The sequence below is a fragment of the Streptomyces sp. NPDC002499 genome, from assembly GCF_053595415.1.
This window is the reverse complement of the sequence record NZ_JBSFXO010000015.1, coordinates 114,955-171,156: the sequence shown is the minus strand read 5'-3', so window position 1 is coordinate 171,156 and position 56,202 is coordinate 114,955. Positions and strand designations below refer to the sequence as shown.

53 protein-coding genes (2 of these 53 cut by a window edge) are annotated in these 56,202 nt (G+C 69.8%); 37 read left to right on the top strand and 16 right to left on the bottom strand.

The window, feature by feature from the left end; all coding sequences use genetic code 11:
* From ACWD5F_RS37725 to ACWD5F_RS37705, 5 genes are all read left to right on the top strand, one after another.
* Positions 1–973: the final stretch of a thioredoxin domain-containing protein gene (locus ACWD5F_RS37725; protein ID WP_451260801.1), read on the top strand. It extends 1,061 nt beyond the left edge of the window; 973 of the gene's 2,034 nt are visible here — the last part of the coding sequence; the start codon falls outside the window, past its left edge; the stop codon is at positions 971–973.
* 191 nt (positions 974–1,164) lie between these two features.
* The gene (locus ACWD5F_RS37720; RefSeq protein ID WP_401713579.1) at positions 1,165–2,442 is read left to right on the top strand and encodes a glycosyltransferase; all 1,278 of its coding nucleotides are present in this window, start codon (positions 1,165–1,167) and stop codon (positions 2,440–2,442) included.
* Positions 2,439–4,088, top strand: coding sequence for an ArnT family glycosyltransferase (locus ACWD5F_RS37715; protein ID WP_401713577.1), 1,650 nt, complete (start codon positions 2,439–2,441; stop codon positions 4,086–4,088). Before ACWD5F_RS37720 ends, ACWD5F_RS37715 begins: the two co-directional genes overlap by 4 nt.
* Entirely contained in the window at positions 4,085–5,278 is a 1,194-nt protein-coding gene (locus tag ACWD5F_RS37710) for a glycosyltransferase (RefSeq protein WP_451260800.1), read from the top strand. The genes ACWD5F_RS37715 and ACWD5F_RS37710 overlap by 4 nt, the downstream gene beginning before the upstream one ends.
* The gene (locus ACWD5F_RS37705; protein ID WP_451260799.1) at positions 5,275–7,728 is read left to right on the top strand and encodes a galactose oxidase-like domain-containing protein; all 2,454 of its coding nucleotides are present in this window, start codon (positions 5,275–5,277) and stop codon (positions 7,726–7,728) included. The genes ACWD5F_RS37710 and ACWD5F_RS37705 overlap by 4 nt, the downstream gene beginning before the upstream one ends.
* Before the next feature lie 36 nt (positions 7,729–7,764).
* Here the strand turns inward: ACWD5F_RS37705 and ACWD5F_RS37700 are convergent, their stop codons facing one another.
* The 3 genes from ACWD5F_RS37700 to trhA all read right to left on the bottom strand — a co-directional run bounded on the left by ACWD5F_RS37700 (position 7,765) and on the right by trhA (position 10,813).
* The gene (locus ACWD5F_RS37700) at positions 7,765–8,397 is read right to left on the bottom strand and encodes a TetR/AcrR family transcriptional regulator (protein WP_451260798.1); all 633 of its coding nucleotides are present in this window, start codon (positions 8,395–8,397) and stop codon (positions 7,765–7,767) included.
* The gene (locus tag ACWD5F_RS37695) at positions 8,394–9,965 is read right to left on the bottom strand and encodes a DHA2 family efflux MFS transporter permease subunit (protein WP_451260797.1); all 1,572 of its coding nucleotides are present in this window, start codon (positions 9,963–9,965) and stop codon (positions 8,394–8,396) included. The genes ACWD5F_RS37700 and ACWD5F_RS37695 overlap by 4 nt, the downstream gene beginning before the upstream one ends.
* Before the next feature lie 134 nt (positions 9,966–10,099).
* Complete coding sequence (gene trhA / locus ACWD5F_RS37690) at positions 10,100–10,813, bottom strand: PAQR family membrane homeostasis protein TrhA (protein ID WP_401713569.1); 714 nt, start codon at positions 10,811–10,813, stop codon at positions 10,100–10,102.
* A 340-nt stretch (positions 10,814–11,153) separates the two neighbouring features.
* On the opposite strand from trhA, the gene ACWD5F_RS37685 reads away from it, so the two are divergent.
* The 7 genes from ACWD5F_RS37685 (at position 11,154) to ACWD5F_RS37655 (ending at position 18,511) form a co-directional block, all read left to right on the top strand.
* Positions 11,154–12,986 carry a phosphoenolpyruvate carboxykinase (GTP) gene (locus tag ACWD5F_RS37685; RefSeq protein ID WP_451260796.1) on the top strand — a complete coding sequence of 611 codons (1,833 nt, stop codon included), beginning with the start codon at positions 11,154–11,156 and terminating at the stop codon, positions 12,984–12,986.
* A 307-nt stretch (positions 12,987–13,293) separates the two neighbouring features.
* The gene (locus tag ACWD5F_RS37680) at positions 13,294–14,280 is read left to right on the top strand and encodes a serine/threonine-protein kinase (protein WP_451260795.1); all 987 of its coding nucleotides are present in this window, start codon (positions 13,294–13,296) and stop codon (positions 14,278–14,280) included.
* Positions 14,267–14,722: a hypothetical protein gene (locus ACWD5F_RS37675; RefSeq protein ID WP_401713564.1), complete on the top strand. Its 456-nt coding sequence runs from the start codon at positions 14,267–14,269 to the stop codon at positions 14,720–14,722. Before ACWD5F_RS37680 ends, ACWD5F_RS37675 begins: the two co-directional genes overlap by 14 nt.
* Before the next feature lie 92 nt (positions 14,723–14,814).
* Positions 14,815–15,753, top strand: coding sequence for a hypothetical protein (locus tag ACWD5F_RS37670; RefSeq protein ID WP_451260794.1), 939 nt, complete (start codon positions 14,815–14,817; stop codon positions 15,751–15,753).
* Positions 15,754–15,779: 26 nt separating this feature from the next.
* Positions 15,780–16,541: a vWA domain-containing protein gene (locus ACWD5F_RS37665; RefSeq protein WP_401713560.1), complete on the top strand. Its 762-nt coding sequence runs from the start codon at positions 15,780–15,782 to the stop codon at positions 16,539–16,541.
* A gap of 3 nt (positions 16,542–16,544) precedes the next feature.
* A complete protein-coding gene (locus ACWD5F_RS37660) occupies positions 16,545–17,345 on the top strand; it encodes a PP2C family serine/threonine-protein phosphatase (RefSeq protein WP_451260793.1) in 801 nt (266 codons plus the stop codon).
* Positions 17,342–18,511: a hypothetical protein gene (locus ACWD5F_RS37655; RefSeq protein ID WP_451260792.1), complete on the top strand. Its 1,170-nt coding sequence runs from the start codon at positions 17,342–17,344 to the stop codon at positions 18,509–18,511. Before ACWD5F_RS37660 ends, ACWD5F_RS37655 begins: the two co-directional genes overlap by 4 nt.
* A gap of 29 nt (positions 18,512–18,540) precedes the next feature.
* Here ACWD5F_RS37655 and ACWD5F_RS37650 read toward each other — a convergent pair whose 3' ends face one another.
* The 6 genes from ACWD5F_RS37650 to ACWD5F_RS37625 all read right to left on the bottom strand — a co-directional run bounded on the left by ACWD5F_RS37650 (position 18,541) and on the right by ACWD5F_RS37625 (position 24,963).
* Complete coding sequence (locus ACWD5F_RS37650; RefSeq protein WP_451260791.1) at positions 18,541–19,149, bottom strand: hypothetical protein; 609 nt, start codon at positions 19,147–19,149, stop codon at positions 18,541–18,543.
* Complete coding sequence (locus ACWD5F_RS37645; protein ID WP_451260790.1) at positions 19,136–20,677, bottom strand: substrate-binding domain-containing protein; 1,542 nt, start codon at positions 20,675–20,677, stop codon at positions 19,136–19,138. The genes ACWD5F_RS37650 and ACWD5F_RS37645 overlap by 14 nt, the downstream gene beginning before the upstream one ends.
* On the bottom strand, positions 20,674–21,873 hold the full coding sequence (locus tag ACWD5F_RS37640; protein ID WP_451260789.1) for a toxic anion resistance protein: 1,200 nt from the start codon (positions 21,871–21,873) through the stop codon (positions 20,674–20,676). The genes ACWD5F_RS37645 and ACWD5F_RS37640 overlap by 4 nt, the downstream gene beginning before the upstream one ends.
* Before the next feature lie 13 nt (positions 21,874–21,886).
* On the bottom strand, positions 21,887–22,951 hold the full coding sequence (locus tag ACWD5F_RS37635; RefSeq protein WP_451260788.1) for a hypothetical protein: 1,065 nt from the start codon (positions 22,949–22,951) through the stop codon (positions 21,887–21,889).
* A 330-nt stretch (positions 22,952–23,281) separates the two neighbouring features.
* Positions 23,282–23,695 (bottom strand): SCO4983 family protein, encoded by a 414-nt coding sequence (locus tag ACWD5F_RS37630; RefSeq protein ID WP_451260787.1) that lies wholly within the window; start codon positions 23,693–23,695, stop codon positions 23,282–23,284.
* Between the two features lie 56 nt (positions 23,696–23,751).
* Positions 23,752–24,963: a pyridoxal phosphate-dependent aminotransferase gene (locus ACWD5F_RS37625; RefSeq protein WP_451260786.1), complete on the bottom strand. Its 1,212-nt coding sequence runs from the start codon at positions 24,961–24,963 to the stop codon at positions 23,752–23,754.
* Between the two features lie 206 nt (positions 24,964–25,169).
* On the opposite strand from ACWD5F_RS37625, the gene ACWD5F_RS37620 reads away from it, so the two are divergent.
* Positions 25,170–26,036: a S1 family peptidase gene (locus ACWD5F_RS37620; RefSeq protein ID WP_451260785.1), complete on the top strand. Its 867-nt coding sequence runs from the start codon at positions 25,170–25,172 to the stop codon at positions 26,034–26,036.
* A gap of 31 nt (positions 26,037–26,067) precedes the next feature.
* On the opposite strand, the gene ACWD5F_RS37615 is transcribed toward ACWD5F_RS37620, so the two are convergent.
* Together ACWD5F_RS37615 and ACWD5F_RS37610 are read right to left on the bottom strand one after the other, a co-directional pair.
* Positions 26,068–27,696, bottom strand: a complete 1,629-nt coding sequence (locus ACWD5F_RS37615; protein ID WP_451260784.1) for an N-acyl-D-amino-acid deacylase family protein — start codon at positions 27,694–27,696, stop codon at positions 26,068–26,070.
* 8 nt (positions 27,697–27,704) lie between these two features.
* Positions 27,705–28,970, bottom strand: coding sequence for an amino acid deaminase (locus tag ACWD5F_RS37610; protein ID WP_451260783.1), 1,266 nt, complete (start codon positions 28,968–28,970; stop codon positions 27,705–27,707).
* A gap of 134 nt (positions 28,971–29,104) precedes the next feature.
* Here ACWD5F_RS37610 and ACWD5F_RS37605 point away from each other — a divergent pair, with 134 nt between their 5' ends.
* The 5 genes from ACWD5F_RS37605 (at position 29,105) to ACWD5F_RS37585 (ending at position 33,709) form a co-directional block, all read left to right on the top strand.
* Positions 29,105–30,148 carry a sugar kinase gene (locus ACWD5F_RS37605; RefSeq protein ID WP_451260782.1) on the top strand — a complete coding sequence of 348 codons (1,044 nt, stop codon included), beginning with the start codon at positions 29,105–29,107 and terminating at the stop codon, positions 30,146–30,148.
* Entirely contained in the window at positions 30,145–30,930 is a 786-nt protein-coding gene (locus ACWD5F_RS37600) for an IclR family transcriptional regulator (protein WP_451260781.1), read from the top strand. Before ACWD5F_RS37605 ends, ACWD5F_RS37600 begins: the two co-directional genes overlap by 4 nt.
* Positions 30,927–31,337 (top strand): RidA family protein, encoded by a 411-nt coding sequence (locus ACWD5F_RS37595; RefSeq protein WP_401713536.1) that lies wholly within the window; start codon positions 30,927–30,929, stop codon positions 31,335–31,337. Before ACWD5F_RS37600 ends, ACWD5F_RS37595 begins: the two co-directional genes overlap by 4 nt.
* A gap of 110 nt (positions 31,338–31,447) precedes the next feature.
* Positions 31,448–32,923 (top strand): GntP family permease, encoded by a 1,476-nt coding sequence (locus ACWD5F_RS37590; RefSeq protein WP_451260780.1) that lies wholly within the window; start codon positions 31,448–31,450, stop codon positions 32,921–32,923.
* A gap of 102 nt (positions 32,924–33,025) precedes the next feature.
* A complete protein-coding gene (locus ACWD5F_RS37585) occupies positions 33,026–33,709 on the top strand; it encodes a hypothetical protein (RefSeq protein WP_451260779.1) in 684 nt (227 codons plus the stop codon).
* On the opposite strand, the gene ACWD5F_RS37580 is transcribed toward ACWD5F_RS37585, so the two are convergent.
* On the bottom strand, positions 33,706–35,058 hold the full coding sequence (locus tag ACWD5F_RS37580) for a M14 family metallopeptidase (protein WP_451260778.1): 1,353 nt from the start codon (positions 35,056–35,058) through the stop codon (positions 33,706–33,708). The two genes, ACWD5F_RS37585 and ACWD5F_RS37580, sit on opposite strands and share 4 nt — an antisense overlap.
* Positions 35,059–35,429: 371 nt before the next feature.
* Here ACWD5F_RS37580 and ACWD5F_RS37575 point away from each other — a divergent pair, with 371 nt between their 5' ends.
* Both ACWD5F_RS37575 and ACWD5F_RS37570 read left to right on the top strand, forming a co-directional pair.
* Positions 35,430–36,353: an anti-sigma factor RsbA family regulatory protein gene (locus ACWD5F_RS37575; RefSeq protein ID WP_451260777.1), complete on the top strand. Its 924-nt coding sequence runs from the start codon at positions 35,430–35,432 to the stop codon at positions 36,351–36,353.
* 54 nt (positions 36,354–36,407) lie between these two features.
* The gene (locus ACWD5F_RS37570) at positions 36,408–37,730 is read left to right on the top strand and encodes an Nramp family divalent metal transporter (RefSeq protein WP_401713526.1); all 1,323 of its coding nucleotides are present in this window, start codon (positions 36,408–36,410) and stop codon (positions 37,728–37,730) included.
* A gap of 48 nt (positions 37,731–37,778) precedes the next feature.
* Here the strand turns inward: ACWD5F_RS37570 and ACWD5F_RS37565 are convergent, their stop codons facing one another.
* From ACWD5F_RS37565 to ACWD5F_RS37555, 3 genes are all read right to left on the bottom strand, one after another.
* On the bottom strand, positions 37,779–39,032 hold the full coding sequence (locus ACWD5F_RS37565; RefSeq protein ID WP_451260776.1) for a hypothetical protein: 1,254 nt from the start codon (positions 39,030–39,032) through the stop codon (positions 37,779–37,781).
* 104 nt (positions 39,033–39,136) lie between these two features.
* On the bottom strand, positions 39,137–39,649 hold the full coding sequence (locus ACWD5F_RS37560) for a SigE family RNA polymerase sigma factor (protein ID WP_451260775.1): 513 nt from the start codon (positions 39,647–39,649) through the stop codon (positions 39,137–39,139).
* 137 nt (positions 39,650–39,786) lie between these two features.
* On the bottom strand, positions 39,787–41,478 hold the full coding sequence (locus ACWD5F_RS37555; protein WP_451260774.1) for a chitinase: 1,692 nt from the start codon (positions 41,476–41,478) through the stop codon (positions 39,787–39,789).
* 266 nt (positions 41,479–41,744) lie between these two features.
* Between ACWD5F_RS37555 and ACWD5F_RS37550 the strand changes: the two genes are divergently transcribed.
* The 14 genes from ACWD5F_RS37550 to ACWD5F_RS37485 all read left to right on the top strand — a co-directional run bounded on the left by ACWD5F_RS37550 (position 41,745) and on the right by ACWD5F_RS37485 (position 53,359).
* On the top strand, positions 41,745–42,596 hold the full coding sequence (locus tag ACWD5F_RS37550; RefSeq protein ID WP_451260773.1) for a hypothetical protein: 852 nt from the start codon (positions 41,745–41,747) through the stop codon (positions 42,594–42,596).
* Positions 42,597–42,660: 64 nt separating this feature from the next.
* Positions 42,661–43,368: a Flp pilus assembly protein CpaB gene (cpaB, locus tag ACWD5F_RS37545; RefSeq protein WP_401713516.1), complete on the top strand. Its 708-nt coding sequence runs from the start codon at positions 42,661–42,663 to the stop codon at positions 43,366–43,368.
* 9 nt (positions 43,369–43,377) lie between these two features.
* Positions 43,378–44,661: an AAA family ATPase gene (locus ACWD5F_RS37540; RefSeq protein ID WP_451260772.1), complete on the top strand. Its 1,284-nt coding sequence runs from the start codon at positions 43,378–43,380 to the stop codon at positions 44,659–44,661.
* Positions 44,662–44,726: 65 nt separating this feature from the next.
* Positions 44,727–45,053: a pilus assembly protein gene (locus ACWD5F_RS37535; RefSeq protein ID WP_451260950.1), complete on the top strand. Its 327-nt coding sequence runs from the start codon at positions 44,727–44,729 to the stop codon at positions 45,051–45,053.
* A gap of 1 nt (position 45,054) precedes the next feature.
* The gene (locus tag ACWD5F_RS37530) at positions 45,055–45,459 is read left to right on the top strand and encodes a TadE/TadG family type IV pilus assembly protein (RefSeq protein WP_451260771.1); all 405 of its coding nucleotides are present in this window, start codon (positions 45,055–45,057) and stop codon (positions 45,457–45,459) included.
* 12 nt (positions 45,460–45,471) lie between these two features.
* Positions 45,472–46,809 (top strand): CpaF family protein, encoded by a 1,338-nt coding sequence (locus ACWD5F_RS37525; RefSeq protein WP_401713510.1) that lies wholly within the window; start codon positions 45,472–45,474, stop codon positions 46,807–46,809.
* Between the two features lie 9 nt (positions 46,810–46,818).
* Positions 46,819–47,763, top strand: coding sequence for a type II secretion system F family protein (locus ACWD5F_RS37520; protein ID WP_451260770.1), 945 nt, complete (start codon positions 46,819–46,821; stop codon positions 47,761–47,763).
* A gap of 24 nt (positions 47,764–47,787) precedes the next feature.
* Positions 47,788–48,675 carry a DUF5936 domain-containing protein gene (locus ACWD5F_RS37515; protein WP_451260769.1) on the top strand — a complete coding sequence of 296 codons (888 nt, stop codon included), beginning with the start codon at positions 47,788–47,790 and terminating at the stop codon, positions 48,673–48,675.
* Positions 48,676–48,688: 13 nt separating this feature from the next.
* A complete protein-coding gene (locus ACWD5F_RS37510) occupies positions 48,689–50,263 on the top strand; it encodes a sensor histidine kinase (RefSeq protein ID WP_451260768.1) in 1,575 nt (524 codons plus the stop codon).
* 31 nt (positions 50,264–50,294) lie between these two features.
* Complete coding sequence (locus tag ACWD5F_RS37505) at positions 50,295–51,062, top strand: response regulator (protein ID WP_451260767.1); 768 nt, start codon at positions 50,295–50,297, stop codon at positions 51,060–51,062.
* Positions 51,063–51,210: 148 nt separating this feature from the next.
* Positions 51,211–51,405 carry a hypothetical protein gene (locus ACWD5F_RS37500; protein WP_123998023.1) on the top strand — a complete coding sequence of 65 codons (195 nt, stop codon included), beginning with the start codon at positions 51,211–51,213 and terminating at the stop codon, positions 51,403–51,405.
* On the top strand, positions 51,405–52,082 hold the full coding sequence (locus ACWD5F_RS37495; RefSeq protein WP_451260766.1) for a pilus assembly protein TadG-related protein: 678 nt from the start codon (positions 51,405–51,407) through the stop codon (positions 52,080–52,082). The genes ACWD5F_RS37500 and ACWD5F_RS37495 overlap by 1 nt, the downstream gene beginning before the upstream one ends.
* A gap of 30 nt (positions 52,083–52,112) precedes the next feature.
* Positions 52,113–52,703 (top strand): hypothetical protein, encoded by a 591-nt coding sequence (locus ACWD5F_RS37490; RefSeq protein ID WP_451260765.1) that lies wholly within the window; start codon positions 52,113–52,115, stop codon positions 52,701–52,703.
* 8 nt (positions 52,704–52,711) lie between these two features.
* On the top strand, positions 52,712–53,359 hold the full coding sequence (locus ACWD5F_RS37485) for an OmpA family protein (protein WP_451260764.1): 648 nt from the start codon (positions 52,712–52,714) through the stop codon (positions 53,357–53,359).
* A 121-nt stretch (positions 53,360–53,480) separates the two neighbouring features.
* Here the strand turns inward: ACWD5F_RS37485 and ACWD5F_RS37480 are convergent, their stop codons facing one another.
* On the bottom strand, positions 53,481–53,852 hold the full coding sequence (locus ACWD5F_RS37480; RefSeq protein ID WP_451260763.1) for a DUF192 domain-containing protein: 372 nt from the start codon (positions 53,850–53,852) through the stop codon (positions 53,481–53,483).
* A gap of 114 nt (positions 53,853–53,966) precedes the next feature.
* Here ACWD5F_RS37480 and ACWD5F_RS37475 point away from each other — a divergent pair, with 114 nt between their 5' ends.
* The 3 genes from ACWD5F_RS37475 to ACWD5F_RS37465 form a co-directional block, all read left to right on the top strand.
* On the top strand, positions 53,967–54,605 hold the full coding sequence (locus ACWD5F_RS37475) for a hypothetical protein (protein WP_451260762.1): 639 nt from the start codon (positions 53,967–53,969) through the stop codon (positions 54,603–54,605).
* A gap of 223 nt (positions 54,606–54,828) precedes the next feature.
* A complete protein-coding gene (locus tag ACWD5F_RS37470; RefSeq protein ID WP_451260761.1) occupies positions 54,829–55,482 on the top strand; it encodes a hypothetical protein in 654 nt (217 codons plus the stop codon).
* A protein-coding gene (locus ACWD5F_RS37465; protein WP_451260760.1) for a hypothetical protein crosses the window boundary here: on the top strand, positions 55,470–56,202 show its 5' portion. The gene runs 302 nt beyond the window's last position; only the first 733 of its 1,035 coding nucleotides appear in the window; the start codon lies at positions 55,470–55,472; the stop codon falls past the right edge of the window. The genes ACWD5F_RS37470 and ACWD5F_RS37465 overlap by 13 nt, the downstream gene beginning before the upstream one ends.

Below are 56,202 nucleotides of genomic sequence, written 5' to 3'. Positions count from 1 at the left end.
GTACTTCGGCGTCACCGACGAGGGCACCTTCGAGCACGGCTCCTCGGTGCTGCAACTGCCGCAGCAGGAGGGCGTGTTCGAGGCCGGGAAGGTCGAGTCGGTCAAGCGGCGGCTGCTGGACGCCCGGGCCGAGCGGCCCGCCCCCGGCCGGGACGACAAGGTCGTCGCCGCCTGGAACGGCCTCGCGATCGCCGCGCTGGCCGAGACCGGCGCCTACTTCGACCGCCCCGACCTGGTCGAGGCCGCGGTCGGCGCCGCCGATCTCCTGGTCCGCCTGCACCTGGACGAGCAGGCGCGGCTCGCCCGGACCAGCAAGGACGGCCAGGCCGGCGCCAACGCGGGCGTCCTCGAGGACTACGCCGACGTCGCCGAGGGCTTCCTCGCGCTCGCGTCCGTCACGGGCGAGGGCGTGTGGCTGGAGTTCGCCGGCTTCCTGCTCGACCACGTACTGGCCCGCTTCGCCGACCCCGAAAGCGGCGCGCTCTACGACACCGCCGTGGACGCCGAGCGGCTGATCCGCCGGCCGCAGGACCCCACCGACAACGCCACGCCCTCCGGCTGGACCGCCGCCGCGGGCGCCCTGCTCAGCTATGCCGCCCAGACGGGCGCCCAGCCGCACCGCGCCGCCGCCGAGAAGGCGCTCGGCGTGGTGAAGGCGCTCGGCCCGCGGGTGCCCCGGTTCATCGGCTGGGGCCTCGCCGTCGCCGAGGCGCTCCTCGACGGGCCGCGGGAGATCGCGATCGTCGGTCCCGCGCTGGACGACGAGGCGACAAGGGCCTTGCACCGCACGGCACTTCTGGGCGCCGCGCCGGGTGCCGTGGTCGCGCTGGGGGTGCCGGAGAGTGACGAGTTCCCGCTGCTGGCGGACCGGCCCCTGGTGGACGGGGCACCGACCGCGTACGTCTGCCGTAACTTCACCTGTGACGCGCCGACCACCGATGGTGACCGCCTGCGAGCCGCGCTGAACAGCTAAAACGACAGAAACGGAACGAGTGCGCACGGACCCTGTGTGGGGATTGTTCACAGGGAGGGCCCGTTGTGACGAAACGCGCTCTTCATCGAAAGATCGTGCGCACTTCACAGATCCCCCCTAATGTCTGCACAGTGACGCGGCGGGTGTGACTCACCGTCGCGACAGGGGGTTTTGGGATCTGGGGGGATCTGTTGCTCACGTCCATTTTTGTCGCTGTCGTTTCGCTTGCCCTGTTCTGGATGGCGGCCTTCACTCTGTGGTGGCAGATGCATGCCTGGCGTACGCCGGAAGTGCTCGCCTCCACCCGCTTCAGCAGACCTGACGGCGACGAACACGTCAGCTTCTCGCTGCTGGTCCCGGCACGGCACGAACAGGCCGTCCTGGACCACACCATCCAGCGGCTGCTGGAGTCCACACACACCGACTTCGAGATCATCGTCATCGTGGGGCACGACGACCCCGAGACCACGGAGGTGGCCGCGTCGGCCGCCGAGCGCGACCCGCGTGTCCGTGTCGTCGTCGACACCCACGAGAAGAAGAACAAGCCCAAGGCCATGAACACGGCGCTGCCGCACTGCCGCGGCGATGTCGTGGGGGTCTTCGACGCCGAGGACCAGGTCCATCCGGAGCTGCTCGCGCACGTCGACCACGCCTTCCGCACGACCGGCGCGGACGTCGTCCAGGGCGGCGTCCAGCTCATCAACTTCCACTCCAGCTGGTACAGCCTGCGCAACTGCCTGGAGTACTTCTTCTGGTTCCGCTCCCGACTGCACCTGCACGCGCAGAAAGGGTTCATCCCGCTCGGCGGGAACACCGTCTTCGTTCGCACCGACGTGCTGCGCGAGGCCGACGGCTGGGACCCCAACTGCCTCGCCGAGGACTGCGACCTGGGCGTACGCCTGTCCAGCGTCGGCAAGAAGGTCGTCGTCGCCTACGACTCCGACATGGTGACCAAGGAGGAGACCCCGGGCTCGCTGATGTCGCTGCTCAAGCAGCGCACCCGCTGGAACCAGGGCTTCCTCCAGGTCTACCGGAAGAAGGACTGGAAGCAGCTGCCGGGCTTCGGGCAGCGGCTGCTCGCCCGCTACACGCTGATGACGCCGTTCCTTCAGGCGATCTCCGGCGTGATCATCCCGCTCAACGCGGCCGTCGCGCTCTTCCTCGACGTGCCCGTCGGGATCGCCTTCCTCACCTTCCTGCCGCTGGTCACCGCCGCCGTCACCTTCGTCTTCGAGGTCGTCGGACTGCACGACTTCGGCAAGCAGTACGGACTGCGCGTCCGTGCCGTCCACTACCTCAAGCTGATCGTGGGCGGCCCCTTCTACCAGGTCCTCCTCGCCGGAGCCGCCATCCGCGCCGTCTGGCGCGAGCAACGCGGCCGCAACGACTGGGAGTTGACCAGCCATGTCGGCGCACATCTGAACCACGCCGAAGCGAACCGTGACCTCCGAGAGGATGTCCCTGCGTGACCTCCACCCTTCCCGCGGTGACCACGACCGAGGTCCCCGCGCAGCGGCAGCCTGCGCCTGAAACCGGTTCGCCCCGTCGAACACCCCTTCCGGCCCGGCTGCGTTCCTCCCGACCGGACCTCCTCCTGTGCGGCGCGCTCCTCGTGGCGATCCTCGTCGTGCAGGGCTGGAACATCGCCGACTACCCGACGCTCAGCGACGACGAGGGCACCTACCTCGCCCAGGCCTGGGCGGTCCAGCAGGGCAAGGGCCTGGCCCACTACACCTACTGGTACGACCATCCCCCGCTCGGCTGGATCCAGTTGGCGCTGCTGACCTGGATCCCCTCGCTGCTCAGCCCCGAGTCGATGACCGTCGGCAGCATGCGCGTGGTGATGCTGCTGGTCAGCGCGGTCAGCGCGGTCCTGGTCTACGTCCTGGCCCGCCGGCTCTCGCTGCCCCGCTGGGCCGCCGGGCTCGCCATGGTCCTGTTCGGTCTCTCGCCGCTCTCGGTGGTCCTGCAACGGGAGATCTTCCTCGACAACATCGCGGTGATGTGGACGCTGCTGGCGTTCACCCTCGCCGCCTCCCCGAGCCGCCATCTGTGGCACCACTTCGGGGCGGGCCTCGCGGCGGCGACCGCGGTGCTCACCAAGGAGACGATGCTCGTCATCCTGCCCGCGGTGTTCCTCACGATGTGGCGCCACAGCCACCGCGACACCCGCAAGTTCGCCCTCACCGGCGCCATCACCGCCTGTGTCCTGATCGGCTTCGCCTACCCCCTGTTCGCCCTGCTCAAGGGCGAGCTGATACCCGGCGGCGGACACGTCTCCCTGTGGGACGGCGTCAAGTACCAGATGACCAGGCCGGGTTCGGGCTTCATCCTGGACAGCGCCTCCGGCTCGCACGGCGTGCTCCGGTCCTGGCTCTACTACGACCGGATCCTGCCGCTGGGCGGCCTCGCCGGCGCGCTCCTGCTGCTGGCCACCTGGCGCTGGTCGGTCACCGCCCGCTCACTGGCGGGACCCGCCCTGACGGTCGCCATCCTCGCCCTGCTGGCCCTGCGCCCCAACGGCTACCTGCCCGCGATGTACGTCATCCAGGCGCTGCCCTTCCTCGCCCTGGTCCTCGCCGGCGGCACCGCCTCCGTCGCCCACGCCGTGCTGCGCAGAGGGCGGGCAGAGGGGGAGAAACGGTACGTCACCGGCGGCCGGTACGCCCTCGCGGCCGTCCTCGCGGTCGCCGCGGGCGCCTATGTCGTCCCGCGCTGGTACGACGGCGCCCACACCGCCGTCACCACCGACGCCAACGCCCCCTACCGGGCCGCCTCCAAGTGGCTGGCCTCCGAGGTCGAGAACCCCAAGGGCACCCGGGTCCTGGTCGACGACGCGCTCTGGCTGGACCTGGTGCACGAGGGGTATCAGCCCGGGCTCGGCGTCATCTGGTTCTACAAGGCCGACCTCGACCCGGCCGTCACCAGGACGATGCCGCACGGCTGGAAGGACATCGACTACGTCGTCGCCTCCCCGACCGTGCGCCGCGACGCGGTGGACCTGCCCAACGTCAAGGCCGCCATCGAACACTCCACCCCGGTCGCCACGTTCGGCACCGGGGACGACCGCATCGAGATCCGCCAGATCCAGACGGCCTCCGGAGGTGCCCGATGACCCACGAATACACCGCCCCCGGTGAACTCAACGATCCCGCCGTACGCGCGGCCGAGGTGGCCGAGCCCGGCGCGGTCACCATCGTCGTGCCGACGTACAACGAGTCCGCGAACGTCCGTCAACTCCTGCACCAGATCACCGAGTCGGTGCCCGCCCGGCTGCCGTGCGAGGTCGTCTTCGTGGACGACTCCAGCGACGACACCCCCGAGGTCATCCGCGAGGCCGCCAAGGACTGCCCCTTCCCGGTGACCGTCCTGCACCGCGAGGAGCCGGTCGGCGGGCTGGGCGGCGCGGTCGTCGAGGGCATCAGGGCGGCCGGCTCCGACTGGATCGTCGTCATGGACGGCGACTGCCAGCACCCGCCGTCCCTGGTACCGGAGTTGGTCGCCACCGGCGAGCGCTCCAACGCCGGTCTCGTGGTCGCCTCCCGGTACATCAAGGGCGGCAGCCGGGCCGGCCTCGCCGGCAGTTACCGGGTGGCCGTCAGCCGCGCGGCCACCTGGCTGACCAAGTCCCTCTTCCCGCGCCGGCTGCGCGGGATCAGCGACCCGATGTCCGGGTTCTTCGCGATCCGCCGCAGCGACATCACCGCGGACGCCCTCAAGCCGCTCGGCTACAAGATCCTGCTGGAGCTGGCGGTCCGCAACCGGCCCCGGCAGGTCACCGAGGTGCCGTTCGTCTTCCAGGACCGGTTCGCGGGAGAGTCCAAGTCCAGTGCGCAGGAGGGCTTCCGCTTCCTGCGCCATCTGATCGGCCTGCGCACCGCCTCGCCGGTCGCCCGCATGATCGGCTTCGGGCTGATCGGCGCGACCGGCTTCCTGCCGAACCTGCTCGGCCTGTGGGCGCTGACCAAGATCGGCATGCACTACGTACCGGCGGAGATCCTCGCCAACCAGCTCGGCGTGGCCTGGAACTTCGTACTCATCGAGCATCTGCTCTTCCGTGACCGTCGTGGGCACCGCCGTTGGTGGGACCGTGTCGGCCGGTTCGGGCTGCTCGCCAACGCCGACCTGGTGCTGCGGATACCGCTTATCGCGCTGTTCGTGCACCGGTTCGGGATGGGCGCGCTCGGCGCCACCGCGCTGGCGCTGGTGACGACGTTCGTCCTGCGCTTCGTGGGGACCGAGGCGCTGGTCTATCTGCCGCGCAGGGGGCGCGGGGGGAGTACCGCAGCAAGGAGAGCCGTGTGAACAGAGCGAGTCTCACCAAGAATCTCAACAGACACCGAAGAAGGACGGCACTGGTCGGGGTGGGGGCCCTGACCGCCGGTCTGCTGCTCACCTCGCCGCAGTCCGCCGAGGCCGCCAACCTCGTCAAGAACCCGGGCTTCGAGACGGCCGGCACCGGCGACATGCCGTACTGCTGGGAGAAGTCCGGCTGGGGCGACAACGACTTCACCTTCGAGACCACGAGCGACGCGCACAGCGGGTCCAAGGCGATGAAGGTGTCGCTGACGCGTCGGGTCGAGGGCGACCGCAAGGCGCTGATCACCGAGACGACGGACTGCGCGCCGGTGGTCACCGCGGGCAAGCAGTACGACCTCGGGCTCTGGTACAAGTCGACGACACCGGACGCCAACGTCACCCTCTTCCGGCACGACACCACCGCCGGCTGGCAGTACTGGACCGACCTCAAGACCCTGGAGATGCAGGGGAGTTGGACGCAAGCCACGGTCCGTACGCCCGAGGTCCCGGCCGGCACCGACCGGATCACCTGGGGGGTCTCGGTCTACGGCACCGGCTCGGCGACCACCGACGACTACACGATGGAGCAGGTCCCGGACGTCACCCCGCCGGCCACCTGCACGGGCACCGCCGACCAGTGCGCCAACGGGCGCTGGGACGTGCTGCCCACGCAGAACCCGGTGCGCTCGATGCACTCCGTCGTCCTCAACAACGGCAAGGTGCTGCTGATCGCGGGCTCCGGCAACAGCGAGGAGCAGTTCAACGCGGGCACCTTCACCAGCGCCGTCTACAACCCGGCCGACGGCTCCTACAAGGTCATCCCGACGCCGAAGGACATGTTCTGCTCCGGCCACATCCAGTTGCAGGACGGCCGGGTGCTGGTGATGAGCGGCAACAAGGCGTTCCCGGCGGCGGACGGTTCGCACGGCTACGAGGGCTACAAGGACTCGTACATCTTCGATCCGGTCACCGAGACCTACAGCAGGACCAACGACCTCAACGACGGTCACTGGTACCCGTCGGCGACCGAGCTCGGCAACGGTGACGTCATCTCCTTCGGCGGGCTGCGCGAGGACTCGACCGGCTCGGTGACCGCCGAGTACTGGTCGGACGCCGAGCAGAAGTGGCTGGCGCTGTGGCAGGTCAACCAGACCTGGTCGTACTGGGGTCTGTACCCGTCGATGATCCTGATGCAGGACGGGCGGCTCTTCTACTCGGGCAGCCATGTCTTCGGCAACAACATCCCGGGCACCGGCAGCGCGATCTACGACTACAACGCGAACACGGTCACGCAGGTCCCGGGGTTGCAGAACAAGGACCAGCGGGACCAGTCGGCGAGCGTGCTGCTGCCGCCGGCGCAGGACCAGAAGGTTCTCACCATCGGCGGCGGCAACATCGACTCCAACCCGGACGGCAACCGGCTGACCGACGTCATCGACCTCAAGGCCGCCAGCCCGTCCTACGTCGCCGGGCCGCCGCTGCCGCAGGGCACGGTCGACCTCGGCAACGGCCCGGTGCCCGAGACCGGCAACCAGGGCAAGATGTACGTCTCCGCCGTACTGCTGCCCGACGGCAAGGTGCTGGAGACCGGCGGCGCGCTGCACAACCGGGCCAACCCCGTCTTCGAGTCGTCGATCTACGATCCCGGCACCAACACCTTCGACCCGGTGGCCGCCGACCCGCAGGCCCGCGGCTACCACTCGTCGTCGTTCCTGCTGCCGGACGGCCGGGTGATGTCGACCGGTGACAACCCGGGCAACGGCACCTGGAACCACAACGTGTCGATCTACACGCCGCCGTATCTGCTCAAGGGCACGCGCCCGACGATCACTTCGGTGATCGACACCGAGTGGACCTACGGCGACACCCAGCGGATCACGGTCGACCGGCCCATCGCCAAGGCCGAGTTGATCCGTCCGGCCGCGGTCACGCACTCCTCGGACCCCAACCAGCGGTTCGTGGATCTGCCGCTGTCCGTGGACGGCAACAACGTCGACCTGAACGTGACGAACAACCCCAATGTGGCGCCGCCGGGTTGGTACATGCTCTTCGCGGTGGACGCCAACGGTGTGCCGTCGGTGGCCAAGTGGGTGCATCTGCAGGGTCCTTCGGCCCTGAGCGCCGCCTCCGAGGACACGGCCTCGGCGCACGTGCACTCCTTCGCGGACTCGCTCGAGGGCAAGGTCGCGAAGCCCGGCAAGAAGCGCACCTCGCAGAAGGTCCCCGTGACCATCTCGGGCTGCGACCGGCACTACGGCTCGATCAACGTGTGCGTGCCGACGGCCTTCCCGAAGACCGTGAAGAAGACGGCCGAGGCGAGGTGCAGTTGGCTGAAGAAGAACGACTACGGCCGGCTCAAGGTCAACGGCAAGGACGACCCGCTGGGCCTGGACCGCAACAAGGACGGCCTCGCGTGCGGGAAGGGTGATGTGAAGACCGTGCTGACCAAGCGCTGACGGTCGGTACGGACCGGTACGGACCGGAGCACGGGCTCACTCGGTGAGTCCGTGCTCCAGCACGTTCAGGGTGCGGTCCACCAGGTCCTTGAACTCGTCCTGGTGGCCGTTCTCCGCCCAGTACAGGGACGTCTCCATCAGGCCGCCGATGATGGCCATGGCGTAGACCCGTACCTCCAGGCTGCCCGGGTCCCGGCCGGTGCGCTCGGCGATGGCCTGGCAGAGCATGTTGCCGGTGACCGACATGCTCTCCATCATCCGCGAGCGCACCGCCGGGACCTGGACCATGAGGTGGGTCCGCAGGCGGGCCACCTCGGGGTCCTCCTTGATGCCGAGGCGGATGGCCTTCTGCATGACGTACCGCAGGGTGGTCATCCAGGGCTCGTCGGCGGGCCGCTCCCGCAGCTCCTCCATGATGATCGGGTCGAACTCGTCCGTGAGGACGATGTCCTCCTTGGTGGGGAAGTAGCGGAAGACGGTCGACGGTGACACCTCGGCGCGCTCGGCGATCTGCTCGATCGTGGTCGCGTCGTACCCCTGCTCCTCGACCAGTGCGTACGTCGCGGTGCGGATCGCCTCGCGGGTCTTGATCTTCTTCCGCTCGCGCAGGCCCAGCTGGGGGCGGTCGGCGGGGCTGAAGGGGGAGGGTGCGGCGGTCATGCCGCTCATTGTCCGGCATCCGCCGACGCGGTGGCCATGTCCGGGGTCCCGTCCCCCTCCTTCCCGGTGCGCGTGACCGGGGTGTTCGGCAGGAAGGCCGCGGCCAGCAGGGCGGTGACGAGGGCCGCGGCGCCGCACACCAGCAGGACCAGGCCCATGCCGTGGACGTACGCGCTGTTCGCGGAGGCCACGAGGTCGGCCGAGCCCGCCTTCTGGCCGATGATGTGGGCCGCGACCACGGAGTCCCCGGCGGTGTCGGCGGCCTTCGCGGACAGCCCGGTGGTGTCGAGGCGGTCGCGGAAGGTGCTCGCCAGCAGGCTGCCGAGCAGGGCGATGCCGATGGCGGCACCGACCTGGCGCGTCGTCATGAGGAGACCGGCGCCGCTGCCGGCCCGGTCGCGGGGCAGCGCGCCGAGGGCGCCGTCCATCGCCGGGACGACCGAGAAGCCGAAGCCGAAGCCGGTGATCGACAGCCACAGCGCGGTGAAGCCGTAGCCCGAGTCCACGCTCGTACGGCTGCCCAGGAGCGCGGCGAAGGCGAGGACCACCAGGCCCGCGGTGACCACCGCGCGGGAGCCGAACCGGGCGACGACCGGCTGCGCGGCGCGGGCCGCGACGATCAGTCCGCCCATCATGGGCAGCAGCCGGACGCCGGTGCCCAGGGCGTCGTTGCCGAGCACCGCCTGGAGGTACTGCGGCAGCACGAACAGCAGGCCGGACAGGACGAACATCACCAGGGTCGCGGCGAGTGTGTTGAACAGGAAGCCGCGTTGGGCGAGCAGTTCCATGTCGAGCATGGGGCGGGCCATGCGCCGCTCGCGCAGCACGAGCGCGGCGATCAGTACGGCGGCTCCGGCGAGCATGCCCACGATCAGCGGGTCGCCCCAGCCGCGGCTGGGCGCCTCGATGATGGCGTAGATGAGGGCGCCGAGGCCGGCCGCCGTGAACGCGGTGGAGAGGGCGTCGACCCGGGGCGAGGCGGGGTCGCGGGTCTCGGGGAGCAGGAAGACGCAGGCGGCGATGCCGATCGCGGCCATCGGGATGTTGACCAGGAAGACCGAGCCCCACCAGAAGTGGTTGAGCAGCCAGCCGCCGATGATCGGGCCGAGCGGCAGTCCGAGCGAGGAGGCGGCGGAGATGATGCCGACGGCCTTGGTCCGCTCGTCCGGGCCGAAGAGCGAGGGCAGCACGGACAGGGCGAGCGGGGTGATCAGTGCCGCGCCGATGCCCATGACCGTGCGGGCCGCGATGACCCAGTTCACGTCGTCGGCCAGGACGCCGACCACGGAGCCGGCGAGGAAGATGCCGAGCCCCACGATCAGCATGCGGCGCCGTCCGAAGCGGTCGCCGAGCAGTCCGGCGGGGAGCATCAGCGCAGCGAAGACGATGACGTAGGAGTCCGCCATCCACTGCTGCTGGCCGGTGGTGGCGCCGAGGTCGCCCGCCATCGTCGGCAGGGCGACGTTCAGGATCGTCGTGTCGAAGCCGAGGGTGAGCATGCTCGCGACCAGGGCGCCGAGGGCCCACCAGCGGCGCGGGTCGCGCCGCACGTCCATGTTCTGAGTGACAGTAGCCATGAAATGAGAGTAGCTCTCAAAAGATGGTTGATGTCAACAGGGAGTTGCTGTCAGGAAGCTGCGAAACAGGTCGCGGCATACGAAAAATGGCCACGGCGGAGGAGCCGTGGCCATGAAGGGGAGTGCGTCAGAAGCTATCCGTGCTGGTACGCCACCAGGGAGATGCCGACGTAGTGCGTGAGGAAGGCCGCCACGGTGAGCGAGTGGAAGACCTCGTGGAAGCCGAACCAGCGCGGGGACGGGTTCGGGCGCTTGATGCCGTAGATCACTCCGCCCGCGCTGTAGAGGAGACCGCCGACGATCACCAGGACGAGGACCGCGATGCCGCCGGTGCGCATGAAGTCGGGCAGGAAGAAGACGGCCGCCCAGCCCATCGCGATGTAGCAGGGGGTGTAGAGCCAGCGCGGGGCGCCGACCCAGAAGACGCGGAAGATGATGCCGGCCGTCGCCGCGGCCCAGATGCCCCACAGCAGCACCTGCCCCTTGGCGCCCGGCAGGAGCAGCATCGTCAGCGGGGTGTAGGTGCCGGCGATGATCAGGAAGATATTGGCGTGATCGAGCCTGCGCAGGATGCCGTCCATGCGGGGGCTCCAGGTGCCCCGGTGGTACAGCGCGCTCACGCCGAACAGCAGGCAGGCCGTCAGCGCGAAGATCCCGCACGCGATCCGGCCTCTTGAGGAGTCGGCGAGAGCGGTCAGTACCAGGCCCGAGACGAGTACGGCCGGGAACATGCCGAGGTGCAACCAGCCGCGCAGCTTGGGCTTCACGTGGTCGGGCAGGGAGAGCGCCTCGGCGACGCGGCCGGCGGCCGTCGTGTCCGTGTGCGCGTCGGGGACGGACGCAGTCATGCCCGGCATCGTACCTACGGACCCGTAAGTTACGTGTCAGTAGGAGCTGAGGAACAGCCAAGAGTGGCCATCGTCTCACGGGAGTTGGTGGTCCGTACCACCGCGCAAAAGAACCGTCAGGTGAACCCAACGTGCACGTAAAGACACGCTCGGAAACACGGTGATGCGTGGCGATCCTCACTCCGCTCATCCGTGAGGCCCTCTGGACATATGGGCACTCGCGTCGGATGATCAAATGAGTGCGGTCGGCACCGGATGAGCGCTGAAGATCAGCCGTGCAGCATCCGGGCCGCAGCCCCCACGGGGCCTCCAACAAAAAATCCCTCATTTAGGAGCAATCGTGGCGCGCGACATCGCGGCTCCCCCCGTCATCCCCACAAAGCACCCAGAACTGATCTCGTGGGTGAACGAGATCGCCGAACTGACCCAGCCGGACAGCGTGGTCTGGTGTGACGGATCCGAAGCCGAGTACGAGCGACTGTGCGAAGAGCTCGTCGAAAAGGGCACCTTCAAGAAGCTCGACCCGATCAAGCGCCCCAACTCCTACTACGCCGCCTCCGACCCGACCGATGTCGCGCGGGTCGAGGACCGGACGTTCATCTGCTCCGAGAAGGAAGAGGACGCGGGTCCGACCAACCACTGGAAGGCACCCGCCGAGATGCGGCGGATCTTCTCGGGGGCGAAGGGCGAGGGGGGCGTTTTCCGTGGCTCCATGAAGGGCCGGACGATGTACGTCGTCCCCTTCTGCATGGGCCCCCTCGGCTCCGACCTCTCCGCGATCGGCGTCGAGATCACCGACTCCGCCTACGTCGCCGTCTCCATGCGCACCATGACCCGCATGGGACAGCCCGTCCTGGACGAACTCGGCGAGGACGGCTTCTTCGTGCGTGCTGTGCACACGCTCGGAGCGCCGCTGGCCGAGGGCGAGGCCGACGTGCCGTGGCCGTGCAACTCCACCAAGTACATCTCGCACTTCCCCGAGAGCCGCGAGATCTGGTCCTACGGCTCCGGCTACGGCGGCAACGCGCTGCTGGGCAAGAAGTGCTACGCCCTGCGCATCGCCTCCGTGATGGCGCGCGACGAGGGCTGGCTCGCCGAGCACATGCTGATCCTCAAACTCACCCCGCCGCAGGGCGAGTCGAAGTACGTCGCCGCCGCCTTCCCGAGCGCCTGCGGCAAGACCAACCTCGCCATGCTGGAGCCCACCATCTCCGGCTGGACCGTCGAGACCATCGGTGACGACATCGCCTGGATGCGGTTCGGCGAGGACGGCCGGCTCTACGCGATCAACCCCGAGGCCGGCTTCTTCGGCGTCGCGCCCGGCACCGGTGAGCACACCAACGCCAACGCGATGAAGACGCTGTGGGGCAACTCGGTCTTCACCAACGTGGCGTTGACCGACGACAACGACATCTGGTGGGAGGGCATGACGGAGGAGACCCCGGCCCACCTCACCGACTGGAAGGGCAACTCCTGGACACCGGAGTCCGGGACGCCCGCCGCCCACCCCAACGCCCGCTTCACCACCCCCGCCGCGCAGTGCCCGATCATCGCGCCCGAGTGGGAGAACCCCAAGGGCGTGCCGATCTCGGCGATCCTCTTCGGCGGCCGGCGCGCCACCGCCGTACCGCTGGTCACCGAGTCCTTCGACTGGAACCACGGCGTCTTCCTCGGTGCCAACGTGGCTTCCGAGAAGACCGCCGCCGCCGAGGGCAAGGTCGGCGAACTGCGCCGCGACCCGTTCGCCATGCTGCCGTTCTGCGGCTACAACATGGGCGACTACATGGGCCACTGGGTCGATGTCGCGAAGGGCCGCGACCAGGCGAAGCTGCCGAAGATCTACTACGTCAACTGGTTCCGCAAGAACGACCAGGGCAAGTTCGTGTGGCCCGGCTTCGGCGAGAACAGCCGGGTCCTGAAGTGGATCGTGGACCGGCTCGACGGCCGCGCCGAGGGCGTCGAGACCCCGATCGGCGTGCTGCCGGCCAAGGGTGCCCTCGACACCAAGGGCCTCGAACTGGCCGAGTCCGACCTGGACTTCCTGCTCACGGTCGACAAGGAGATCTGGCGCGAGGAGGCCTCGCTCGTGCCGGACCACCTCAACACCTTCGGCGACCACACGCCGAAGGAACTGTGGGACGAGTACCACGCGCTGGTGCAGCGCCTGGGCTGAGTCCCGCACCCGAAGGACTCCGCGGCCGGCAACGGTGCCCTGACCAGCGATCGTCACGGCCGGCCGCGGTGCCGACCGGCGAGGTCCCGCACAACGGCGTGCGGGACCGTGGGCCCGTCGTCACCGATCCCGTCCGCCCCGACGGGAACGGGGGCGGCGGGCCTTCGCCTTGTCGCGAAACCGACGGCCTCCACTTCTCGTATCTTCTCGCGTCTTCTCGCGTCTTCTCGCATCACCTCTGTGCGCACCCGGATTTCGCGGGACACTCGGGACATCCTGCAACGAACCCCGAAATGAGGTGAGCGGGGTGCGCACACCGGTCAGCGATCCCCTGAAGGTGGGGCCCTACCGGATCGTCGGGCGGCTCGGGTCCGGCGGCATGGGATGGGTGTATCTCGGCCGTTCGCCGGCCGGGCGTGAGGTGGCGGTGAAGGTGGTGCGCCAGGAACTGGCCGCCGAGCCCGAGTTCCGGGAACGCTTCGCCCGCGAGGTCGCCGCCGCCCGGGTGGTCAGCGGCGCGTACACGGCGGCCGTGATCGACGCCGACACGGAGGCCGAACTGCCCTGGCTGGCCACGATGTACGTGGCGGGCCCCTCGCTCACCGAGGCCGTCCGCACCGACGGCCCGCTGCCCGAGGCGCAGGTCCGCAAGCTCGGCGCCTTCCTGGTCGAGGCCTTGCAGGCCGTGCACGCGGCCGGCGTCGTGCACCGCGACCTCAAGCCGTCCAACGTGCTGCTGGCCGCCGACGGCCCCCGCGTCATCGACTTCGGCATCTCCCGCGTCGACGGCGCCCCCGGCCTCACCCAGGCCGGACTCATCGTCGGCACCCCGCCGTTCATGTCCCCCGAGCAGATGAAGGGCGCGCGGGTCGGCCCGCCCAGCGACGTCTTCTCCCTCGGCGGAGTCCTGGTGTACGCGCTCACCGGCCGCCCGCCGCACGGCACCGGCGAGTCCGTGCGCTACCAGGTCGTCTGCGGCGAACCCGAACTCGACGCCGTACCGCCGAACATACGTCCGCTGATCGCCCGGTGCCTCGCCAAGAAACCCGAGGACCGGCCCGCGCTCGACGTGCTGCTGACCGAACTGCTGGAAGAGACCGAGCAGTCGCCGTCCTGGCCCCCGCCCAAGGTGAGACGGACGATCGAGCTGCGGGTCAGCGAGCTGGCGGCCCGCCGCTCCTCCGGTACGAGCGTGTCCGTGCCGTCCTGTCTGCTGCTGCACGCCCAGGCGCTGCTGGACGCCGGCCTGACCGACGCGATGGTCACCCGGGCGGTGAACCGTGGCTCCCTCTGAGTCCTTTCCCGCCCCGGTCCTCGAAATCGGCACCCACTGGCGCCAGTTGGTGCAGCAGTGGGGCGCCGGACGGAACTACCACGCCCTGACGGACACCGACTCCGTGTCCCTGCGCTTCGATCTGGAGGAGACGGGCCGCACGCTCACGGTCCGCTTCATGACCACCAAACGGCTGCTCGTCGCCTTCGTCACCGACGGCCAGTACCTGCGCCACGATCAACTCGCCCTCGCCGCCGCCGCGTCGAACGCCTGGAACACGGAACAGCTCAATCCGATGCTCTCCGTCTGGGACGTCCGCGGGCCGCGGCCGTGTCTCGCCGGGGTGTGCGATCTCCCGCTGATCTGCCGGGTCACCCAGCCGGATTTCGATGCTCTGGCCAGTGATTGGGTGGAACGGGCGCGGCAGATGTTCATCCGCTGCCACCAGGTGTTCCAGTTGTAGAAGTGACAGGTGTGAGGGGGCACAGCCCCTTTCGGACGCGGGCCTGTTGGCTCCACTATGGGCGGGGGTCTTTTCGGGCCACGGGGGTGCCCATGGGGCGATCGTTGCGTTTCACCATCTTTCTGGGAATTCTCCTCGTCCTGACGTCGGTCGCTCCGGCGGCCGGGGCGGACGAGGAGTGCGGTGGGGACTTCTCGGCCAGGCTGAAGTGCTGGTCGAGTGAACTCGACGACGGGAGTGTCACCGTCACCCTGGACCGGGCGCTGCGCCTCGACGGCTCCACGACCCAACGGGCCGACCTCATCGAGGACATCGAGGGCAAGAGCGACAAGCTGAACGTCCAGGTGCCGGCCGGCGTCTCCACCGGCGAGGGCGGCACAGTCCTGCTCCTCCTGGCGGAACAACGCGGCCGACTCGTCGACCAGAGCGCGAGGATCGACCGGTTGTCGCAGAGCACGCGCAAGCAACTGGACAGTCTCTGCGATTCGACGCGCAAGGACCTGTGCGCGCTGGTCGGCCCCGGCAAGTCCCAGGTGTCCGGCGACAAGTTGATCACCGAGGACGAGGTCACCGAGCAGCACGCCTACGTCGTAGGCCGCATCGGCGATCAGGGCGACAGCCGTACCCGATGGCTCCTCCCCGCCGTCGCCACCGTCCTCGTCCTCCTCCTCGGCGCCTTCTTCCTCCTCGTCCGCCGTACCCGAACTCCCGCCCCCGCCAGGGCCGGTCAGGCCTCGCGCACCGCCGACGCCGACGAACCCACCCGTGCCCTGCGCGCCACCCCCGCCCGCTCCGGCGGCCGGCACCGGGCCCGCGACCGCGGTGGGCCCACCCGGTCCGCCGTCGTCCGTACCGATCTGCACCCGCAGGGATACGTCGAACTCGACCGCGTCCTGTACCGGGCGGTGTGGGCGGAGCCCGGACAGGCGCCGCCCGCGCCCGGCTCGCCCGTCGACGTCACCGACGCCCCGGACAAGGACGCGGAGGTCCTGCACGCCTTCCCGCCCGCCGCGGGGCGACCCGCCCGCTGACGTACCGGTTCCACCAGGAGAGGCCCATGTCCAGCGAATACCCGCCCACCCTGCCGGCGGAGTACGCCGACATCGAGTTCGAGAACAACGCTCAGCGGCTGCCGCTGGTGCTGTGCCTCGACACGTCCAGCTCGATGGCGGGCCCGCCGATCCAGACGCTCAACGACGCCCTCGTGGAGTGGACCCGCGAGCTCCACGACGACGTGGCGCTCAGCTACTCCGTCGAGGTCGCGCTGGTCACCTTCGGGGGACAGGGCGTCGCCGCCTGGCGCGGCCCGCAGCCGCTGCCGCCGGGGACGCCGGTGAGCCCGTTCGTGCCCGCCCACACCTTCCGGCCGCCCCGACTGGCCGCCGCCGGCGTGACGTTGATGACCGAGGCGCTGGAACTGTCCATGCACGTGGTCGCGGCCCGCAAGGCCGAACTGCGCGCCTCCGGGCTCCAGTACTACCGCCCGCAGATCTGCCTGGTCACCGACGGACTGCCCACCGACGGCACCGGCCGCCGCACCGACTCCTGGCAGCGCCTTGTCCCCGTCCTCGCCGAGGAGCAGCGCGCCCGCCGCTTCCGGCTCTACGCGATCGGCGTCGGCGGCATCACCGACGTCGGCGAACAGGTGCTGCGCGCCTTCGCGCCGACCTTCAACGCCCGTATCCAGGGCTTCCCGTTCCGCGAACTGCTCCAGATGATGTCGGCGAGCGCCAACGCGGAGCAGAAGGGCGCGGGCGACGAGGTCTTCGAGAAGATCTTCAGCCAGTTCAAGACCCAGCGCCCGGCCTGGGAGAGCTAGGCGATGGGCGCGGGCCGGACCGGCTGGCGGATCCACGGCATGAGCGTCGAGGGCTACCGGCACCGCAGGGACGGCAAGCCCTGCCAGGACGCGTGCGCGCACACCGTGTCCGGGCAGGTCGCGGTGCTCGCCGTCGCGGACGGCGCGGGCAGCAGGCCACGCTCGGAGGAGGGCTCCCGGCTCGCGGTGGACCTGGCCGTCGAACATTTCGTACGAAGGTCATCGGCCGCTGCCGACACCCCGCCCGGCGAGGCCGTGCACGACCTGCTCGCGGACGCCTTCCACGACGTCACCAAGGTGTTCCTGGACACCACGGGAGCCTCGGCCACCGACTTCGCGACCACCCTGACCGTCGTGGTCCTGACCCCCGGCTGGCTCGGTCATCTCACCGTCGGCGACGGCTTCGTGGTGCTGCGGGCCGGGACCGAGGACGGGGAGCGGCAGTTCCACGCGCTGCCGCAGCCGGCCGCGGTCAGCGAGTACAGCAACGAGACGGTCTTCCTGACCTCGCCGGACGCGGGCCGCCGGATCCACACCGACTGCGTGTGCGACCCGCGCGTCGACGGGGTGCTGCTGTCCACCGACGGCCTCGCGCAGGCCGCCCTGTCCCGCTCGGCCGGGGGCGCGCCCACGCCCAACGCCTCTTTCGTGGACGCCGTCTTCCGCTCGCTGGACACCACCCCGGGCCCGGTCTCCGACAGCGCGCACGAGAACCTGGCCGCGCTCCTCAGGTCGGACCGGCTGACCGCGCTGAACGCCGACGACAAGACCCTGCTGCGGGCCGTGCGGGAGGTACGGGGATGAGCGGTCGGGTGGTGTACCTGGACGGCAAGCAGGCCCAGCTCGCCGAACTCCCGCTCAAGGGCGGCGGTCAGGCTGCCGTCTTCCCGGTCGAGGGCGACCACGGCACGGTCGTCAAGCTCTACCGGGAGGCGCCGGGACCCGACCAGGAACGGCGGTTGGCCCGGATGCTGACCATGTCCCCACTCGCCGCCCGCCCCACCGACCGGTCCCAGCCGCCCGAACTGGCCTGGCCGACGGCGATCGCCCGCGGCGCCGAGGGCGAGTTCCTCGGCTACGCCATGCACCGCTTCGGCGAGCCCGAACACGTCCAGCTGGTCGGCCTGTTCACCCGCGCCCAGCGGCTGCGGCTGTTCCCGGAGCGGGCGGACTGGCGGTTCCTGCTCGGCGTCTCCTGGAACCTCGCCTTCATGACCGCCCGCATGCACCACGACCATCTCGTCATCGGCGACTTCTCCAGCAGCAACGTGGTCGTCGACGCCAACGGCTTCGTCACCTTCCTCGACTGCGACTCCATCGCCTTCACGGACGCGGTCACCGGCGAGCCCTTCCCGTGCCTGATGCACACCACCGACTACTCGTCCCCCGAGCGGCAGTCCGGCGCCCCCGCCACCCGCGCCAGCGACGACTTCGCCCTCGCGGTCCTCGTCTACCAACTGCTGACGGCCGGAAACCACCCCTTCGGAGGCGTCCCGCACGAGAGCACCTCCGAGTCCACGGTCAAGGACAACATCGCCGCCAGCTGCTCCTACGTGGTGCGCCCCGAGTCGGTCGTCATCCCGCGCGGCACGGTCGACCCGTCCGTCCTGCCACCGGAGTTGCTCACCCTGGCCCGCGCCGCCTTCGGCCCTGGCGTGCACGCCCCCGCCGCCCGCCCCCCGGCGGAGGCCTGGCTACGGGCGCTCGACCGGGAACGGGCCCGCCTGCGCAGCTGCCCGAACCGCCCCCTGCATACCTACGGTTCCCACCTGCCGACCTGCCCGTGGTGCACGCGCGCGGCCGTGACCGGACACGACGTGTTCAACGGCCCGCCACCGGTCCCACTGCCACCACCTGTTCCGGCACCGGTCGCGCAAGAGGCGCCGGGCGGCGGGCGGTTGAGGGCACTGAAGGTGGCGGTGCTGCTGGTCGTGGTGCTGGTGCTGATCGTGGTCCTCGCAAGCCTCTAGTGAGAGTGAGCCGCTCCACAGGCCGGTACTCAGGCCCCCCGACCCCGCTCCTCCAGATACCGCGTGTGCGACTCCTGCCGTCGGGCCTCCGTCTCGCGCAGGGACGAGGCCAGTCGGTCCGCCTCCTCCTGGAGGAGCGTCAACTGCCGTTCCAGATGGCGTTCCGGCGGCTCCTGGCCCGGCGCCATCCGGCTCCACCACCGGGTGCGTACGAAGGTGTCGACGGCCTCGGGGATGTCCTGGCGCACCGCCCGGGAGAGGGTGTGCAGGCCCTCGGGGTCCTGGCCCAGCAACTCCGGGGCCCAGCCCGGGTCGAGCAACGCGGCCAGCAGCTCGGTCAGTTCGGTGAGCCGGCCCGCGGCGGCCGGCGGCAGTTCGACGCCGGCGAGATAGGCGCCGAGGCGCTCGAAGTCCTCGCGCACCTCGTCGAGTTGGGCGGACGGGTCCGGGAAGGCGGGCGGCGCCGGGCGCTCCGGCGGGGCGATGAGCGCGCCCGCGCCGTACAGGCCGACGACCACGACGGGCCAGTACGGTCCCGCCGCGCCGACGAAGGTCAGCGCCAGGCCGGCCAGTCCGCAGGCGCTGCCCGTGATGTTCTTGCGGGACTCCAGGAACCCCACGAACCTACTGGTAGCCACGGATCTCCTCGAAGGCGCCGTCCAGCGAGCCCTTCTGGGCGTCGAAGAGGCGGCCGCCGGTCAGGTCGGCGATGTGCTCCAGCTCCGCCCGGTCGGAGTCGCCGAAGAGGATCGGGAAGACGGGGGTCCGCCGCTGCTGCGCGCCGAGCCCGCGGTAGAAGGCGTCGAAATCCCCGGACCTGGCGCCGGTCGTGTTCTCACCGTCCGTCATCAGCACGATCGACGTGAACGCGTCGTCGTCGGCGCCGAGATGGTCGTACGCCTTCTCCAGCGAGGAGAAGATCGCGGTGTCGCCCTGGGCGCTGAGCGCCTTGGTGTCCGTGCGGACGCCGTCGAGGCCGGTCTGCGGGTCGGCCGGGTCGATGACGTGGGTGCGGACGCTCTTCACGTCCGAGCCGAACGGCATCAGCGTCACCTCCTCGCGGTCCCGGAAGTCCGCGGTGAGGTCGGTGAGCGCCTTCTTCAGCCGGTTCAGGCGGTCGCCCTTCATCGAGCCCGAGGTGTCGAGGACGTAGACCGTGCGGGAGGGGCGGCGCAGCTTGTTCTCGTAGGCGTCGAGCAGTCCGTCGGCGACGGATCGGCTGCCGGGGAAGGGCAGTTCACGGCGACGGCTGGTGTCGAGGCCCGCCGCGGGGTGCACCGAGGGGACGACCGGGCGGCGGTGGGTGCGCTCGGTGATCTGCCGCTGGATCGCCGGGGTGCGCAGGGCCTCGGTCAGGCGGCGGACCTCCTCGCGGGTCGCCGCGCTCGTGGCGGCGAGGGAGGAGAGCGGGTAGTCGGCGGTGACCACGCCGTCGGTGGGGCGGATCACGGTCAGACCGGGGACGCCCTTGAGGACGGACTCGTAGTTGAGCATCGCGTCGACGTCCCCGCGCCGCTCGTACGCGGTCGCCAGCCAGCCCGACGAACCCGAGGTCAGCTGCTGCCCCTTGAAGAACTCCTTCAAGTTCGGCGTGGCCTTGGTGACGTCCGCGTCGGTGAGCGCGGACTGGGCGCCGGAGAGGGCGGAGGCGACCGAGACGAGCGTGGCGAAACCGGAGTTGGAGCGGGCCGGGTCGGTCATGCCGTAGCTGAGCCGGCCCTCCTGCACGGCCCGCTCGACCTGCGACCAGGTGACGTGATCGGGCTGCCAGCCCAACTCCTCCACCACGGCCGCCTTCACCCCGATCGCGACCGGGCTGGACATGATCGACGTCTCCGACACGACCCTCTTCGCCGCCTCGGGCCGCAGCCGCAGATAGTCGTCCGACGACAGCCACACCGCGTCGTACAGCCCGTCGGTCCCGCCCTTGGCGAGCAGGTCCACGGCGTCCAGGGTGCCCATGTAGGTGGGGCGGACGGTGAGCCCGGTGTCCTTGCGGACCTGGTCCAACACCGGTGTCATGTCGGCGAGTTCGCTGGAGGCGAGGATGCGCAAGGTGCCAGGCTGCGGAGACTGGCCATCGGCGGGTTCGGCCGCCTTGGGCGTAGTCGTGCAGGCGGTCACCAGGGCGACCGAGGCGCCGAGAAGGACGAGACCCCGTCTCATGAGAGCCCCCCTTCGAGCGCGCTCCGGGACCGGCTGCGCGCCAAGTAGCCGCTCGCGGACTGGAGTTCGGCGGTCAGGGACTCGACGGTCGAGGCCATCACCTCGGTCGCCTGGACCTTGTACGTGTCGATCGCGTCCAGCGTGCGGTAGATCTGCTGGAAGGCGGAGCGCAGCGTCTCGGCGCCCACGGCCGGGTCGGCGGCGATCCGCTGGATCTCCCCGCTCTGCGTGGCGAGCATCTCGGCGTTGCCCCGGATCAGGTCCTCGGTGGTCCCGCGCAACGCGTTGACCTGCTCGACGACCTTCTTCTGGTTGTCCAGCGCGGAGGCCAGCATCACGGAGATCCGCAGCGCCGACACGGTGGTCGTGGCCGCCCGGTCGACGCCCTTGATCAGCTCCTCGTTGTTGCGGCGTACGACGTCCATGGCGAGGTAGCCCTGGGCGCAGACGGCGAGTTGGGTGAGCAGGTCCTGGTGCTTCTGCCGGACGGGGAAGAGCACGTCGGCGCGGAGACCGTCGGCCGTCTCCGGCTCGGCGACGCCGGCGATGTGCTGCTCGACGGCCGCGTCGAGGGCCTCGGTGAGCACGACGTACTCCTGCAGCTTGCCCATGGTCTCCCACAGGCGGACCCGCTCGGTCTGCAACGCGGCGTTGTCGCGCCGCAGTTCGTCCTGGCCGCCGCGCAGGGAGCCGACGATCTTGTTCAAGGTCCCTTGTGCGGAGGCGTACTTGGCGACGTGGTCGCGCAGCTTGTTGCCGCCGGGCAGCCGGGACAGGAACTTCCGTCCCTTGCCGGCGGGCACGTCACGCGGATCCAGGTCCTCGACCACGCGCCGGAGTTCGACGAGCGAACCGGCGACCTGGGACTGCGCGTCCCCGCCCTTGTCCGGCAGGGAGCGGACGGTCCTCTCCAGCATCCGGTTGGACTGCGCGGTCGCGGTGCGCATCTCGCCGGCGCCCAGGGCGGTGATCTCGCCGACCTTGCCGGCGAACTCGGGCGAGCGGGCGTCGAGCGCGGCGAGTCCGTCGACGTACGCGGTGGCCTTCTGCGCCATGTCCGTACGGACGCTGTCGGCGACGGGCACGAGGCCGCCGGCCTTCTCCCGCGGCACGGCGGCGACGGGTTCGGGCGGGGTGAGGGTGAAGGTGTCGTCGCTGCTGTGGCTGCTGTTCTGACTGGTGTTGTGAGCGTTCATGTTTCTTCCCCCGTTATCCCTTCGCCCGGCGGGCCATCTCGTGCAGCACCGCGGAGGTGGGCACGGGCGCCTGCCGGACGCCGGTCAGTTCCTGCTTGAGATAGGTGCCGGCCGAGGCGAACTCGGTGGCGGAACCCTGCGGCCGAAAACCGTGCCGGACGGCGAGCTTGCGCAACTCCGGGTCGGTGGACAGGAGTTGGGCGAGGGCCTGGCCGTTGTCGGTGAGCGGTACGACGGTGTGGTCGCTGTTGACGGTGGTGTCCGGGTAGAGCACGACGAGGTCGCCGGGCTGCTGTCCGTCCGCCAACAGGGCGGCGACCTGGGACTCGTAGACCAGCACGAGCGGATTCCCGGCCCCGCTGACGAAGTCCCGGAAGACGGCGTCCGAACTGGACTGCTGGGCGCCCTGCACGGTGACGAGCTTCTTGAGCAGGGGCTCGGTCCGATCGAGATCGCCCGCACTTGCTACGACCCGTCCGCCGTTGGCCACGTAGGAGGCGGCGGCGAGGTAGAGGGCGCCGGAGTTGGAGGAGGCGGGATCGGTACTGGAGATGAAGAGAGTCCCGCTCAACTCCCCGTACTTCGCTGCCCCCTTGAGCTGCTGCCAACTGCGGTCGTGCTTGGCGGCGTCGAGATAGGCGGCCATCTTCAGGGTGCCGCGGTGCTCGGTGTCGAGCGTGGCGAGGCCGTTGGCGGCGAGCACCTGGGCTGCGCTGCGGTGGGCCACGACGACGAGGGGCGAGTAGAAGGGGCGGGGGAGGGTGCCGCGCACCTTGTAGCGGGCGGCGAGCTCGACGGCGGGTGCCTGGCTGGAGGGAAAGGCGAAGTCGTACCCCTCCAGGTCCAGCCCCTCCATGGCCCAGGACCCGGAGGTCTCGGCCTTCACGGTGTAGCCCTTGGCGGCGAGGGCCTTCACCACGTCGGGATCGGCGAAGAAGTCCGCCTTCTCCGACCCGATCACGCCACGCACGGTCTTCGTTGCCGTGCCCTTGTCCTCCGTGTGCCGCCCTGCGACGACGGCTGCCACCACGCCGCCGATCAGCAGAACAGCGAGGACGATTCCTGCGATTCGTCTCACGCCGGGGAGCGTGCTCCCGGAACCCCATGTTCCAGGGCTTACCGGGTGAACGGAGGGTGAAGTGGCGGTCCCGGTACACAACGGCCGGGCGAGCGAGGCCGGTTCGGCACCGCCGGGGCGCGCCGCGGTGGTTGATCGCCGTTGCGGCGGAGAAGAGTTGGCGGGATTAAGGGGGGCGGCGGAAGAGATTGGGCGGGGACAAGAGGGGGCGGCGCAATGAGGCATCCGGTGCTGCAACGCCCTCAGGGGCGCGGGGAACTGCGCGACCAGCCACGACGCACCCGCGGCCGCAACGCGACCTCAACCCCTACGGCGATACCGCGCGAACGCTCAGCGCGACGCCAGTTCCGGCGAGGCCAGCGCCAGCGCATGCGCGTCCATACGCTGGGCCGAAAGAATCGCCGCCGCCGTGTCCGCCCGGGATGCCGCCACCACCAGCGCCCGCCCCGCAAGGGCATGCGCCCGCCGGTGCAGGACCGTGAGGTCGTCGTCGGGCGCGGTCACGGACAGGCGGACCGGCGTCACCCCGCCCCGCAACCGACCCACCTGCGCGGCAAGCCTCTCCGCGGCCTGGTCGAGGTCACTGGAGGGCTCCAGTCCACGCAGCTCGTCCGTCACCGCCAGCAACGCGCCCAGATGCCCCGCCAGTTGGATGTCAAGCTCGTCCTCACGCGACCGGTGAGGGAAATCGGCCGCACCGGCCACCGTGCTGTGGACCGACTTCGTACGGATCGGCTCGTACATGGGATGGCCTCCAGTGACTGTCAGGAAGCCATCCTACCTTAGATCTCGTCTAAAGTTTAAAGTTGACCGTACCCGTCGAGGAAGTTCCCGATCCGCCCCACCGCATCCCGCAGATCCCCGGCCGTCGGCAGCGTCACCACCCGGAAGTGATCCGGCTCGGGCCAGTTGAACCCCGTGCCCTGGACGACCATGATCTTCTCCTGGCGCAGCAGATCCAGGACCATCCGCCGGTCGTCCTTGATCTTGAACACCTTGGGATCGAGACGCGGGAACAGGTACAGCGCGCCCTTCGGCTTTACGCAGCTCACCCCCGGAATCTGCGTGAGCAGCTCGTACGCCACATCCCGCTGCTCCCGCAGCCGCCCACCCGGCAGCACCAGGTCATTGATCGTCTGCCGCCCGCTGAGCGCGGCGACCACCCCGTGCTGCCCCGGCATGTTCGCGCACAGCCGCATGTTCGCGAGGATCGTCAGACCCTCGATGTAGGAGTCGGCGTGCGCGCGCGGCCCGGAGATCGCCATCCAGCCCACCCGGTAGCCGGCCACCCGGTACGCCTTCGACATGCCGTTGAAGGTCAGCGTCAGCAGGTCCGGGGCGACGGCCGCGGTCGGCGTGTGCGTGGCGTCGTCGTACAGGATCTTGTCGTAGATCTCGTCGGAGCAGACCAGCAGATTGTGGCGCCGGGCGATGTCGGTGAGCCCCTTGATCATCGCCTCGTCGTACACCGCCCCCGTCGGGTTGTTGGGGTTGATGATGACGATCGCCTTGGTGCGGTCGGTGACCTTGCGCTCCACGTCCGCGAGGTCCGGCATCCAGTCGGACTGCTCGTCGCAGCGGTAGTGCACGGCGGTGCCGCCGGACAACGAGACCGCGGCCGTCCACAGCGGGTAGTCCGGTGCGGGGACCAGCACCTCGTCGCCGTCGTCGAGCAGACCCTGCATCGCCATCACGATCAGCTCGGACACGCCGTTGCCGATGAAGACGTGCTCGACGTCCGTCTCGATGCCGAGGGTCTGGTTGTGCATGACGACCGCCCGGCGCGCTGCCAGCAGGCCCTTCGCGTCGCCGTACCCGTGCGCCGAGGAGACGTTGCGGAGGATGTCCTCCAGGATCTCCGGCGGGCATTCGAAGCCGAAGGCGGCGGGGTTGCCGGTGTTCAGCTTGAGAATGCGGTGCCCGGCCGCTTCCAGCCGCATCGCCTCCTCAAGAACCGGACCCCGGATCTCGTAACAGACGTTGGCGAGCTTGGTCGACTGGATCACCTGCATGTCTGGGAGCTTACGGCCCGGTAAAGGCACGCGGGTCGTGCTTTCCACCACATGAGACGTGGCACGTGTCGCGCGTAGATCAGCTGTACACAACTCGCGCATGCCTTCTTGTCGTGGCACCCCCTTGTCGTGAAGATGTCCATGACAAAAACGTGAAAGCGGCCGGAAGATCTCCGGGCGCTCGCGTTTCCAGAGGGGACCCCCACATGAAGAAGCCTCTCCTTGCCACGCTCTTCACCCTGGCCATCGCCGGGGCGGGCATGGCACCCGCGGTCGCCGCGCCCACCACGGCGCCGGTCGCGAAGGCGGCCGTCGAGAAGGCCGCCGCGCCCACCATCCAGGCCGTCAACTTCGCCGGCACCGTCTCGCTCAGCAACTGCTCCGGGTCCGTCATCCGCTTCCCGAACTCCGTGTCCACCGACCCGGCCCTGGTGCTGACGAACGGCCACTGCCTGGAGACCGGCTTCCCGGAGGCCGGCGAGGTCATCGTCGACCAGGCCTCCACCCGTACCTTCGGACTCCTCAACGCCTCGGCTACCAGGGTCGGGACGCTGCGTGCCAGCAAGGTCGCCTACGCGACCATGACGGACACGGACGTCACGATCTACCAGCTCACCACCACGTACGCGTCGATCCAGAGCACCTACGGGATCAGCCCGCTCACCGTGCAGAGCACCCACCCGACCGCCGGTACCGCGATCACCGTCGTCTCCGGGTACTGGAAGCGGACCTACGCCTGCAACATCGACGGGTTCGTCTACCGCCTCAAGGAGGGCGACTGGACCTGGAAGGACTCGGTGCGTTACACCTCCGCCTGCCAGACCATCGGCGGCACGTCCGGTTCGCCGGTGCTCGACAACGCCACCGGGCAGGTCGTCGCCGTCAACAACACCGGCAACGAGGACGGCCAGCGCTGCACCGAGAACAACCCCTGCGAGGTCGACGCGAACGGCACCGTGACCGTCCGCCAGGGCATCAACTACGCGCAGGAGATCTACAACATCCCCGCCTGCTTCACCACGGGCAACAAGCTGAACCTGAACGCCAGTTCCTGCACCCTGCCCAAGCCGTAGGGCCAAGCCGTGAGCCCCAACCCGTAAGCGGTCAGGGGCGGGTGGTCCGCCGCACCGCCCGCCCTGCCAGTACGTCCGTCCGCCGTCCGTCCTCGATCACGAACCGCCCGTCGACCAGGACGTGCGGAATGCCCGTCGGCAGCCTGCGCGGGTCGTCGAAGGTCGAGCCCGCCGCCACCGTCGCCGGGTCGAAGAGGACGAGGTCCGCCCGGTGGCCCTCGCGGACCAGGCCCCGGTCCGGCAGCCGCAGCCGGGCCGCCGGGCGCGAGGTGAGGTGCGCGACGCACTCCTCCAGCGACAGCACGCCCAACTCCCGTACGTACCGCCCGAGATACTGCGGGAAGGTGCCGTACGCCCGTGGGTGCGGCTTCGCGCCCTGGAGGATGCCGTCCGAGCCGCCGGTGTGCACCGGGTGGCGCATGATGGCCCGCACGTTCTCCTCGTGGCCCACGTGCTGGAGGATCGTGGGTCCCAGGCGGTCCGCGAGGAGCAGCTGGCGGGCCACCGCCCACGGGGTCTCGCCGCGGACGTCCGCCGACTGCTGGACCGTGCGGCCCACATGGTCCGCCAGGGCGTCCGTGCCCACGCCCGAGATCTCGATCGTGTCCCACTCGATGGGTACGCCGTGGCAGCCGTCCGAGCCGACGACCTCCACGTGGTGCCGGATCCGCTCCGCCGTCACGTCGTCGGCGAGGCGCTTCAGGATCGCCTCCGGGCCGCCCTCGCTCGCCCAACTGGGCAGCATCGCCACGAGGGTGGTGCAGCCGGGGGTGTAGGGGTACGTGTCGAGGGTGATGTCCGCCCCGGACGCCAGCGCCTCGTCCAGGAGCGTCAGCAACTCCGGCGCCCGGCCCTTGTTCACGCCGAAGTTCATGGTGGCGTGGGCGAGATGGAGCGGGCAGCCCGCCTCACGGGTCAGCTCCACCATCTCCTCGTAGGCCTCCAGCGCGCCCGCGCCGTACGAGCGGTGGTGCGGGCAGTAGTAGCCGTCGTAGGACGCCACCACCCGGCAGAGTTCCGTCAGTTCGGCGTCCTTGGCGTACATCCCGGGGGTGTACGTCAGCCCGGACGACAGGCCGACCGCGCCCTGCTCCATGCCCTCCGCCACCAACTGCCGCATGCGGTCCAGCTCCTGGGGCGTGGCCTCGCGGTCCTCCCAGCCGACGGCGAGCATGCGGACCGTGCCCTGCGGGATCAGATAGGCCGCGTTGACCGCGATCCCGCGGCCCTCGAAACCGTGGTCAAGGCGGTCCAGGTACTCGCCGACCGACCGCCAGTCGAAGTCGATGTCGTCGCCGTACCCGTTCCACCCGCTGATCGAGCGGCGGACCTCGGCGAGCGTGCGGTCGTCGACGGGCGCGTACGACAGCCCGTCCTGGCCCAGGACTTCGAGCGTGACCCCCTGCGCGGCCTTCGCGCTGTGGTCCGGGTCGCGCAGCAGGGCCAGGTCGCTGTGCGCGTGCATGTCGATGAAGCCGGGGGAGAGGACCAGGCCCTCCGCGTCCAACTCCCGTACCGCCTTCGGGCGTTGGCAGCCCGCCGCCGCGGCCTCCTGGACGATCGAGACGATCCGGCCCTCGTCGATCACCACGTCGGCGCGGTACGAGGGTGCGCCGGAACCGTCGACGACGTCCGCGTCCCGGATGACGAGCTGCTCCACGAACCCTCCTAGAAGAACGTGCGGATGTAGTCGACGACCGTCCCGTCCGCCTCGGCCAGCGGGATCAGCGGCCACTTGTCGAAGGTCGTGCACGGGTGGGACAGACCCAGGCCCAGCCAGTCGCCGACCCGCAGATCGGCCTCGGGGGTGGTGGTCAGCCAGGTGTGCTGGTCGGACAGGGCGGGCACCGAGATGCCGGTGGCCGGGTGTTCGGTGCCGTCCCGGCGGACGACCTGGGGGAAGGGCAGGTCGAGGTCGTAGGCCGCGTCGCGCTTGCCCCCGTTGGCGAAGGCCTGCTCGGGGGAGGGGCGGGAGACGACCTGCGTCCACAGGCGGAACGCGGGCTCCAGCGCGCCCTCTTCGGGAACCCGGTTGAAGGGGGTCAGCTTGCGGTAGTGGCCGTCGTCGTGCGAGACGTAGGCGCCCGAGCGCAGCAACTTCAGTACGGGAACGGAGAGTTCGGGGATCTCCGCGAACACGTCGGCCACCGCGTCGAACCAAGCGCTGCCGCCGGCGCTGACCACGATCTCGTCCAGGCCCGCGAAGCGGCCCGCCTTGTCGAAGTCGGCGGCCAGGGCGACCAGTCGGCGCAGATAGCCGCGTACCCGCTCCGGGTCGGCCCCCGGGACCTCGCCCTCGTAGCCCGCGACGCCGGCCAGCCGCAGGGTGCCGGTGGCGGCCACCGCGTCGGCGACGGCCGCGCACTCCGCCTCGGTGCGGACGCCGGTGCGGGCGCCCTCCCCTGCGGCGAGTTCGACGACGACGTCCAGCGGGCGCGCGGACCCCTCGAGCGCCGCGGCCATCAGCTCGACGCCGGGTACGGAGTCGACGTAGCAGATCAGGCGGAAGTCCGGGTCGGCCGCCAACTGACCGGCGATCCAGCGCAGGGCCGCCGGGTCGAGGAGTTCGTTGGCGAGGAAGAGCCGCTGGAAGCCGTAGGCGCGGGCCACGCGGAGCTGGTGGGGGAGGGCGAGGGTGATGCCCCAGGCGCCGCGGTCGAGCTGGCGGCGGAAGAGCTGCGGGGCCATGGAGGTCTTGCCGTGCGGGGCGAAGGCGAGGCCGTGCCGGGTCGCGTACGTCTCCATCAGCGCGAGGTTGTGCTCCAGGCGCTCGGCGGACAGGGCGAGCAGGGGCGTGGTGAAGCCGCCGGTGAAGAGGTTGCGGCGCTCGGCGGTCAGCTCGCCGACGGTCAGGCCGTCGGCGTCCGGCGGGAGGCCCTTGAATCGGTGGTCGACGCGCTCCTCGGCGAGTCGGTCGAGCGCCTCGGTGTCCATGGGGCCTCCCTGATCTGGTCTGTTGCGATATCTGCAATGGCCATTGCGTATAGCGCTTACGGCTGTCTAACATCTCGGCCAACGCGGGGTCAACGGAGCCGCCGGAACCCTTTCACCCAGGAGCTACGACCATCGTGACCGTCACCGGACCCGGCAAGGCCCCCGACGTCGTGGACGTCGTAGCGCTCGGCGAGTCCATGGTGACCTTCCTGCCCACCCGGCCGGGCCGCCTCGCCGACGTGCCCTCCTTCGACCGTGCCATCGGCGGCGCGGAGTCGAACGTGGCCTGTGTCCTCGCGGCGGCCGGCCACACGGTCCGGTGGGTCAGCCGGGTCGGGGCCGACGGGTTCGGCGACCACCTGGTCGAGACGATCGGCGCGTACGGCGTCGACGTCACCGCCGTGGGACGGGACCCCGAGCGGCCGACGGGCGTGTACTTCCGTACGGCCGGCGACCGGGCCACCGACGCCCACGAGGTCGCCTACTACCGGGCCGGTTCCGCCGCCTCCGCGATGACCGTGGACAACGTGGACCTGGCCGCCGTACGCGCCGGACGCGTGCTGCATCTGTCCGGGATCACCGCGGCCCTGGCCGAAGGCTGCGCGGACCTCATGCGCGAGCTGACCGTCCTGCGCCACGACCGCCCGCTCGTCTCCTTCGACGTCAACCACCGGCCCGGGCTGTGGCGCACCGCCGACGGCCCGCAGACCACGCTGGAGCTGGCCCGCGCCGCCGACCTCGTCTTCGTCGGCGAGGACGAGGCACAGGACGTGTGGGGGCTGGTGGGCCCCGACGCGGTGCGCGACGCGTTCCCCGACCCCTCGGTGCTCGTCGTTAAGCAGGGCGGACAGGGCGCGACCGTCTACGACCGGACCGGCGCCACCTTCGTCCCCGCCCCGCACGTCGACGTCGTCGCCGCCGTCGGGGCCGGGGACGCCTTCGCCGCCGGCTTCCTCTCCGCCACCCTGCGCGCACTGCCCGTCCGCGACCGCATCCGGCACGGCCACCTCATGGCCGCCGCCGCCCTCACCGTCCCCGGCGACCTCGCCGTGCCCCCCTCCCGCGACCACGCCGACCGGCTGGTCGCCCTCGACGACACGGCGTGGGAGAGACTTCGACTCGGCCCCGGCTGGACAGCAGCCGCAGAGCGGGCCGACGAGGAGGTACGTACGCCATGAGCCAGACCGTCGACCGTGCGCTGAGCATCCTGCCGCTGCTCGCCGAGGGGCCCGCCGACCTCGGCCAGGTGGCCGAGCGGCTCGGTGTCCACAAGTCCACGGCCCTGCGGCTGCTGCGCACCCTGCACGAACACGGCCTGGTCTACCGCCAGTCCGACCAGCGCTACCGCCTCGGCGCCCGCCTGATCGCGCTCGCCCAGGAGGCCATGGAGAACCTCGACATCCGCGAGATCGCCCATCCCCACCTCGTACGCCTAAACGAGCAGTGCGGGCACACCGTGCACCTCGCCGTGTACGAGGAGCACGAGGTGCTCTACATCGACAAGGTGGAGAGCCGCTACCCGGTGCGGATGTACTCGCGGATCGGCAAGCCCGTCGCCATCACCGTCGCCGCCGTCGCCAAGCTGCTCCTGGCCGATCTGCCCGAGGGCGAGCGGCGGGTGCTCGCCGACGAGCTCGAATACCCCATGTACACGGCCCGGTCCACGCCCAACGCCCCTGCTTTTCTGAAGGAGTTGGACAAGGTGCGCGACCAGGGCTGGGCCACCGACCTCGGCGGCCACGAGGAGTCCATCAACTGCGTCGCCGCACCCATCCGCGGCGCGGACGGCAAGGTCGCCGCCGCCATGTCGGTCTCCGCGCCCAACGTCGTGGTGACCGCCGACGAACTCCTCACCCTGCTACCGCTGGTGCGCCGCACGGCCGACGCGATCAGCGGGGAGTACTCCGGAAGAACGCCCGCATCAGCACCGGCATCACCACCAGACAGGAACACCGTATGACCGACAAGATCGCCCTCACCCCCAAGACCCACACCGCTCCGCCCGCGAAGTTCTCGCACGGCGTGAGGAAGGGCAACATTCTCCAGGTCGCCGGCCAGGTCGGCTTCCTCCCGGCCGAGGAGGGCAAGCCGCCCACGCCGGCCGGCCCCACCCTGCGCGAGCAGACCCTCCAGACCCTCGCCAACGTCAAGGCGATCCTGGAGGAGGGCGGCGCGAGCTGGGACGACGCGATGATGATCCGCGTCTACCTCACCGACGTCGACCACTTCGCCGAGATGAACGCGCTCTACAACGCGTACTTCGAGGAGCAGGGCCTCACCGCGCCGCCGGCGGCCCGTACGACGGTCTACGTCGGCCTCCCCGCGGGTCTGCTCATCGAGATCGACGCGCTCGCCGTCCTGAGCTGACGCCCCCTCAACTCCCGCACGCCGTACACGGCATGGCACCTCCCCAGGTGCCGTGCCGCGATCCCCCATGCCCCGAAAGTCCCGTGTACTTAGCCAGAGGACCCCCACCCATGTCCCATCCGCTCGCAGCGACAGCCCCCACCCCGCCACCCCACACCGGCGGTCTGCTCCTTCTCATCGACGGCACCGCCGGTCTGCTGACCGTCGCCGCCATCGGCATCGCGCTCCTGCTCTTCCTGATCATCAAGGTCAGGCTCCAGCCGTTCGTCGCCCTGCTCGCGGTCTCCATAGCCGTCGGCCTGCTCGCCGGTCTCTCGGTCACCGAACTCTTCGGCACCGTCCAGAAGTCGGACGCCGTGTCGACCATCGAGGCCGGGATGGGCGGCATCCTCGGCCATGTCGCGATCATCATCGGCCTGGGCACGATGCTCGGCGCGATCCTCGAAGTCAGCGGCGGCGCCGAGGTGTTGGCGTCCCGGCTGCTCAACCTCTTCGGCGAGAAGCGCGCGCCGCTCGCCATGGGTCTGACCGGCCTGATCTTCGGTATCCCGGTCTTCTTCGACGTCGGCATCTTCGTCCTGGCCCCGATCGTGTACGCGGCGGCCAAGCGGGGCGGCAAGTCGATCCTGCTCTACTGCCTGCCGCTGCTGGCGGGCCTGTCGATGACCCACGCCTTCCTGCCCCCGCACCCCGGTCCGGTGGCCGCCGCCGGTCTGCTCCACGTGGACCTCGGCTGGGTCATCCTGATGGGCATCGTCTGCGGGCTCCCCGCGGTGCTCGCCGCCTGGGTCTTCTCGGCCTGGGTCGGCAACCGCATCTTCGTCGCCGTACCGCAGGACATGGTGGAGGCGGCGGCCGAGGCCAAGCAGGCGGTCATCGACGAGCAGCGTGAGTCGGGCGTGGAGCCGCGCGAGACGCCGGTGCCGCTGGGCACGGTGCTCGGCATCATCGGCACCCCGCTGATCCTCATCCTGGCGGCGACCTTCTCCTCGATCGCCCTGGACCCCTCCACGGGCCGCTCGGTCATCGAGTTCTTCGGCCACCCCTTCGTGGCGCTGACGATCGCCCTCTTCCTCGCCTACTACCTGCTGGGCATCCGGCGCGGCTGGTCCCGCAAGTCCCTGGAGACCGTCTCGACGGCCTCCCTGAAGCCGGTCGGCAACATCCTGCTCGTCGTCGGCGCGGGCGGGATCTTCGGCGCGATCCTCAAGGCCAGCGGGGTCGCCCAGGCCCTCTCGGACACCTTCAACGACGTCGGCCTCCCGGTGCTCGTCCTCGCCTACCTGATCTCGCTCGTCCTGCGCGTGGCCCAGGGCTCGGCGACGGTGGCGATCGTGACGACGGCGGGCATCGTGGCCCCGCTGCTGGCGGAGGGCGACCACTCCCAGGCCTTCGTCGCCCTCGTCATCATGGCGATCTCGGCCGGCTCCATCTTCGCCTCGCACGTCAACGACGGCGGCTTCTGGATGGTCGCCAAGTACTTCGGCATCACCGAACGGGACACCCTCAAGACATGGACGGTCCTGGAGTCGGTCCTGTCGGTGGCGGGCTTCGCGGTGGCGGCGGTGGTGAGCTTGTTCGTGTAGGGGCTGCGGTGTCCGGTGTGTTCGGTGCGTTCGTGTAGGCGTCCGATAACAAAGTCGGGGCTGGCTGTGTCCACCACAGGATCGTCGACCATACTTCCCGCTGTGGAGCAGCGCATAGGTTCGAGCAGCCAGCCCCTGGAGGGCGCCGGGTTCGACCCGGCATTCATCCCCGGGCTCACGTCGCCCGTGTCCGATGAGCCGGCGAAGGCGAAGGAGCCGGACGAGGCCGAGGACGCGGCGGCGGAGCAGCCCGGGACCGACAACGAGGCGGACACGGAGGCGGAGGCCGAAGCCGACGCCGGGTCCGACGACGCCGACGGCGAGGACGCGGAGGAGTCCGTCGACGGGCCCGTCTTCGAGGCCTCCGACCGGCGCGCGCGGATCGTCGCCGACGAGAAGGGCGTCCGGCTCAGCCTGGACGACCAGCAGTGCGAGTTCCGCTGGGACGAGATCGGCGCCGTGGAGACGGAGACCCCGCGCTTCGGCAAGCGGTTCACCATCACCGTGCACACCCCTGAACGCCGCTGGTACCCGATCGAGATCGAGGCCGCGTCCAGGGCACGCTTCGGTGAGTGGGAGGAGCAGCTGGACGCCGTCCTCGACGCCTACTTCGAAGAAGGCGACGCCGAGGACGAGGTCGAGGTCGAGGACCAGGCTGAGGACGAGGGCCAGACCGAGGTCGAGGCCGCGACCGAAGCCGAGGACAAGGACGAGGTCGCGACCGAAGCCGAGGCCGACGCCGTGTCCAAGACCGACGTCAAGTCACCGGCCAAGGACGTCGACTAGGAGCAGTACTGCGCTTCCTTGCCGATCGAGCGGTACATGCAGTCGGAGTTCTCCAGCAGTTGCAGCACCGCGTCCCGGTTCCGGGAGGTCTCGCGTTCGATGACCTCGTCGGGCGGATAGAACCCGCCCCCGGAACTGGACGCCGGGTACATCTCGAAGGTGTACGAGAAGATCTTCTGCGTACCCCAGAGATAGTCGTCGATCGACCCGTCCGTGATGTACAGGTCGCTCGACTGCTCGGGCGTGTACCCGTTGCTCGCGGCCATCTTCTGGCCGACCGTCTTGAAGGCGTTGTAGTCGTCCGCCGTCATCCCGGTCGTCGTGTCGGAGTACGTGTACCCGAACGGCCAGAGCACCAGCTGGCTGTAGGTGTGGAAGTCGATTCCCGCGGTGATCTGCTGCTTGCCGCCGACGACCCGGCCGCGGACGAAGTTCGCGACGACCTTCACCTCGGGCGCCGACTCGGCGGACGCACCCCGGTAGGTCTCGGACGAGGTCGAGCCCGAGGACCCGCCGCAGCAGCCGAACCTGTAGTCCCAGTTCCGGTTCAGGTCCGTACCGACGTACGAGGAACCGGAGTTGGGCTGCCGGTTCTTGCGCCACGAGCGGTAGGAGCCGGTGGCGATGTCGTACTCGCCGCCGTCCGGGTTGAGGTCGGGGACGATCCAGATCTCGCGGTTGTTGACCATGTTGGTGATCCGGGAGTCGCTGCCGTAGCCGGCCCCCAACTCCCGCAGCAGATACAGCGCCATCTCCACCGTGAGGTGCTCGCGCGCGTGCTGGTGGAAGGTGAAGAGGACCTCGGGCTCGCTCTCGTCGGTCGCCACGTTGTCGCTGATCTTGATCGCGACGATGTTCCGGCCCTGGTACGACGTGCCGATCACCCGCTTGCTCATGATGTTCGGGTAGGCGGCGAGGCGTTGGTCGATCTCCGTGTTCGTCTCGGCGTAGTTGTGGTACCTCGAGTCGGCCGTGGGGAAGTCGAACAGCCGCGCCTCACCCGCGGACCGGTCCGGTGCCGAGCCGAGCGGCGTGACCTCGTAGCCCTGCGCGCGCAGCTTCTTGATCTGCGCGGTCCGGCCGGAGACGACCACCGTCTCCTCGTCGGCCTCGTCCACGCTCACCCCGGCCGCGGCGATCGCGGTGCGGGTGACCGGGGTGTTGTGGTCGACGTGGATCTCGTACTGCCGGATGTCGTCGGCGGCGGGTGCCGCCTTCGCCGAGCCGGGGCTGTCGGCGCTGTCGGCGTTCGCGGAGAGGGGTGCCGCGAGGGTCAGCGCGAGGAGGGCGGCGAGAGCGGCGGTGCGTCTGCCGCTCCGGGCGCCTGAGCCTCGTATCCGAAGTCGCATGAAGTCTCCTGGTTTCTCCTGGGGTTCCGGGGTCTCCGGAAGTGGGGGAGTGGAGCGGGGGTGGTCCAGGGACGTGCTGGTGCGGGTGCCGTTGGCTGTACGGGTGCTGTACGCGAGCTGTGCGCGTGGCGGGCCCATCGTGGTCGTATGTCATGAGCTGGTCAAGTACGGCCCAAGAATCCTTGGCGTGAACCGTTCGGAAAACGGCCGCGCAGTGTACGCGCGGGGGTCCTCGCCGGCGCGGTCCCCGGCGAAGTGCACTCGCGGGTGTGAGCGGGAGCTGCGCAACTGCCGGGCCGGGAGGGACAGTTGGACATGGCGGAAGGGGAGCCGCAGCCCACCGGTCAGACCCCCCCAGCCGGAGGAGAACCATGACCCGCACCTCCTCGTCCGATCAACGCCCGCCGGATCACGGCCCGTTCGACCACCGCATGGCCGTGTTCGCCGCGGACGACGCGTTCGTGGCCGCCGCCCTGCCCTTCCTCGCCGAAGGCCTCGCCGCGCCGGGTGAACCCCCGCCGGTGGCCGTCGCCGGCCCCGAACGGCTGGACCTGTTGCGCGACGCCCTCGGCGATGACGCCCGGCATGTGCGCCTGGTCCTGCACGCGGACTGGTACACCGGTTCGGCCGCCAACGCCGTCGCCCAGCTGGCGAGTCACCTCGACTCCCGGGCCGCACCCGAGGGCTCCTGCCACATCCTCATGGAGCCCGACTGGGGCGGACGCGCCGGACGCTCGACACGTGAGACCGCCGAGTGGATCCGCTACGAGGCCCTCGCCAACCTCCTGTTCGCGCCGACGGCCGCGACGGTCCTGTGCGCGTACGACACCCGCACCGCCGGCGCCGCCATCGTCGGAGCGGCCCGCCGCGCCCACCCGGACACCGGTGTCTACGCGGACCCGGTCGTCCTCGCCGCCGAACTCGACGCCGTGGCACAGGGACCGCCCACGGCCGGCGCGGCCCTGCTCCCGCGGCCCCACCCCGCCGCCGTACGCACCCGGGCCGCCGCCCTGGGGCTCGCGCCCGCGGACGCGGAGCTGTTCGCCGAGGCCGTCGCCGCCGCGCTGGCCTCGCTCGGCCCCGTGACCGGCGCGCTGCTGTGGGGCCGGGCGCCCGCCGTCGTCTGCGAACTGCGCGCCGAGCGGCGGGTGGACGACCCCCTCGCGGGCTTCGTGCCGCCGCCCGACGGCGAGTTGGACCCCGGGCAGGGACTGTGGTTCACCCGCCAGGTCTGCGCGTACGTGGACGTGCGCGACGACTCGAAAGGGGCCACGGTCCGACTCCAGTACGGATAGCCGTACGTGCAGGCCCTCTTGCCCCAGGCGCCCCTTTGCGCTTTCTTGACCCACATGACGGACACCACGGGCAACCCCACTGACACCGAGGCAGCATCCGGCATCGACTCCACCCCACGTAAATCGAGTTGGCGGTACATCGGACCCGGGATCGTGGTCGCGGCCACCGGCGTCGGCGCCGGTGACCTGGTCGCGACGCTCATCGCGGGCAGCAACTTCGGCTACACCCTCCTGTGGGCGGCGATCGTCGGCTGCCTGGTCAAGATCTCCCTCGCGGAGGCGGCCGGACGCTGGCATCTGTCCACCGGCCGCACCCTGTTCGACGGCTGGGCGAGTCTCGGCCGCTGGACCACCTGGTTCTTCGTCGTCTACGCCGTGATCTGGGGCTTCGTCTACGGCGCGGCGGCGATGTCGTCGAGCGCGCTGCCCCTTCAGGCGCTGTTCCCGCACGTGATGGACCTCGAATGGTGGGGCATCGCCTGCGGGCTGGTCGGACTCGTCTTCGTCTGGTTCAACAAGTACGAGGTCTTCGAGAAGGTCATGACGGTCCTGGTGGGCGTCATGTTCGTGGTGACCGTCTACCTCGCGATCCGGGTCACCCCGAACCTCGGCGACGCATTCGCCGGCCTGCTGCCCGTCCTGCCCGACGAGAAGGACTCGATCCTCAACACCCTGGGCCTGATCGGCGGGGTCGGCGGCACGATCACGCTGGCCGCGTACGGCTACTGGGTCAACGCGAAGGGCTGGACCAACACCGGCTGGATGAAGGTGATGCGGTTCGACAACCGCGTCGCCTACGCCACCACCGGCATCTTCGTGGTCGCGATGCTCTTCGTCGGCGCGGAACTGCTGCACTCCGCGAACGTGGCCATCGCCAGCGGCGACAAGGGCCTGATCCAGCTGAGCGACATCCTGGAGGCCGAATACGGTTCGGCGACGGCCAAGTTCTTCCTGATCGGCTTCTTCGCCACGTCCTTCACCTCACTGATCGGCGTCTGGCACGGCGTGAGCCTGATGTTCGCCGACTTCGTGGCCCGCTCCCGGGCGCGGTCGACGGTCCGCGGCGAGGAGGTCGCCTCCGGCGCCCGCGAACGCTCCTGGCCCTTCCGCGCCTATCTGCTCTGGCTGACCTTCCCGCCGATCGTCCTGCTCTTCCAGGGCCAGCCCTTCCGACTGATCATCCTCTACGGCGTGCTGGGCGCGGCCTTCCTGCCCTTCCTCGCCGCCACTCTCATCTGGCTCCTCAACTCCAGCCGCACCCCGGCCGAATGGCGCAACGGACCGCTCAGCAACGCGATGCTGGCACTGGCCGGGGTGCTGTTCCTGGTGCTGTGCGTGAAGCAGGTCTGGGACCAGCCGTGGGCGGACTTCTTCTGACGCGGACCCTCCCGGCACGCCCCGGGCTCCGGCCCGGGGCGTGCCCGGCTACAACCACGTGGTGTCGAGCGCGATCGCGCGGAGCTGCGCCATGGTCAGGGCCGGGGTCGCGCGGGTCGCCGGGGTGTCCTGGGCACCGGAGTTGAAGGCGCTGATCACCACCCGGTAGCCGTCGGGCCGCATCGTGTCCACCGTCCACATGACGACCCCTTCGCCGCCCTTCTCGCCGGGCCCCTGGTGCTCGGCGACCTTGGTGCCGTCGGGCAGGGTCTCGGAGTCGGCGCCGAAGAGGTCGTCCGCGACATCGGACATGTCGGGCTGGACGTTGACCTGCACGAAGGTCTTGCCCTTGCCGTCGTCGACCACGAGGTAGCCGTACCCGACGTCGTCACCGGGGCCGGTCTCGGTGACCTTGAACCCCTTCGGCAGCAGGCTCTTGAGCGTCGGGACGACCGGCTCGCCCTCGACGACGGTGGCCGTCGGGCTCGACGGGGCCGCGGGCCTCGTGGAGCCCGCGGGCAGCGAGTCCACGGCGTCACGCCAGACGGACGCGGTGACGATCTTCTTCAACTGTGCCGGGGACAGCGGTGGTCGGGGCCGGGTGATCGGCGAGTCCTTCTCGGCGGCGGAGTTCCACTCGTTGAGGGTGACGTGGTGTCCCTGGGGTGTGACGAGTTCGGCGGACCACCACTTGGTGTCCACGCGCCGGTCGGGATACTCGTAGCCCTGGTAGATCATGAGCCGTGAGCCGTCGGCCAGCTTCTCGGTGCGGCAGGCGTCGTAGTGCGTCAGCGCCTTGCCCGGGCACTGGGTGAACTGGGCGGCCTCCTGGCTCTCCGGATCGACACGGCCGATGGTCAGCCCGATGGCCGACGCCCCCTTGCCGTCGTCGTAGACGATGCCCGTGAACGCCGTCGACCCCTTGACGCCCCAGGTCGCCGTCTGGTCGAACTCGCCCTTCGGCAACAGCCCTTCGAGCGTCTTGGCCAGTGAGGAGCCGACGTCCAGACTGCGCGTGTCCTTGCCGGGAGTCGCGGTCGTGGAGACCGGCGAGGTCGCCGAGGCCTGGTTCTGGAGGGTGGTGCCGGCGTCGGGCAGGAGCAGCGCTCCGCCCACGCCGACCAGCGCGATGCCCGCGACGCCGCCCGTCACGGCGGCCCGGCGCAGCAGCAGACGCCGGCGCCCGCGCACCGAACCGGCAGTGACGAGCGCGGCCCGGTCGGTCTCGAAGGCGTCGCCGGCCTCTCTCAGACCGGCGGCGAGGATCTCCTCGAAGGGATCGCTGTGCTGTTCGACGGGCATGGCGGAACCACCGTTTCGCGAAGGGGGTGAAGTGAAGAAGCGTGAAGTGAGGGGGTGTTCGGGAACGCCGGTGTTCATGGACGCCGTGTTCATGGACGCGGTGCTCAGGGGCGCGCGTACTCGCCGAGGTCCTTGCCGAGCAGCTCCCGCAGGTGCCCGAGCGCCCGGACACAGCGCGTGCGGACCGCCGCCGAGCTGGTGTTCATGACGTCGGCTGTCTCCTCGATCGAGCGGTCCTCCCAGTAGCGCAGGACGACCACGGCCCGGTCCTTGGCGGGCAGCCGGCCCAGCGCCTCCAGCAGGGTCAGCCGCAGGGAGGTGTCCCCGTCGAAGGCGCGCCCCGGCAGGTCGGGGAGCACGTCGGTGGCCCGCTCGGTGCTGCTGCGCCGCCGCTGGTGCGCGAGGAACGTCCGCGTCAGGACCGTCTGCGCGTACCCCGCCGGATTCCCGACCCGCGACACCCGTCCCCAGCTGATGTACAGCCGCCCGAGGGTCTCCTGCACGAGATCCTCGGCGAGATGGGTGTCCCCGGCGGTCAGCAGACAGGCGGACCGGTAGAGATGCCCGGCACGTGCCGAGGCGAACTCCGCGTACTCCTCCGCCCGGCGCTGTCTCATCCGAGCCCCCCTCCCACGGCGCCGTTCGGCACCGTACTCACTTCATTGATGCGGTGGGCCGGGGGAAATGTTTCATCCCCCGGCCCACCGATCTCGATTCTTCTCCCGATTCCTCTCTGTCCGGGTCCCGCTTCGCGCTACGGCAGCGCGTGCACGTGCGCGCCCACCGAGTTGGACCACGCGTTGCCCGCCGAGGCGTCCCAGTTCGTCGACCAGGTCATCGCACCCCGCAGGTCGGGATACGTCTTGGACGGCTTGAAGGAACCGCAGTTGGTGCCCTTGGCGAGGCAGTCCAGCGCGTTGTTCACGATCGTCGGCGAGACATAGCCGCTGCCCGCGCCGCTGGTCGAGGCCGGCAGGCCGAGGCCCACCTGCGAGGGGGCGAGGCCGCCCTGCAACTGGATGCAGGCCAGGGCGGTGAGGAAGTCCACCGAGCCCTGCGAGTAGACCTTGCCGTCGCAGCCCAGCATCGAACCGCTGTTGTAGTACTGCATGTTGACGACCGTGAGGATGTCCTTGATGTTCAGGGCCGTCTGGAAGTAGGCGTTCGACGTCGACTGCATGTCGATGGTCTGCGGGGCCATCGTGATGATCAGCGACGAGCCCGCCTTGGACGACAGCGAGCGCAGCGCCTGCGACATGTAGGTCGCGTTGAGGCCGTTCTCCAGGTCGATGTCGACGCCGTTGAAGCCGTACGTCTGCATCAGCGAGTACACCGAGTTGGCGAAGTTCGTCGCGGAGGTCGAGTCGTTGATCGACACCGTGCCGTTCTGGCCGCCGATCGAGATGATGACCTTCTTGCCGGCCGCCTGCTTCGCCTTGATGTCGGCCTTGAACTGGTCGACCGTGTAGCCGCCCAGACCCGCCGAGTCCAGGTTGAAGGTCACGGCGCCCGGCGTGCCCGTCGCGTCCGCGAAGGACACCGCGATGATGTCGTACTGCGACTGGACGGCGGAGATCCTCTGGACCGTCGCCCCGTTGTTGAAGTTCTGCCAGTAGCCGGTGACGGCGTGCTTGGGCAGGGTGCCGCCGCCCCCGCCGCCGGTCGCGGTGGTGGTGCCCGTCACGGTCGCCGACTTGGTCGACTCACCGGCCGAGTTGGTCGCGGTGACCTGGAAGGAGTACGAGGTGGAGGCCGCGAGGCCGGTCACGGTGGCCGAGGCGCCGGTCACCGACGTCACCTTCGTACCGCCCTGGTAGACGTTGTACCCGGTGGCGTTGGAGACCGCGTTCCAGGCGAGGGAGACCGAGGAGGAGCTCGTGCCCGAGACCGCGAGGCCGGCCGGCGCCGCGGGGATCGTCGGGGCCGGGTCGCCGCCCCCGCCGCCGTCGGGGCCGAACACCGAGAGGTCGTCCGCGAAGTAGGCGGCCTGGCCGTACCAGCCGTGCGTGTAGACGGTCACCGAGGTGGTGGAGCCACCCGTGGTGAAGGTCGTCGACAGCTGCTTCCAGGACGTGGAGTCGGGCGTCCACGTCGACACGTCGGTGGTGCCCGTGCCGGTCACGCCCAGGTAGGTGTAGCCGCCCTGCACCCAGGCGCTCAGCGTGTACGTCGAGTTGGGCTTCACGGCGACCGACTGGGTGCACTGGGCGTTGTCCTGCCCGGCGGGCGTCGCCTTGAGCGCGGCCGAGCCGCCGTGCACCGGCGAGGAGACGGTGGTGCCGCTGCCTGCCGAACAGGTCCAGTTGCTCAGGCCGGACTCGTAGCCGGCGTTCTTGGCGTTGTTGACGTCCGCGGCGGACGCCTGGCCCGCGCCCGCGAGGGAGAGGGCGAGGGCAGCGGTGACGACTCCCGACCAGAGCCGTGCCGATCTTCTAAGTGGGGACATGACAATAAGCTGGTCCAGACCAATCCGGCTGTCAAGAGGTCCAGACCAACTTGGGGGAAGGTCGACTCGCTCCACAAGGAGCGGCAAGATGACCAACCTGCTCCGTTTTGGCGCGTCTTGTGCATGGCGAGTTCCCTACCAGCTACAGAAACGCTGTTCTCCGGTCACAGAGGCGTGGTTACAGTGCTGAGGTAGTCACGCAGTGAAGTCAACTCGGTGTATCGGAGTGATCTCGGTCCGCCGACGGCGTAACACGGGGAGCGGGCGTGCCAACTGCCATTGCCGTGACCGGCGCAGACCTCGCGCTGCCGCCGCACGACGACCGGACGCTGCCCGCTGTCGTCCTGCCTGACCTGGACAAACAGCCCCTCGACCAGGCGCTGTTCACCGTCCAGTCGCTGCTGGACCAGCACGGGCATCTCATCGTGGTGTACTCGCAGGCCACCCCGCACACCGTGGTGCGGCGACTGCTCACCATCCGCGGTCTGCTGGAGAGCGACCGGATCGCCCTGTTCCGTCCCGAACTGCCCCCGCTCGGACTCGCCGTCCTGGCCCGTCAGTTGAGACAGCTGGCCTCCTGCGACCTCAGTCCCGGGGTGCTCGCCTCCGCGGGCCGGCTGCTCACGCACTACATCCACGCGGGCGCGCTGCTCGGTTCCGTCGCGCGGCTCGACCGGGTCCCCGTCCCGCTGAAGTCGCACGCCAAGTCGTGGGTGCCGGGCAGCCAGTTCGCCGCCCTCGCGCACCCCGAGCCGCAACTGGTGAAGATCGGTCCCGGAGCCACCCTCGCCGGCCCCGAGTTCGGCACCTGGATGCAAGTGGCCAAGGGACAGCTGCAGTCGGACTGGGTCACCGCGACCCTGGCCAAGCAGTGGAGCGTGCAGGGCCTGCGGGAGACCGCGCTGCCCGCCGAGTCCGCGGTGTGGTGGGAGACCGGGAAGCTGGTCGAGTTCGCCGCCTATCTGCCGGACCTGTCGGTGCTCTACCAGCTGGTCACGTCGGTCCGGCAGGGCAGTTGTCACTGGTGCGGCATCGACGTCATCGGCGACCGCTGCGTCTTCTGTTCCGCCACCGCGCCGGTCTCACCCGTCCACGAGAACCAACTGCCCGCGGGCTGAACCGCCCCCGGCCTCCCGTCCCCGATTCCGCTCGACCGAGCCCCCCAACGAGGTTGTACGGTTCATGAACTCCCGTCAGCGCCGCGGCGTGCTACTCCTGCTTCTGTCGGTCCTCTGCGCCCTGGGCGCGTTCGCCGGCGTGCTGTCCGTCATCAACGACGTGAAGTCCAAGGTCGGCCCCGAGGTCACGGCGTACGAGGTCAAGAAGGACATCAAGCCGTACACCAGGCTCACCTCGGCCCAGTTCGAGAAGACCGAGATGCCCAAGCGGTGGCTGTCGGAGAACGCGGTCACCGATCTCGCCGACATCCGCGACAAGATCGCCGTGACCACGCTCAAGCAGGGCTCCCTGCTCCAGAGCGACATGATCGTCGACCAGCCCGCCCTCCAGCCCGGGCAGCAGGAGGTCGCCATCATGATCGACGCGGCGACGGGCGTGGCCGGCAAGATCACGGCGGGCTCGAAGGTCAACGTGTACGCCACCTTCGAGGGTCAGCGGGAGGGCGATCCCGACCTCTCCAAGATCATCGTGACGAACGCGTCCGTCCTCGACGTCGGCGACCTCACCCCGCTCCAGCCCGACGCCGACGACCGCACCCGGGACGCCACCGAGGCCGTACCGATCACGTTCGCGCTCTCCGCGCTGGACGCCCAGCGGATCACGTACGCCGAGTCCTTCGCCAAGCGGGTACGGCTCGCGCTGGTCGCGCCGGGGGAGACCGGCACGGTGCCCGAGCAGGACCGCACCTACGAACTCGCCAAGGACAAGTGAGAGGCCGCCATGCCCACGAGGATCCTCCCGGCAGTCGGCGACGTGGACGCGGTCCGCTCCCTCACCACACTGCTGAGCCAGCTGCCGGACGCCGAACCGGTCGCCCCGGTGACCGACTCCACCCAGCTCATCGACACCCTCGCCCGGCTGGCCGGCGAGTCCATCGACGAGCTGCCCGAAGTCGTCGTCGTCCACGAGCGCATCGGGCCCGTCCCCGCCCTGGAACTCGTCCGCGAGGTCAGCCTGCGCTTCCCGGCGGTCGGCGTCATCCTCGTCACCTCCGACGTCAGCCCCGGCCTCTTCCAGGCCGCCATGGACTACGGCGCCCGCGGCCTGATCGCCCTGCCGCTCGGCTACGAGGAACTCGCCAGCCGGGTGCACGCGGTGGCCCAGTGGTCGGTGGGCGTACGCCGGCATCTGGGCGCCGCCGGCGACGTGTTCACCGGCGTCGGCGGCACCGTCGTCACGGTCAGCGGCGCGAAGGGCGGTGTCGGCACGACCACCACCGCCATCCAGATCGCCCTCGCCGCCCAGGCGTCGGGCCGCGGCGCCGTCCTGCTCGACATGGATCTCCAGACCGGGGACGTCGCCTCCTACCTGGACGTCCAGTTCCGCCGCTCGGTCGTCGACCTCGCCACCATCACGGACATCACCCCGCGCGTCCTGGCCGACGCCGTCTTCCGCCACGACACCGGCCTCACCCTCCTGCTCGCCCCCGCCGACGGCGAACGCGGCGAGGAGGTCACCGACCGCGCCGCCCGCCAGATCGTCGGCGCCCTGCGCTCCCGCTACGAGGTCGTCGTCGTCGACTGCGGCGCCCAACTCAGCGGCGCCGGCGCGGCGGTGGTGGAGATGGCCGACACCGCGCTCCTGGTCACCACCCCCGACGTGGTCTCCGTCCGCGGCGCCAAGCGCGCCGTCCGCATGTGGGACCGCCTCCAGGTCCGCAAGGCCGAGGAGACCACCGTCGTCGTCAACCGCCACACCCGCGGTACGGAGATCCAGCCGCCGCTGATCCAGAAGATCACCGGCACCGGCCTCGCCGCGACCGTGATCCCCGCCAACTTCAAGGAACTCCAGAGCGCGGTCGACGCGGGCCGGGTCCACGAACTGGACAACAGGAGCACCGTCAAGCAGGCCCTGTGGACCCTCGCGGGCGAACTGGGCCTGGTCAAGGGCTCCGAGGGCCCCCAACACCGCAACGGCCGCTCCCGCGGCGGCTCCAAGGGCGGCTCCCGCGGCGGCGACCGGAGCGCGCTGACGCTGCGGCGACGCAAGGAGTTGGAGCGGTGAGGGGGCCGGCGGCGCTGCCGGCGGTTCGGCGGGACGCGGGTCAGGTGAGCGTCGAGCTGCTCGGCATGACCCCGCTGATCATCGTCACGCTGGTGCTGGTGTGGCAGTTCGTCCTGTTGGGATACACGTTCACCCTTGCGGGGAATGCTGCGGACGAGGCGGTACGGGCGGGGACGGAGGTCGCGCCGGGCGGTGCCAGGAACGCAGCGTGCCAACAGGCGGGTCTGGACAAGCTCCCTAACGCGTGGAGCGGCGAGGTGGAGTGCGAGACCAGTGGCGGCTACGTGAGGGCCACCGTCACCCTGGAGGTACCGGTCCTCTTCCCCGGCGCGATCGGCTTCCCCTTCCCCGTGACGGGCCACGCGGGTGCGGTGGAGGAGGTGAAGGACTGAGATGTCGTACGAAGGTGAGAGCGGCGGGGGCAAGGGGCGACGCGATCGGGGCCGGCGTGGCCGCGGTCGGCGTGACCTGGGCCAAGTCGCCATCGAGTACCTGGGTTTCATCCCGGTCCTGATCCTGGTCGCGATGGCCGGCGTACAGATCGGGCTCATCGCCTACACCGCGCAGCAGGCGGGCACCGCGGCCCGGGCGGGGGCGCGGGCGGCCTCGTTGCAGGAGAGCGCCCAGACGGGGTGCGAGAACGCGGTGAGCAGTTGGCTCGCGGACCAGATCGACTGCGGTGAGGCGTACGGCGCCGACACGGTCACCGTCACCGCCACCGTCCAGATCCCGTCCATCGTCCCGGGCTGGGACTTCGACCCCGCGCAGAAGACCGCCACCATGCCGCTCGACCACTGAACGAGGTGCACCATGAGTCTGCGGTCCCGCATCAACACCCCGGAGGAGAACGGCAGCCGGGGCGAGGACGGCCACCTGGTGGCGTCGTACCGGGCCAAGCTCCTTGAGGAGATCGACCTCGCGGAGATGAGTTCGCTGGCGGCGGCCGAGCGAAGGGCCCGCCTGGAACGCGTGCTCGGGCACATCATCAGCCGCGAGGGCCCGGTCCTGTCGACGGTCGAACGCTCGCAGCTCATCCGCCGGGTCGTGGACGAGGCGCTGGGCCTGGGCATCCTCGAACCGCTCCTGGAGGACGCGTCGATCACCGAGATCATGGTGAACGGCCCGGACGCGATCTTCGTGGAGCGAGGCGGCCGCGTGGAACAGCTCCCGCTGCGCTTCCCGTCCCACGACCAGCTGATGCAGACGATCGAGCGGATCGTGTCGACGGTCAACAGGCGGGTGGACGAGTCGAATCCGATGGTCGACGCGCGCCTCCCGTCCGGTGAGCGCGTCAACGTGATCATCCCGCCGCTGTCCTTGACCGGCGCGACCCTCACGATCCGCCGCTTCCCGCGCTCGTTCACACTGCACGAGATGGTCGGCCTGGGCTCGCTCGACGAGCACATGGTGTACCTGCTGGCGGGCTTGGTGCAGGCGAAGTTCAACGTCATAGTCTCCGGCGCGACAGGCACCGGCAAGACAACTCTCCTCAACGCCCTCTCGGGCCTGATCCCCGAGTCGGAACGCATCATCACGATCGAGGACTCGGCCGAACTCCAGCTCCAGCAGGCCCATGTGATCCGCCTGGAGTCCCGCCCGCCGAACGTGGAGGGCCAGGGCCAGGTCACCATCCGCGACCTGGTCCGCAACTCCCTCCGTATGCGCCCCGACCGGATCGTGGTCGGTGAGGTCCGCGGCGGCGAGTCCCTGGACATGCTCCAGGCGATGTCGACGGGCCACGACGGTTCGCTGGCCACGGTGCACGCCAACAGCGCGGAGGACGCGCTGATGCGTCTGAAGACGCTGGCGTCGATGTCGGAGGTCGAGGTCCCGTTCGAGGCGCTGCACGACCAGATCAACAGCGCGATCGACGTGATCATCCAGCTCACCCGGTTCGCCGACGGCGCCCGCCGGATCACCGAGATCGCGATCCTCGACAGCCACGGCAGCGAACCGTACCGACTGGCCACCGTGGCCCGCTTCCACGCGCAGCCGATGGCGGCGGACGGCCGGGTCTACGGCGTCTTCGAGTACTCCCCCCTGCCGCGCCGCACCGCCGACCGCCTCTACATGGCGAGCCAGCCCGTCCCGCAGGCGTTCGGAGTGGCCAACTCCGCGGCGCAGCTGACCACCCGAGAAGCCAGGTAGGACCGACCGATGGAACTGGACCAGCTCGTCACGCTCACCACCGGCATCACGTTGCTGACGTGTGTCCTCGCCGTGGTGGGCCTGCACGTCTACACAAAGGGCAGGGCCCAGCGCCAGGCCCTGGTCGACCGCCTCTCGGCCACGGGCCAGATCCCGACGGGCGTCCGACGCCGGCGTTTCGTGAACGTGGACCGCCGGGTGCGGCGTACGCGGCTGGGCCGCAAACTCGAACTCCGCCTGGCGGCGACGGGCTTGGACATCACGCCGGGCGAGTTCTTCGTCTACATGCTCGCCACGGTGGCCGGCCTCTTCCTCATCGGCCAGGCCTCCCTGGCCCCCTTCTTCGGCCCCATCGCCGGCCTCCTCGGCATCTGGGCGGCCGTCCAGTTCCTCAACTGGCAGCGCCAGAAACGCATCGAGAAGTTCATCAACCAACTCCCCGAACTGGCCCGCATCATGGCCAACGCGACGCAGGCGGGGCTGGCGCTGAGGACTGCGATAGGCATGGCGGCGGAGGAACTGGAGGCGCCCGCGGGTGAGGAGTTGGCCAAGGTGGCGAACCAATTGGCCCTCGGCGTCTCCATGGACGACGCGCTCGGCGAAATGGCGGAACGCCTCCCGTCCCGCGAACTGGTCGTCCTCGTCACGACGCTGGTCCTCTCCAACCGGGCGGGCGGCCAGGTGGTGACGGCCCTGCGGAACCTCACGGAGACGCTGGAGGAGCGGAAGGAGACGCGACGGGAGGTTCGGACGCAGTTGTCGCAGGTGAATATGACTTCTTATGCGGTGCCGGTGCTGGGTCTCGGGTCGTTGCTTCTGATGGACAGCATCAAGGCCGGAGCCCTGGAGCGCATGACGGGATCGCCTGTCGGCCAGGCCGCCGTGATCATCGCGTTCTCGATGTACGCCGTGGGCTTCATCCTGATCCGCCGCATGTCCCGTATCGACGTCTGAGGAAACCGGGAAGGAGGACAACCGATGGCACTACTGCTCGCACTGGCGATGGGTCTCAGCGTCTGGGGCGTCTTCGCGGGCATCCGCATGTACCGGGCCGACGTGAAACTGCCGGGCGACCTGGTACTGGCCCTCGAGGTCGGCTCCACCCGTACAGGCGCGGTCGACTCGGTCATCGACCGGCTCGGGATGCGGTACGCGCCGGCGGTCCTGCGGCTGATGGGCCCCAAACTGGTCGCCAAGTACCGCCGCAAGATCGACCTCGCGGGAAACCCCGGTGGCCTGACGATCAACCGCTACGCGGCCCGCCGCGCGGTCTACGGCTTCCTGGGCGTATTCGGCGCTCTGGTGATGATCACGAAGGGGCACCTCCTCCTGGCGCTGCTCCTCCTCGCCTTCGGCGCGTTCTGGACGGAGGTCGGCATCTGGTCGGCGATCCGCATCCGCAAGGACGTCATCGAGCGCACGCTGCCGGACTTCCTGGACGTCCTCGCGGTCGTGGTGAGCGCCGGCCTCGGCTTCCGGCAGGCCCTGGACCGGGTCTCCATGAAGTACGAGGGTCCCTGGGCGGACGAACTGCGCATCACCCTGCGTCAGATGGACCTCGGCATGGGCCGCCGCGAGGCCTTCGCGGAACTGCGCAAGCGCAACGACTCCGAGCAGGTGGCGATGTTCGTGACGGCGCTGCAACAGGGCGAGGAACTCGGCGCCCCCATCGTCGACACGCTCGTGTCCCTGGCGAAGGACATGCGCCGCACGGACGCGCAGAACGCCCGTCGCAAGGCGGCCCGTGCGGTCCCCAGGGCCACCTTGGTGATCACCACCTTCATGGTCCCGGCCACGATGATCCTGCTCGGCGCGGGTCTGATCCTCGGCTCCGGCACGGACTTCGGCACGATCACGGGCAACTAGGGGGACGACGGCCATGGCGACGAAGGAGCGTACCCGGCTGCGGCGACGGCGCCCGCGGACACCGGAGATCACGACGCCCCCCACGGGCACGGTCCTCGCGCCCGACGTGCGCACCGGTGCCGTCGACATCCCGGTGACGTCGGCGACTCCGGCGCTGCCTCCGGGCTGGGAGAGGTCCAACGTCCTGATCGGGGCGGTGCCGTCCCAGCCGGGACCGCGGCGGGAGGCGTGGCCGCCCGCGACGGCAGCCGTCCCAGGGCCCGGTCCGGCGACCGCCGACGCCGCTCGGCCGCCGCAGGGCCCACTCGCGTCTGACGACGAGGGAGGTGCGGGTGGCGTGGGCTCCGGCTCAGCCGCACCGCCGATCCCCATCCAGATCAACGCCCTTCAGGCGATGTGCCGCCAGGTCTTCGGCTTCCGCCTGGCCATGATCGCGCTGGCCGCCCCCGCCGCCCTCCTCAATGCGGCCCCCGGCCTCGGGGCCCATCTGGTGGCGGCGGCCGTGCTGGTCACGTTCATGGGGTCGTACGTCCTGTTCCGCGACTGGGAGCGCTTCGGCTCCCTCCTGCTGCGGCACCCGACCCTGCTGGCCGTGGACACGCTCTTCGCCGCGCTGCTCCTGGTCGCCGCAGGCCCCGACAGCACCCTCGCCTACGTCAGCGTCTGCACCCCGCTGCTCGCGGGCCTCGTCTACGGCTGGCGAGGGGCCGGTCTCTTCGCGTCCCTCCAGGGGCTCATCCTCGTGACGGTCTACGCGAGTTCGAAGGACCTCCACCCGACGGTCACCGAGGCCCTGCTCCTGCCGGGCTTCTGTGTCATCACCGGGGCCGTGGGGGTCACCCTGCGACTGCTGATGCTCCGTTTCGGTGCCGCCACCCAGGCACTGACCACGGTCCAGGCCCGTCTCGCCGTCGCCGAGGCGGTCAGCGCCGAACGGGCCCGCCTCGCCCGGGAGATGCACGACTCGGTGGCCAAGACCCTGCACGGTGTGGCCCTGGCCGCGGAGGGTCTCGTGGCGTCGGCGGGCGCCGACCGCGTGGACCCGGCACGGGTCAAACAGCAGGCGGAACTGGTGGCCCGCTCGGTCCGCAGAGCCGCCGCCGAGTCCCGGGAACTCCTCGCCGACCTGCGCCGCGAGTCCGACCCGGAGCACGCCACCGACGTCCTCGTCGAACTGGCCGCCCGCACCCGGGACTTCGGCGCCCGCACCGGAGTGACGGCCCACTACCGCCCCACCGGCGACCACTGCGTGCCGCCCGTGCCGCCCGCGGTGGCCCGCCAACTCCTCACCATCGCCTCGGAGGCGATGGAGAACGCCCACCGGCACGGGCGCCCCACCCGCGTCGACGTGAGCGCGGGCGTGCACGGCGAGTCGCTGTGCGTCAGCGTGTACGACGACGGGCGCGGCCTCCCGCCCGACGCCTCCCTCGAACAGCTCCGCAGAACGGGCCACTTCGGCCTGGTCGGCATGGTCGAGCGGGCCGCCTCGGTGGGCGCCCGCATCCGCATCGGCCGGGGCGACCACGAACGGGGCACGGAAGTCCGCCTGGAACTCCCGCTGGCCGCCCTCACGGCCTCGCCCTCATAACTCCCCCCACGACACGAAAGGAGGCCGCCCCATGCCGGACGACACGACTCTGCGCGTCGTGGTGGCCGACGACAACCCGGTGGTCCGGGCGGGCCTGACGGCCCTGCTCACCGGCCGCGCGGACATCACGGTCGTGGCCGAGGCCGCCGACGGCCGCGAGGCGTACGAGGCGGCACGTCGACTCCGCCCGGACGTCGTCCTCCTGGACGTCCGCATGCCCGGCGTCGACGGCCTCTCGGCGCTTCCGTACCTGGTCGGGATCGCCCCGGTCATGATGCTCACGTACAGCAGCGAGCCGGAGATCGTCCAGGAGGCCCTCCGCCGGGGCGCGGCCGGCTATCTGGTCCACGGCGAGTTCACGGTGGACCAACTGGTAGAGGCGGTACGGAACGTCGTAGGAAGTGCGATTGCATACGGATCAAGTCGCTCCGTGGTCATCCATGCTCCACCTCAAGAACCCCTCCCCGCAGGCAGTTTCAGGTACTCGCCGTCCGTCGTCTCCACTATTTCTTCAGAAAACCTTTCGCAAGTGCAACCGGATGTGGGACAGTCGTCGTCTGGATGGTCGAGCGGCCGTCCGGCAGCTCCCGACCGGTCGAGGTACCAACTGAGCACGAGGGAGGCGGAGATCATGGAACTCATCGCGTCCGGCATGAACAACCAGCAGATCGCCGCCATGTGCTTCATCAGTGAGAAGACGGTCAAGAACCACATCAACCGCATCTTCGCCAAGCTCCACAGCAGCAGCCGCTCCGAGGCCGCCGCCAAGTGGCTCGGCACGGCACGGGGATTGGGGTGACCGGTGGGGACGAAGGGGAGCAAGACATGGGTCCCGAGCCTGGAGCGGATCCGGATTTGGGCCCTGGGGCCCTCTGACGGGCGGGGTGTTCCGTCGTACGTTTCTCGTGACGACAGCGCCACCGGCACCGAACCCGGAGGGGAACACCATGAGCAACTGGATCAACACCACCGTCGCGTACCTGCGGACCCGCGCCGCTCGCGACGACAAGGGCCAGACGGCGGTCGAGTATCTGGGCATCATCGCGGTGGTCGTGGCGATCATCCTGGTTCTGCTCAGCACGGACTTCGGCGGCACGATCGCCGACGCGATCACCACGCAGATCGGCAAAATCACGGGCTGATGCGCAGGCGCGACCTCGGCGACGCAGGGCAGGCGTTCCCCATCTACATCACGGTGGTCGGGGGCCTGCTCTTCCTCGCGTTCGCGTACCTTGCGGTCGGCCAGGCCGCGGCGAATCGGAACGGAGCCCAGACGGCTGCCGACGCGGCGGCCCTCGCGGCGGCCCAGGACAGGCGGGACCAGCTCGCGGACCTGTGGGTGGCGGACGTCCTCGACCCGACGAAGTGGCAGGACATCTTCGACGGCGACGTCGGGGGTCTCGCCCCCTCCTGCGGGCGCGCGGACCAGCTCGCGGCACAGAACGACGCGACCGTGCTGAGCTGCGTACCGCAGGGACTGCTCGGCTTCACGGTCCAGGTGAGGACCAACCGGACCGTCGGGAAATCCGTCATCCCCGGTACGGAGGACAAGCGGTCCACCACGGACGCCACCGCCGTCATCCAGTCCCTGTGCACCTTCGACCCCCCTGCCACGGAGCCCCCTGCCACGGAGCCCCCTGCCGAGGACCCTGGGGACGACGATCCGGGAGAGGGCGAGCCGGGGGACGGTGACGCGGGAGACGTCGTGCTGCCACGGCTCACCTGCGACGACGGGGCGTTCTGGGACCTGGACCCGGAGCACCTCACCGAACTTCCGCACCCCGAGGACCTGTTCGACGTCCATCTGGCCGACCAATAGCGAACGACGAGTGACGAAGGAAGCAGAAGCATGAGCATTCGGTTCACTGCGCGGGCTCGCAGGGGGATGGTCGCACTGACCGTCGCGGCCGGCCTGGCCGTCGGCATGGCGGGCTGCGGCGGCAGCGGTGACGACAAGAAGCCGGAGACAACGGCTTCTGCTTCCAAGGGTGATGCCAAGGACGACGGATCCGACCCCAGCGCCCAGGAAGGCCAGTCGGACGACCCCCTGGCCGAACTGAAGGGCTCGGACGGCCTGTTCCTCCAGGTCACCTCCGCGGACCGCGACTCCGGCGGATTCGTCACCGTGAACGGCACGTTGAAGAACGACAGCGCGAACTCGGTGACCGTGCCGTCCGCCCTGCGCGGGGACGAGACCGAAGTCGTCGCGCACGGAAGGTCGTTGGGCGGCGCCACCCTCGTGGACTCCAAGGAGAAGAAGCGCTACTACGTCCTACGGGACACCGAGGGCCGCCCGCTGACGACCACGGGCTTCTCGATCCTGAAGGCGGGCGAGGAGCTCTCGGTCTTCATGCAGTTCCCGGCGCCACCGGCGAGTACGACCGAGGTCTCCCTCCAGCTCCCGACGTTCTCCAGCGCCACGATCAAGATCTCCGGGTGAGGCCGGCAATGACCCGTACCCACACCCGTTCGACGGCCCCACGGCTGCTGGTGGCCGTCACCGCGGCCACCGTCATGGTCGCCGCCAACGTCTACGGCGCGGTGGGGGCCCACGCGGACGACACCCCCAGCGTCCCCCCGGGCACCGAACCCTCCGCCTCCGCCCCCGTCCAGGTAGACCCCAACGACCCCGACCTCAAACTCCCCGAAGGCGCCACCCTCGCCACCCCCAAAGTCCTCGACATCAAATCCGTCGTGGAGGACCAGAGCGGCGACGAACGCCGCGAGGACACCAACTCCGACGTCAAGTTCGCCCTCCAGGCCGAGGTCCTGTTCAGCAAGAACAGCGCGAAGTTGAGCGCCGACTCGAGAGCCCGCATCTCCTCCATCGCGACGGAGATCAAAAACCAGAACGCGACAAAGATCCGGGTCTTCGGCTTCACCGACAACCTCGGCTCCTCGGCCCACGGCGACGTCCTCTCCCGCCAACGCGCCAACGCCGTCCAGGACGTCCTCGACCAGGAACTCAACGACCCCAACGTCACCTTCGAGGTCCGCGGCTACGGCGAGCAGTACCCCATCGCCGACAACTCCACGGAGGACGGCCGCAAGAAGAACCGCCGGGTGGAGGTGTCGTTCCCGCGGACGGAGAGCTGACCGCGGACGCCCCAACGCACCACTCGGCAAGCCGGAGGCCCGCCCCACTACCCGGGACGGGCCTCTTCGCGCGCCCGATCGCTCCCGTGGAACGCCCCATACCAAGCCCCGCCCCGGCCAGTCAGCCGACGGATACCTCCACTCGCACCCCCACCCGCAGCCCCCACCCCGCCATCGCCCCGGCTTCAGCCTCCAGTACATGCCGGGAACGGAGTCGAGGCAGTCCCAACCGCCCGGGTTTCATGGTGTGTACGGCGATGACCTTGAGGCGGCGGTCGAGATAGGCGACGTCGATCGGGATCCGCATCCGAAAGGTGTGCACGCCGTTCGCGGGCGACAGCAGAATCGCCCCGTCGACGGAGTCCCGCCCCAACAGCCCTTTGGTACGGGCCCGATAGGACGTGGCGACCTCCAACGGAACGGAGACACCCCCGACTCCACCCTCCGCCCCCACGACCAACTCCCCACGCCCGTCCGGCCACCGCCGCGCCATACCCAGAACCTCCACCCAGCCCGCCTACCGTCCGAACCGAACGTACCCGCACCGAAACGCCCCACTGGCTAACGTTGCCCACTCCACCCGAGCCCCGCCCCACAGGAGCCAACCGTGAACCGCCGTCCCGCCCTGCTCCCAGCGATCGCACTGACGGCCATCGCGGCCCTGTCGCTGTCCGCATGTGGCAACGACGACACCTTCGGCACTTCCGACATCTCTGGCAAGGGGCCGTCGGCGTCCCCGACCCCCTCGACGTCGACGGCGTCGGACCGCCCGAAGATCGAGCTGCCGTCGGACCTCTCGTACGCCTTCGACTGGAAGAAGACGGGCGACAAGGACGAGGACGCGGTGATGGCCGACAGCGAGCAGTTCATCAAGGCAGTGGACATGGCCATCGCCGAGCAGGATCCGCTCAGTGAGGCGTACAGGTACTACTCCGAGGGTGAAGCTGCGGCGGGAAGCCGGAAGTTCATCCAGGAATTCGTGGACTACAAGGACCGCATCACCGGCGCCAAGCGCTATTTCGAGGCGAAGGTCAAGGTCGGCGACGACGGTACGGCGGGCTTCGTCTACTGCGAAGACCAGAACAAGGCCTACAACCGAAGCCTCAAGACCGGCAAGACGGACGTGACGCCGGCCTCCAAGGACAACTACGTCCTCTACACCACGCAACTCCGTAAGAACGCCAAGGGCGTCTGGGCCGTGGCGAAGTTGACTTCGCTGCGCGGTAGCGACAAGTGCCAACCCTGAACACATTCACCTTTGCTTGTTCATGAGTGGAATGATCGGCTCACATCGCTGCACCGTGAACACGTTGGCGCGTTATGTAACTGTAATGACTCAAGTGGTCCCGGGTGTGGGGGATTTGACCTCATACGCTCCCTGGGTCGACGGGTGTCACCCTGGTGTCGCTCCATGCCGCTGGATAGCGTTGCTTCGCTCGAGAGAAGCCTCGCCCCACCAGGAGCCGACCGTGACCCGCCGCCCCACACTGCTCGCAGCGATCACGCTGACCGCCGCTGCGGCCCTGTCGCTGTCCGCATGCGGCAACGACGACAGCTCCGGCAAGAACGACAAGATCGCAGGCGCCGACACCAGCAAGGAGCCGTCGGCATCCCCGACGCCCTCGACGTCGACGGCGTCGGACCGCCCGAAGATCACGCTGCCGTCCGACCTGACGCTCGACTTCGAGGACGCGAAGACCGGCGACGCCGTCAAGGACGCGGTGCTGTCGGACAACGCGGAGCGTATGCGTGCCGTCGACGCCGCGATCACGGGAACCGATCCCAAGGGCGAGGCCGTCGGTTACTACAACACCGGCAAGGCGCTGGAAGCCGCGCTGTCGTGGGTCGCCGAGTTCAAGGACGCCGGGGCCACGATGACGGGCTCGGCCCGGTACTACGACCGCGAGGTGACGCTCAAGGGCAAGACATCGGCCGGTCTGACCTTCTGCGCGGACGAGAGCAAGGGCTTCAGCAAGGACAAGAAGACCGGGAAGGTCTCCAAAACGCCGGTGACCAAGAACAGCTACGTCTTCTACAACACCACGTTGGACAAGAACCCCGACGGTGTCTGGCAGACGTCGCAGATCATTTCCACAAGGGGGGCGGCTCAGTGCCAGCCATAACGAGGATCTCGCTCGGCACCGCCGTCATGGCAGGCGTTCTGGTGTTCACGTCCAGCCCGTCGGCCTGGGCCGATTTCGTGCCCGGCGGAAAAGGCACCGGTTCCGAGACCCAGGAGCAGGGCGGCAACGAGGGCGACAAGCTCACCTCGACCGCGGGAGCCATCGTCTACGACCGTTCCAAGAACGGCTCCGGCGCATCCGTGGGCCCGGTCACCTCCACGACAACCTGGACCCCGCCCGCCTGCTACTACGCCCCGAAGTACACCCCCGAGCAGCTCGAGAAGTACCTCAAGCCGATCTGGGAAGCCGGTTCGACGGGCTACGAGTGGGACGCCAAGCAGCGCGCGACATACGAAGAGGGCAAGCCCTACAAGGACTTCAACAAGGAGCAGGCCGGCAAGGGCTTCTGGTGGGACTCCTACGTCACCCAGGGACGCGAGGGCGACCCCGCCGCGCTGAACTGCAAGAAGCCCTACTTCTGGGTCGCCACCGGCGACGCCCCGCCGGCCAACATCCCCGAGGCGGTCACGCCCGAGATGCTCGCCCAACTCGCCTACGCCGAGATCCGCGTCCCCTCCACGAAGATGGACCTCGCCCCGGCGAACACCACGAAGGTGAATCTCCCGACCTGGGCCTGGCTGGACGCGGCCAAGTTCAAGCCCGTCTCGGTCACGGCGAGCGTCCCGCTGCTGCAAATCTCCGCGACGACCACCGCCACAC

What these genes read in the sequence shown, in the direction of transcription:
- ACWD5F_RS37590 (WP_451260780.1), top strand. Translation starts at nt 31,448, where the DNA reads ATGTCCCATCCGCTCGCAGCGACAGCCCCCACCCCGCCACCCCACACC.
- ACWD5F_RS37500 (WP_123998023.1), top strand. Translation starts at nt 51,211, where the DNA reads ATGAGCAACTGGATCAACACCACCGTCGCGTACCTGCGGACCCGCGCC.
- ACWD5F_RS37695 (WP_451260797.1), bottom strand. Translation starts at nt 9,965, where the DNA reads ATGGCTACTGTCACTCAGAACATGGACGTGCGGCGCGACCCGCGCCGC.
- ACWD5F_RS37625 (WP_451260786.1), bottom strand. Translation starts at nt 24,963, where the DNA reads ATGCAGGTGATCCAGTCGACCAAGCTCGCCAACGTCTGTTACGAGATC.
- ACWD5F_RS37600 (WP_451260781.1), top strand. Translation starts at nt 30,145, where the DNA reads ATGAGCCAGACCGTCGACCGTGCGCTGAGCATCCTGCCGCTGCTCGCC.
- ACWD5F_RS37490 (WP_451260765.1), top strand. Translation starts at nt 52,113, where the DNA reads ATGAGCATTCGGTTCACTGCGCGGGCTCGCAGGGGGATGGTCGCACTG.
- ACWD5F_RS37540 (WP_451260772.1), top strand. Translation starts at nt 43,378, where the DNA reads ATGCCCACGAGGATCCTCCCGGCAGTCGGCGACGTGGACGCGGTCCGC.
- ACWD5F_RS37595 (WP_401713536.1), top strand. Translation starts at nt 30,927, where the DNA reads ATGACCGACAAGATCGCCCTCACCCCCAAGACCCACACCGCTCCGCCC.
- ACWD5F_RS37530 (WP_451260771.1), top strand. Translation starts at nt 45,055, where the DNA reads ATGTCGTACGAAGGTGAGAGCGGCGGGGGCAAGGGGCGACGCGATCGG.
- ACWD5F_RS37495 (WP_451260766.1), top strand. Translation starts at nt 51,405, where the DNA reads ATGCGCAGGCGCGACCTCGGCGACGCAGGGCAGGCGTTCCCCATCTAC.
- ACWD5F_RS37555 (WP_451260774.1), bottom strand. Translation starts at nt 41,478, where the DNA reads ATGTCCCCACTTAGAAGATCGGCACGGCTCTGGTCGGGAGTCGTCACC.
- ACWD5F_RS37660 (WP_451260793.1), top strand. Translation starts at nt 16,545, where the DNA reads ATGGGCGCGGGCCGGACCGGCTGGCGGATCCACGGCATGAGCGTCGAG.
- trhA (WP_401713569.1), bottom strand. Translation starts at nt 10,813, where the DNA reads ATGACTGCGTCCGTCCCCGACGCGCACACGGACACGACGGCCGCCGGC.
- ACWD5F_RS37610 (WP_451260783.1), bottom strand. Translation starts at nt 28,970, where the DNA reads ATGGACACCGAGGCGCTCGACCGACTCGCCGAGGAGCGCGTCGACCAC.
- ACWD5F_RS37580 (WP_451260778.1), bottom strand. Translation starts at nt 35,058, where the DNA reads ATGCGACTTCGGATACGAGGCTCAGGCGCCCGGAGCGGCAGACGCACC.
- ACWD5F_RS37480 (WP_451260763.1), bottom strand. Translation starts at nt 53,852, where the DNA reads ATGGCGCGGCGGTGGCCGGACGGGCGTGGGGAGTTGGTCGTGGGGGCG.
- ACWD5F_RS37620 (WP_451260785.1), top strand. Translation starts at nt 25,170, where the DNA reads ATGAAGAAGCCTCTCCTTGCCACGCTCTTCACCCTGGCCATCGCCGGG.
- ACWD5F_RS37525 (WP_401713510.1), top strand. Translation starts at nt 45,472, where the DNA reads ATGAGTCTGCGGTCCCGCATCAACACCCCGGAGGAGAACGGCAGCCGG.
- ACWD5F_RS37520 (WP_451260770.1), top strand. Translation starts at nt 46,819, where the DNA reads ATGGAACTGGACCAGCTCGTCACGCTCACCACCGGCATCACGTTGCTG.
- ACWD5F_RS37570 (WP_401713526.1), top strand. Translation starts at nt 36,408, where the DNA reads ATGACGGACACCACGGGCAACCCCACTGACACCGAGGCAGCATCCGGC.
- ACWD5F_RS37560 (WP_451260775.1), bottom strand. Translation starts at nt 39,649, where the DNA reads ATGAGACAGCGCCGGGCGGAGGAGTACGCGGAGTTCGCCTCGGCACGT.
- ACWD5F_RS37505 (WP_451260767.1), top strand. Translation starts at nt 50,295, where the DNA reads ATGCCGGACGACACGACTCTGCGCGTCGTGGTGGCCGACGACAACCCG.
- ACWD5F_RS37575 (WP_451260777.1), top strand. Translation starts at nt 35,430, where the DNA reads ATGACCCGCACCTCCTCGTCCGATCAACGCCCGCCGGATCACGGCCCG.
- ACWD5F_RS37630 (WP_451260787.1), bottom strand. Translation starts at nt 23,695, where the DNA reads ATGTACGAGCCGATCCGTACGAAGTCGGTCCACAGCACGGTGGCCGGT.
- ACWD5F_RS37665 (WP_401713560.1), top strand. Translation starts at nt 15,780, where the DNA reads ATGTCCAGCGAATACCCGCCCACCCTGCCGGCGGAGTACGCCGACATC.
- ACWD5F_RS37485 (WP_451260764.1), top strand. Translation starts at nt 52,712, where the DNA reads ATGACCCGTACCCACACCCGTTCGACGGCCCCACGGCTGCTGGTGGCC.
- cpaB (WP_401713516.1), top strand. Translation starts at nt 42,661, where the DNA reads ATGAACTCCCGTCAGCGCCGCGGCGTGCTACTCCTGCTTCTGTCGGTC.
- ACWD5F_RS37510 (WP_451260768.1), top strand. Translation starts at nt 48,689, where the DNA reads ATGGCGACGAAGGAGCGTACCCGGCTGCGGCGACGGCGCCCGCGGACA.
- ACWD5F_RS37515 (WP_451260769.1), top strand. Translation starts at nt 47,788, where the DNA reads ATGGCACTACTGCTCGCACTGGCGATGGGTCTCAGCGTCTGGGGCGTC.
- ACWD5F_RS37640 (WP_451260789.1), bottom strand. Translation starts at nt 21,873, where the DNA reads ATGAACGCTCACAACACCAGTCAGAACAGCAGCCACAGCAGCGACGAC.
- ACWD5F_RS37645 (WP_451260790.1), bottom strand. Translation starts at nt 20,677, where the DNA reads ATGAGACGGGGTCTCGTCCTTCTCGGCGCCTCGGTCGCCCTGGTGACC.
- ACWD5F_RS37670 (WP_451260794.1), top strand. Translation starts at nt 14,815, where the DNA reads ATGGGGCGATCGTTGCGTTTCACCATCTTTCTGGGAATTCTCCTCGTC.
- ACWD5F_RS37565 (WP_451260776.1), bottom strand. Translation starts at nt 39,032, where the DNA reads ATGCCCGTCGAACAGCACAGCGATCCCTTCGAGGAGATCCTCGCCGCC.
- ACWD5F_RS37710 (WP_451260800.1), top strand. Translation starts at nt 4,085, where the DNA reads ATGACCCACGAATACACCGCCCCCGGTGAACTCAACGATCCCGCCGTA.
- ACWD5F_RS37535 (WP_451260950.1), top strand. Translation starts at nt 44,727, where the DNA reads ATGACCCCGCTGATCATCGTCACGCTGGTGCTGGTGTGGCAGTTCGTC.
- ACWD5F_RS37655 (WP_451260792.1), top strand. Translation starts at nt 17,342, where the DNA reads ATGAGCGGTCGGGTGGTGTACCTGGACGGCAAGCAGGCCCAGCTCGCC.
- ACWD5F_RS37700 (WP_451260798.1), bottom strand. Translation starts at nt 8,397, where the DNA reads ATGAGCGGCATGACCGCCGCACCCTCCCCCTTCAGCCCCGCCGACCGC.